This window comes from Pseudomonas sp. Van50 (assembly GCF_055390755.1).
In genome coordinates, this window is sequence record NZ_AP024343.1 from 346,030 (window position 1) to 403,210 (window position 57,181).

Below are 57,181 nucleotides of genomic sequence, written 5' to 3' on the forward strand. Positions count from 1 at the left end.
AAATTCAAAAAGTTGCCTTGCCAAGGCTGAAAAAATGGCACGCCGGGATCACGATCCGGCATTCCCTGGCACAAAAGGCCGCGCATTATAACCAGCGTTCCGTCCTGAGGGGGGACATGGTCTGTAGGCTTGATACCCGGATTTGTGGAGATAGAGGAAAAATCTGCTAACAATGCACACGGTGCGTATAACGGCAGCTAGGCCATAATGCGCGCCGAGATCAAAGGAGCTTCCTATGAGCAGCACTGCACAAACTGCTGAAGGCGAAAAAATTCTTATTGTTGACGACGATCCAGGGCTGAGCAGCCTGCTGGAACGCTTTTTCGTCAGCAAGGGCTACCGCGCCCGCACCGTACCGAACACCGAGCAAATGGATCGGTTGCTGGCCCGTGAAGTGTTCAACCTGGTCGTACTCGACCTGATGCTGCCCGGTGAAGACGGCCTGACCGCCTGCCGCCGCCTGCGCGGCGCCAACAACCAGATCCCGATCATCATGCTCACCGCCAAGGGCGACGAGCTGAGCCGTATCAAGGGCCTCGAACTGGGCGCCGACGATTACCTGGCCAAGCCGTTCAACCCCGACGAGTTGATGGCCCGCGTCAAGGCGGTACTGCGTCGCCAGTCGGCGCCGGTGCCTGGCGCGCCGGGCAGCGAAGATGAAAGCGTGACCTTCGGCGACTATGAACTGTCCCTGGCCACCCGTGAGCTCAAGCGCGGTGATGAGGTCCACATGCTCACCACCGGTGAGTTCGCCGTGCTCAAGGCCCTGGTGATGAACGCTCGCCAGCCGCTGACCCGCGACAAGCTGATGAACCTGGCCCGCGGTCGTGAATGGGATGCGCTGGAGCGCTCCATCGACGTACAGATTTCCCGCCTGCGCCGGATGATCGAGCCTGATCCTTCCAAGCCGCGGTATATCCAGACCGTCTGGGGCGTGGGTTATGTGTTCGTGCCGGATGGCGCCGCCAGCAAGTGATCGGCGATTTGTAGGAGCGGGTGGCCTGGCCGGTTGAAATGTCTTCTTCCAGGCGACTCGCGGTCTGTCATTGTGCGAGCATCGCTCGCTCCTGCAAGTGTGTAGCGGTTATTCATGAAAACCCCCGTTTGGTTCCCCCAGAGTTTCTTCTCCCGCACCCTCTGGCTGGTGCTGATCGTCGTGCTCTTTTCCAAGGCACTGACGTTGGTGTACCTGCTGATGAACGAAGACGTGCTCGTGGACCGACAGTACAGCCACGGCGTTGCCTTGACCCTGCGGGCCTATTGGGCGGCGGACGAAACCAACCGGGCGAAAATTGCCGAGGCGGCGACGCTGATCCGTGTCGTCGGTGCCGGCGTGCCGGAGGGCGAGCAGCATTGGCCCTACAGCGAGATCTATCAACGCCAGATGCAAGCCGAACTGGGCGCCGATACCGAGGTGCGATTGCGCATGCATTCGCCGCCGGCGCTTTGGGTGCGGGCTCCAAGCCTGGGGGATGGCTGGCTGAAAGTGCCGTTGTATCCGCATCCGTTGCGCGGCCAGAAAATCTGGAACGTGCTCGGCTGGTTCCTCGCCATCGGCCTGCTATCGACGGCATCGGCGTGGATCTTCGTCAGCCAGCTCAACCAACCGTTGAAGCGCCTGGTCTACGCCGCCCGCCAACTGGGCCAGGGTCGCAGCGTGCGGCTGCCCATCAGCGATACGCCCAGCGAGATGACCGAGGTCTACCGCGCCTTCAACCAGATGGCCGAGGATGTGGAACAGGCCGGGCGCGAACGCGAGCTGATGCTGGCGGGCGTCTCCCACGACCTGCGCACGCCCTTGACCCGGCTGCGGTTGTCGCTGGAATTAATGGGCGAGCACACCGACCTGACCGATGAGATGGTCCGCGACATCGAGGACATGGACGCGATTCTCGACCAGTTCCTGGCGTTCATACGCGACGGGCGTGATGAGTCCGTGGAAGAGGTGGACCTCAGCGAGTTGGTGCGGGAAGTGGTCGCGCCCTATAACCAGAACGACGAGAAAGTGCACCTGCGCCTGGAGCCGATTCAGCCGTTCCCGTTGCGCCGGGTGTCGATGAAGCGTTTGTTGAACAACCTGATCGGCAATGCCCTGAACCATGCCGGTGCCGGCGTCGAAGTGGCGGCCTATGTCTCCGGCGACACCAGCGCGCCTTACGTGGTGCTGAGCGTCATGGACCGTGGCGCCGGCATCGATCCCTCGGAGCTGGAAGCCATTTTCAACCCCTTCACCCGGGGCGATCGCGCCCGGGGTGGGAAAGGCACGGGGCTGGGCCTGGCCATCGTCAAGCGTATCGCCTCGATGCACGGCGGCAACGTCGAGCTGCGCAACCGCGCCGGTGGCGGGCTGGAGGCTCGGGTGCGGTTGCCGTTGGGGTTGATGCTGCCAAGGGATGCGGTGTAGCCATCTCTCTCAAGTAAGGCAGAGAACCTGTGGGAACCAGAGGACCTGTGGGAGCCGAGCTTGCTCGCGATGGCGGTGGATCAGTAAAGTTGATCTCGACTGGCGCACCACTATCGCGAGCAAGCTCGGCTCCCACACAAGCTCGGCTCCCACAAAGGCTCGCTCCCACAGGGTTTTGTGTTGGCTCAGCCCTTTCCTTTGGTCCGGGTCATGTTCGGCCCGCCATTTTTTTCCAGGTGCTCGATGATGATCCCCGCCACGTTCTTGCTGGTGGTGGTCTCGATGCCTTCCAGGCCCGGCGAGGAGTTGACCTCCATCACCAGTGGCCCGTGGTTGGAGCGCAGGATGTCCACGCCCGCCACGGCCAGGCCCATGACCTTTGCGGCCCGCAGGGCGGTCATGCGCTCTTCCGGGGTGATTTTGATCAGGCTGGCGCTACCACCGCGATGCAGGTTGGAGCGGAACTCACCGGGCTTGGCCTGGCGTTTCATCGAGGCAATCACTTTGTCGCCGACCACGAAGCAGCGAATGTCGGCGCCACCGGCTTCCTTGATGTATTCCTGGACCATGATGTTCTGCTTCAGGCCCATGAATGCCTCGATCACCGACTCCGCCGCCGTCGCGGTTTCACACAGGACCACCCCGATGCCCTGGGTGCCTTCCAGCACCTTGATCACCAGCGGTGCGCCGTTGACCATCGCGATCAGGTCGGGAATGTCGTCGGGCGAGTGGGCAAAACCGGTGACCGGCAGGCCGATCCCGCGCCGTGACAGCAATTGCAGCGAGCGCAGCTTGTCCCGGGAACGGGCGATGGCCACGGACTCGTTGAGGGGAAACACCCCCATCATTTCGAACTGGCGCAACACCGCGCAACCATAGAACGTCACCGATGCGCCGATGCGCGGGATCACCGCGTCGAACCCTTCCAGCGGCTTGCCACGGTAGTGGATCTGCGGCTTGTGGCTGGCGATGTTCATGTAGGCGCGCAGGGTGTCGATCACCACCATTTCATGGCCACGTTCGGTCCCGGCTTCAACCAGGCGACGAGTGGAATACAGACGCGGATTACGCGACAGCACAGCGATCTTCATGCAACACCTGTGGCAGAGGTAGTGGACACCGGGAATGCCGGCTTTTCTTGAACATATTTGGTGCCCGGATTGACCACCAGTTGGCCGTCGATCAAGGCTTTGGAACCCAGTAACAGGCGATATCGCATGGATTTGCGGCAGGCGAGGGTGAACTCGACCCGCCAGACCCGGTCACCCAGCGCCAACGTGGTGCTGATCACGTAGCGGACCTGAGCGTGGCCGTTGGAACTCTTTATGGTCTTGCGCGCCACCAGCGGGGCTTCGCAGCGGCGATGGCGCAATTGCACCACCGTGCCAAGGTGCGCCGTGAAGCGCACCCACTTTTCGCCATCGCGCTCGAACGGCTCGATGTCAGTGGCATGCAGGCTGGAGGTGCTGGCCCCGGTGTCGATTTTTGCCCGCAGGCCCACGACTCCCAGATCCGGGAGCGCCACCCACTCGCGCAGACCGACAACGGTCAAATGGTCAAAAGTCTTCAATAAAAAAACCTGCGATCAGTGCATCGGATCGTGGACTCCGCGAATCGCGGTATTCACGCAGAATAATCACAAAATGGCGACAGTTATCTACGCACTTGTGTGTGCTTGTAACCGATTCCGGCCGAAGCGATGGGTATGGCGTCGGTTTGGCGGGCATTCTATCCGTCGGGCCTGATTCGTGCGCTCGACAAAAACGGTAGTACAGTTCCGGCTAATGGCAGAAAGAGGAATTGCAGTGGCACAAAAAAAGGAAGAAGACGACAAGGTCCGTCTCGATAAATGGTTGTGGGCGGCGCGCTTCTACAAGACGCGGGCCCTGGCCAAGACCGCCATCGAAAGCGGCAAGGTCCATCACCGGGGAGAGCGCTGCAAGCCGGGCAAGGAACCCCGCATCGGCGATGAGTTTGTCATCCGCACCGGGTTCGATGAAAAGACCGTGGTGGTCGAGGCCCTGTCGATCGTGCGTCGCGGCGCACCTGAAGCGCAGGCGTTGTATCGCGAAACCGAAGCCAGCATCGCCAAGCGCGAAGCCGCCGCCGCGCAACGCAAGGCCGGCGCCCTGGGGGTCAGTACCGATGGCAAGCCGAGCAAGAAGCAGCGCCGGGACCTGTTCAAGTTTCATGGCAGCAATAACGAATAAAAAGGCTGGCGCAAGGCCCGTGGCGAGGGAGCTTGCTCCCGCTGGGCTGCGTAGCGGCCCCAAAATCTGACGGTCGCTGCGCAACCGAGCGGGAGCAAGCTCCCTCGCCACAATGACCATTCGGATTGAGTCATCGGTCTCTTCCCGTCAGGCAAACCCAAGCCTTGCTTGGAACCCACCCTGAATGCCCATAAAATGCCCGCCATCATTTGTCATCACCTCAGATACCAGATCCTATGACTGATTTACCGGATACCGACTACACCCAACGTTTCATCTTCGATGACAGCGACGCCCGTGGCGAGCTGGTGGCGTTGGAGCGTAGCTACGCCGAAGTCCTCGCCAAGCACCCCTATCCGGAGCCGGTCGCACAACTGCTCGGCGAGCTGATGGCGGCTGCGGCGTTGCTGGTGGGCACCTTGAAGTTCGATGGCTTGCTGATTCTCCAGGCGCGTTCCGAAGGTCCGGTCCCGCTGCTGATGATCGAGTGCTCCAGCGAGCGCGAGATCCGTGGCCTGGCCCGTTATCACGCCGAGCAGATCGCACCCGACGCGACCCTGGCCGACATGATGCCCAACGGCGTGCTGGCCCTGACGGTGGACCCCACCCATGGCAAGCGCTACCAGGGCATCGTCGATCTCGACGGCGCGACTCTGGCCGAGTGCTTCACCAACTACTTCGTGATGTCCCAGCAGACCAATACCCGTTTCTGGCTCTACGCCGACGGGCGGCGCGCGCGCGGTTTGCTACTGCAACAACTGCCCGCCGATCGCCTGCGCGACCCGGAGGAACGCGACGCCAGTTGGCAGCACATCACCGCTCTGGCCAGCACCCTGAGCGCCGATGAGCTGCTGAGCCTGGACAACGAAACCGTGCTGCATCGCCTCTATCACGAGGAGCAGGTACGCTTGTTCGACGGCCAGCCGTTGCGCTTCCAATGCAGCTGCTCTCGTGAACGTTCCGGCAATGCGCTGGTCAGTCTGGGTCTGGAAGATGCGCAGCAACTGGTGATCGAACATGGCGGCGCCATCGAGATCGACTGCCAGTTCTGCAACGAGCGCTACCTGTTCGACGCGGCGGACATCGCTCAATTGTTCGCCGGTGCGGGTGTCGACACACCGTCAGATACTCGACACTAAAACGGTTCAGCGCAGGTAAATCTCCTGGCAAACGCCGGATTTACGCCGTACTGACGGGAGGGCCCTACTTTTTTTGGGCTTTTCTGGCATAATCCGGCCCACTTTTTTCGGGTAGTAGTGCGCGACTTCCTACTACAAAACGTTTGGAGCACTCGGCCACGGGCCGACGGGGAATCTCATGACGCAAGCCAATAACGCCGTGTACACCGATCTGAGTGTCGATGATCTGGTCAAAGAAGCCCTGAATCGCGGTGAAGGCGAGCTTGCCGATACTGGCGCGCTGGTTGTTCGTACCGGTCATCGTACCGGTCGCTCGCCAGTCGACCGTTTCATCGTGGAAGAGCCAACCACCCAGGACGCCATCGCCTGGGGCCCGATCAACCGCAAGTTCCCGGCCGACAAGTTCGATGCCCTGTGGAACCGCGTCGAAGCCTACTTGGGCGAGCGTGAGCGTTTTGTCTCCCATGTGCATGTAGGTTCCGATCCTGCGCACTACCTGCCGGTCAAGATGACCACCGAGACGGCGTGGCACAACCTGTTCGGCCGTTGCCTGTTCATCAACCCCGAGCAATACAACGCTGGCGGCAAGGACGAGTGGCAGATCCTCAACGCGCCGAACTTCGTCTGCGAGCCTGAGCGCGACGGCACCAACTCCGACGGCACCGTGATCATCAATTTCGCGGCCAAGAAAGTGCTGATCGCCGGCATGCGCTACGCCGGTGAAATGAAGAAAGCCCTGTTCTCCGTGCAGAACTTCCTGCTGCCAGCCGTTGACGTGCTGCCGATGCACTGCGCCGCGAACATGGGCGAAGAGGGCGATGTGACCCTGTTCTTCGGCCTGTCGGGCACCGGCAAGACCACCCTGTCCGCCGATGAAAGCCGTTACCTGATCGGTGACGACGAACACGGCTGGGGCGTGGGCGTGGTCTTCAACATCGAAGGCGGCTGCTACGCCAAGTGCATCGACCTGTCCGAGAAGAACGAGCCGGTGATCTGGAAAGCCATCCAGCACGGCGCCGTACTGGAAAACGTCGTCCTGGACCCGGTCACCAAGAAAGCCGACTACGCCGACGACAGCCTGACCCAGAACAGCCGCGCTGCGTACCCCCGTGAGCTGATCGAAAAACGCGCACCGAAAAACCTCGGTGGCGAGCCAAACGCCGTGATCTTCCTGACCTGCGACCTGACCGGCGTACTGCCGCCGGTGTCGATCCTCAGCGAAGAACAAGCCGCCTACCACTTCCTGTCCGGCTACACCGCACTGGTGGGCTCGACCGAAATGGGTTCGGGCAGCGGCATCAAGTCGACCTTCTCTACCTGCTTCGGCGCCCCGTTCTTCCCGCGCCCGGCCGGTGAGTACGCAGAGCTGCTGATCAAGCGCATCCGTGGTTTCGGCTCCAAGGTCTACCTGGTCAACACCGGCTGGACCGGTGGCGGCTATGGCGTCGGCAAGCGCTTCAACATCCCGACCACCCGCGCGGTGATCGCGGCGATCCAGAGCGGCGCGCTGATCGGTGCTGAAACCGAACACCTGGACATCATCAACCTGGACGTGCCGCTGGCTGTTCCAGGCGTCGAGACTGGCCTGTTGAACCCACGCAACACCTGGGCCGACAAAGCCGCCTACGACGAAGCAGCCAAGGCATTGGCCGGTCTGTTCACCGAGAACTTCAAGAAGTTCGACGTGAGCGACGCGATCAAGGCTGCTGGGCCGCAGCTATAAGGCTTGGTTGGTGAATGAAAAAAACCGCCCATCATGGGCGGTTTTTTGTGGACGGCTATTTGAGGCGCGCCGATCAGCTAGGCCTCTTCCACTTCCCGCGTATCCCATCGCTGTGCCTTGATCGCCTTGTAAAGCATGCCGATGGTCAGTGGCAGCTTGTTCCCCCGGCCCTTGGCCCTGCGCTTTTGAAACACATCGAACCCTTCAGGCTGGAAATAGCGGTAGGCGTCGTAGTCGATGAGCTCGATGGCGAACCGCTCCTCCAGTGCCTCCATCAGGTGCCGGGCATCCGCGCCATCGCAACCCAAGTCGAGATTGATCGCAGTGCCCAGGCGAATCGTCTTGCGTTCAGGCAGGCCGATTTCTTCGTGGAGCAGCTCCATGAGTTGGCGCATGGCATGGTCATCGGGGAAGTCTGGCGCAAGGTGCATGATGAAATGTCCAGAATAAAAGAGGTGCGTCTGTACCGGTGGAAAGTTTAGGGGGAAATCGTTGCCCGTTGGAAAAAGAAGAACGCTGCAATCAAGAAATCGCAGGCGTCGCGATTGCGGTTTTGACCTTCGCGAGGATTGGCGGGTCGTCGGGGAATTTCATGCATCCGCCCAGTAATAGGGACAGCATCAGGACGGTAGGTAGGTTCAGTTTGTGCGACATGGTTACTTCCTTTTTCAAGCTGCGAACCGCGGGCGTCCAGCCGTTGGTGGGGCAGGCGCAAAGTGTTCAGGGGTATCGCGAGCCGATTGCTCCAGATTCGCGAGCGATAGGGGTTTGGGTTCAGTCAGCCATCTGTTCAGGCATGCGTAGTGCGGCGGCCTCAAGGTCCATCAATCCTCTGCCATAGGCTTCGCTGTTGGCGTAGATACCTGTGCGGTTGGCTGTCGCCAGCAGATGTTCGCGTATCTGCTGCGGGCTGAGTTGCGGGTGAAGGCTTTGTAGCGCCGCCAGTGCGCCACTGACCAACGCGGCGGCGGGAGATGTGCCAGCGGTCTGCACGTAGCGGCCGTCCTTGCCAACGGTGAGCAGGCCGGCCTGTGCACCGGCGTCGCCGCCGGGAACGGCGATGCACCAGGCGGCTGCGACGCCGCAATAGTTGGATTTGCCATTGATGGCGCTGCCGTCGTTCTTCAACGCCACCACTGCGATCCAGCCTTTTTCCAGTTCTGGCAATGCGACCGGCAGTCCTGGCTCGGCCAGGGGCTCGCGCTTGAGTTCGTTACCGGTGGGGAAGACCAACACGGCGCCGTCCGCGACCAGTTTTCGAGCGACGGCCAGGGAGTCGGGCATCACCTGGTTGTAGCGCGCCTCATTGATCTCGGTGGCGGGAATGGCGTTGGCCCACGAGTTGTTGAACAGCCGGGCACCCTTGTCAAAACCACTTTGCCAGGACCGGGCGATTTCGCTGTCGAAGAAAAACGGCTCGTTGTCGTCGCCAAAGCGAAAGGGGATCAACCGCGCATTGAACGCGATGCCGTGCATGCCCCGGTCGTCCTTGTTGGCGGCGAGAATACCGGCCATCTGCGTGCCATGACCGATGCGGTCAACGGTGCCGGGACGGTCTTCGACATGGTCGAATCCAGGATCACCCAGTCTGCCCTCGAACTCCTCGAGACTGGCGTTGAGCCCCGAGTCGATCAACGCCACGACAACATCCTGGCCAGTCCCGCCGCGAGCGTAGAGCGCTGATGCCTTGACGACGGCCAAGCCTTGTTGAGCGTGATACTCCGGGGTTTCGAACTGGGTAGGATCCACGCTGGATGGATCGGGGACGGTCAAGCAACCGGCGAGCAATGAGGCCGACGTGATCGTCAGCGCGCGTAGAGCGGAAAATGGGTGTGGCATGGTTCGTTCCTTGAAGAATTGAAATCGAGCGTCAGGCTTCCTGGCCTTGACGTACAGCATGAGTTTTCGGCGCACCTTACCGTGGTGGCGAAGTCGGGACGAGACATCAAATTGCCCGGATTTGTATCTGCTCGTGGCAAGGCAAAGGCGCTCGACGCTGTATCATCCAGTATCGTTTTTACCCCCGACCTTTTCTCGACGCGCTGCGTTGTCCCGCTAGTCTTTGGGTCTCGCAGCAGTCAAAGGAGCGACCGCGCATGCACAGCACCCTGGAACAGGTTTTCGGTTATCCACAGTTTCGTCCCGGCCAGGAGACGGCCATCGGCGCCGTGCTGGCCGGTCGGTCGGCGGCGGCCATCTTCCCCACCGGCTCGGGCAAGTCCCTGTGTTATCAATTGCCGGCCCTGCTCTTGCCGCACCTGACCCTGGTGGTTTCGCCACTGCTGGCGTTGATGCAGGACCAGTTGGTGTTCCTCAAGCGCCACGGCATCGCGGCGGCCAGTATCGATTCGGCCCAGAGCCGTGACGAAGCCAACGATGCCATGGCGCGGGCCCGTTCGGGCGAGTTGAAGATCCTGATGATTTCCGTGGAGCGCCTGAAGAACGAGCGCTTTCGCAATTTCCTGCAGCAGGTGCCGATTTCGTTGCTGGTGGTAGACGAGGCCCATTGTATTTCGGAATGGGGGCATAACTTCCGACCTGACTACCTCAAGCTTCCCGATTACCAGCACCAGTTCAATATTCCCCAGGTATTGCTGCTGACGGCCACCGCCACGCCCAAGGTCATCGCCGACATGCAGGCGAAATTCGCCATTGCCGCCGCCGATGTGGTGACGACCGGTTTCTACCGACCTAACCTCAATCTGCTGGTCGAGCCCGTACCGGGTGTCGCCAAGCGCGCACGGCTGGTGCAGTGGCTAGGCGCGCGCGTCGGGCAGCCGAGCATCGTCTATGTCACCTTGCAGCGAACCGCCGAGCAGATCGCCGAGCACCTGAGCCAGCACGGTATCGAGGCCGAGGCCTATCACGCCGGTTTGCCCCATGAGCAACGCGAAGCCATCCAGCGGCGATTCATGGGCGGGCAATCCAATTGCATCGTCGCCACCATCGCTTTCGGCATGGGCATCGACAAGAGCGATATTCGCAACGTCGTGCATTTCGACCTGCCCAAGTCCATCGAAAACTACAGCCAGGAAATCGGCCGGGCCGGGCGCGACGGGCAGCCATCGGATTGCCTGGTGCTGGCCAACCGCGACAGCCTCAACGTGCTGGAGAACTTTGTGTACGGCGATACGCCGGAGCTCGCAGGCATTCGTTGCGTACTCGACGAACTGAAGGCCGCGGCCCCCGATGGGCAATGGGAGTTCTTGCTGGGCCCGCTGGCGGACCAGAGCAATATCCGGCAACTGCCGCTCAAGACGTTGTTGGTCCAGTTGGAGCTGCGCCGGCTGATCGCGCCGCGCTATGCCTATTTCGCGGAGTATCGCTTCAAGTTCCTGACCGAGCCCCAGGAGCTGCTGGAGCGCTTCGAAGGTGAGCGCAGGGACTTCGTCGCGGCCATCATCCAGACCTCCAGTCGTGCCCGGAGCTGGGCCACGGTGGATTTCGACGGGATGTACCAGCAGTACCACGCTGAACGTAATCGTGTGGTCAAGGCGCTGGATTATTTCCAGGAAAAGGGCTGGATCGAGTTGGAAAGCAAGCAGATGACCGAGGTGTACAGCGTGCTGGAAGCGGACCTGGATGTGCAGGTCTTGAGTGCCGAGCTGCATGCCTATTTCACCCGGCACGAACACGGTGAAATCGCGCGGATCCACGCCATGCTCGAATTGTTCGCCACCGACCGCTGCCTGGGTCATCGCTTGGCGCAGTATTTCGGCGACGACAGTGCCCCCCACCCGTGTGGCCATTGTTCGGTGTGCCATGGGCAGATCGCTCGCCTGCCGGAGCCGCCTGCGCTGCCGGCGCTTGTGGATAAAAGCTTCGAGGCGCTGTGTGGCGATTTTATCCACAAGCATGAGCAGCACAGCGGCAGCGTGCCGTCTGCCGAGCGACTCACCCGCTTCCTGTGCGGGATCAGCGTGCCGCTGTTCACCCGATTGAAGGCGCGGAAGATCCCTGGGTATGCCGCGCTGGAAGCGTATCCATACGCGGAAGTTCGCCAGTGGACTCAAGCGCACCTGTGAGCTGCATCCATCCGCTGAATGCCCTTCATCACACGAATAAATTTCAAAAACACTCGGCGGCTGACTAAGGTGAGGGCTGTCTTCGGATCGCCAACAAGAGAGCCAACATGAGCCAGACACCTTTCGATATTCAGCGCGCCGCGGTAGTCGGTGCCGGCACCATGGGGCGGGGCATCGTGATGTGCCTGGCCAACGCCGGCGTGGCGGTGCAGTGGGTCGACAACAATCCGCAGATGCTCGAGCAGGCACTGGTTGCCGTGGCCGAGACCTATGCCCATGGTGTGCGCCAGGGCCGTATCGACCAGGGTGAGGCAGATGCGCGGATCGCCCGGGTGACACGGGCGGATGATTACGCGGCGATCCGTGAGGTGGACCTGGTGATCGAAGCGGTCTACGAAAACCTGGAGCTCAAACAGAGCATCTTTCGCGAGCTGGACGGCCTGCTCAAACCCGAGGCCGTCCTGGCGAGCAACACGTCGGCGCTGGACATCGATGCCATCGCCGCCGTCACCCGCAGGCCAGCCCAGGTCCTGGGCCTGCATTTCTTCAGTCCGGCACACATCATGAAGCTGCTGGAGATCGTTCGCGGCGCACAAACCTCCAAAGCGGTGCTGGATGCGGCCCTGGTGCTGGGCCAGCGCATGGGCAAGGTCAGCGTGATATCGGGCAACTGCCATGGCTTCATCGGCAACCGGATGCTGCATCCGTATGTGCTGGAAGCGCGCAAGATGTTGCTGGAGGGGGCGTTCCCCCATCAGGTGGATGCGGCGTTGCAAGGCTTCGGTTTCGCCATGGGACCGTTTCGCATGTACGACGTCGTTGGCATCGACCTGGAGTGGCGCGCCCGTGAGCTGGCGGGCAAGGGCCAGGATGAGCCCGAGGTGCAGGTGGACAATCGTCTGTGCGAGCTGGGACGGTTCGGCCAGAAAAGCGGCAATGGGTATTATCACTACGAGCCGGGCAGTCGACAGGCCGAGCATGATGTCGAGGTCGATGCGTTGGTGTTGCAAGTCAGTGAGGCGCTGGGGTTCCAGCGTCGCGAGATCGGCCCGGAGGAAATCCTCGAGCGTTGCCTGCTGGCGCTGGTCAACGAGGGGGCGAAGATCCTGCAGGAAGGCATTGCCGAGTCGGCCCACGCTATCGACCTGGTCTACCTCAACGGCTACGGCTTCCCTGCGGACAAGGGTGGGCCGATGGCCTGGGCTGACGGGCAAGGACTGGAAAGCATCCACGCACGCCTGCTGGAACTCGAAACGAAGCAGGGCGACCAGTGGAAGCCCGCGCGTGTGATTGGCGAGCTGGCGGCGCAGGGCAAGGGATTCGCGCAGGCCTGAGCCCCGTGCCACGTCAAGACCATTGAACAACCGTAAAGGACAGCTGATGCCCCAACGCAACGAATACCCACACTTGCAGCCCATCACCACGCGCTGGCACGACAACGATGTGTACGGTCACGTCAACAACGTCACCTACTACAGCTTTTTCGATACCGCTGTGAATACCTACCTGATCGAAGTCGGCGGCCTGGATATCCATGACGGAGACGTGGTGGGGTTCGTGGTGAGTTCGGCCTGCGACTACTTCGCCTCGATCGCCTTTCCAGACCGGATTGAAATCGGCCTGCGGGTTGGCAAGTTGGGCAGCAGTTCGGTGCAGTATGAGCTGGCGGTGTTCAAGGCGGGCGAGGAGGAGGCTTGTGCGGCGGGGCGTTTTGTTCACGTATTCGTGGATCGGGCGTCGAATCGGCCGGTAGCAATTGCGGATCGGTTACGTGGGGCGTTGGAGCGGTTGGTGGTCTGAAACAAAAAATCGCAGCCTCCTGTCAGCGCTGGGCGCTGTCGGAGGCTGCGATCTTCAACGGCTGGTATCGATCAGCCGTTAGTCGCGGTAGTGACGATGATGTTTTTTGCGGTGCCCGTAGGCATGGCCGCGACCTGGGTGGCCGTCACGGTAGTAGCGGCGATCACCACGGCGATCGTCATAACGACGGTCATCGTCATCGTCCTTGCCCATGTAGTTACCCAGGGCGCCACCCGCGCCACCGCCCGCCGCCGCACCGATCAGGCTGCCGGTGCTGCCACCGACGCTACGGCCGACCACGTTACCGCCGGCCGCGCCCAGCGCGCCGCCGATCGCCGCTTCGCCACGGCTGTGTTTATCTGCGCCGACCGCACTGCCGCCCGCACCGCCCAGCGCCGCGCCGATAGTGGAACCGGTGTTGCCGCCCAGGGACTGGCCGACGACCGAACCCAAAACCCCGCCCAATGCGCCGCCCACACCTGCTTCGGCAGTACCACCGGCGCTAGCGATGCCACTGGCCAGGCTAAGGGACAACAAGAGAATGGAGGAGAACTTCATAGAGGAGCCTCAAAGGGATGACGGCGCGATCCTGAGGCTCGCTTCGCTTGCTTACAATCGAAATCCGACGAGTAACACGACTTGTGCACAATTCTCTAAGTTATTGTTTTACGGTCGGAACTTAACGCGAATTGGCCGGTCTTTAGCTACTTCGGACAGGCCGTTTTCTAGGGAAAACGGCCTTTTTTGTGGGCGCTCGAAAAGTACGATCATGGGAGCGAGCTGTGTGGGAGCAAAGCTTGCTCGCGACACAGCGTCCCTATTCCTGTAAGACCGCATCGCTTTCATCGCGGGCAAGCCTTGCTCCCACACAATCCAATCGCCTCGCCAATGAACTGTGTCAGGCCGACTTGGCCAGGATCAGTCCATTCTCGCTCGCCGCTTCCAGGCGGATCGCGACGAATTTCGACGTCGGCGTGTGGCTGCCGTCGCCCGTGCTTTCCAGCGGCACCAGCGGGTTCACTTCAGGGTAGTAGGCCGCAGCCTGCCCGGCCGGAATGTCGAACGCCAGCAGGGTAAAACCCTTGACCCGACGTTCGCGACCGTCATCCCAGAGCGAGACGATGTCGGCTTTCTGCCCTGGCTTGAAGCCCAGGCGAATGATGTCCGCTTCGTTGGCGAACAGCACGTCACGCTGGCCCTTGACGCCGCGATAGCGGTCATCGAGGCCATAGATGGTGGTGTTGTACTGATCGTGGGAGCGCATGGACTGCATGATCAGGTCGGGCAACTGGCCGGTGGCGCGGGTACGTTCATGCACCAGGTCGCTCGGCAACCGGTTGGGCTTGAAGTTGGCGCGGCCCGACGGGGTGTTCCAGCGACGCGCACCAGCGCTGTTGCCCAGATAGAATCCACCAGGGTTTTTCAGCTTTTCGTTGAAGTCCTTGAAGCCGGGTATGGTATCGGCGATCAGGTCGCGGATGCGACTGTAGTCGGCCACCAGCCAATTCCAGTCCACCGGACGGCTACCCAGCGTGGCGGCGGCAATGCCGGCGATGATCCACGGTTCGGAGCGCATCTGGTTCGACAGCGGCTGCAACTGGCCGAATGAGGCATGCACCATGCTGAAGGAGTCTTCCACGGTCACCGCTTGCGCGCCTTCGGTCTGCAAATCGATGTCGGTGCGGCCCAGGCACGGCAGGATCAACGCGTCCTTGCCGTGAGCCAGGTGGCTGCGGTTGAGCTTGGTGCTGATCTGCACCGTCAGCTCGCAATTGGCCAGGGCCTGGAAGGTCCGATGGCTGTCCGGCGTGGCTTGGGCGAAGTTGCCGCCCAGGGCGATGAACACCTTCGCCTGGCCGTCGGCCATGGCGTGGATCGCCTCGACCACGTTGTGGCCGTTTTCCCGCGGTACCTTGAACTGGAAGCGCCGCTCCAGGGCGTCGAGGAATGCCACCGGCGGACGCTCGTTGATGCCCATGGTCCGGTCGCCCTGCACGTTGCTGTGGCCGCGGACCGGGCACAAGCCTGCGCCTGGCCGGCCAATGTTGCCGCGCAACATCATCACGTTGGCGATTTCCTGGATGGTCGCCACCGAGTGACGGTGCTGGGTGATGCCCATCGCCCAGCACATGACCACGTTCTTGCTGGTGGCGTACATGCGCGCCGCCTGCTCGATTTCGACCAGGGTCAAGCCCGACTGCTCGACGATCTGTTCCCACGGCGTATCGTCGACCGCCGCCAGGTAATCCAGTACGTTGGTGCTGTGTTCATTGATGAATGCATGGTCGAAGACCGACGCCGTGCCACTGTTCTGCGCCTCACGCTCCCATTGCAGCAGGAACTTGGCCATGCCGCGCAAGATCGCCATGTCGCCACCCAGGGCCGGGCGGAAATACGCGGTGTTGGTCGGCTTGTTGCCGTTGGTGAGCATTTCGATCGGGCTCTGCGGGTGCTGGAAGCGCTCCAGGCCCCGCTCCTTGAGCGGGTTGATGCACACCACCTGGGCACCACGTTTCACCGCCTCGCGCAGTGGTTCGAGCATCCGTGGGTGATTGGTGCCAGGGTTCTGGCCCCAGACGAAAATCGCGTCGGCGTGCTCGAAGTCATCGAACGTCACCGTGCCCTTGCCCACGCCCACGCTCTGGGCCAGCGCTACGCCGCTGGCTTCGTGGCACATGTTCGAGCAGTCGGGGAAGTTGTTGGTGCCGTAGGCGCGCACGAACAGTTGATACAGGTAGGCCGCTTCGTTGCTGGCCCGGCCCGACGTATAGAACTCGGCCTGGTTGGGGCTGGATAGCCCTTGCAGGTGCTTGCCGATCAGGGCGAACGCCGCTTCCCAACTGATGGGCTTGTAGCGGTCGGTTTCGGCGTCGTAGCGCATTGGCTCGGTCAGACGACCCTGGTATTCGAGCCAGTAGTCGCTCTGCTCCAGCAGCGAGGTCACGCTGTGCTTGGCGAAAAATGCACCGTCGACGCGGCGCTTGGTGGCTTCCCAGTTCACGGCCTTGGCGCCGTTCTCGCAGAACTTGACCATACCGCTTTCGGGAGAGTCGCCCCAGGCGCAGCCAGGGCAGTCAAAACCGCCATTCTGGTTGGTCTTGAGCATCATGCGGATGTTTTTCAGCGCGTTGTCGCTGGTCAACCAGGCCTGAGCGACACTGATCAGCGCACCCCAACCACCGGCCGGGCCCTTGTAGGGCTTGTAGCGCGGTACGGGTTTCTGGTCGGCTTGTTGATGATTGCTCACGCTTGTTTCTCCATCGCAGGGCTGTAGACCCGCGGCGCACTTTTTTGCGGCAGGTGGATGAGGTTGAGATTGTGTTGGCGGGCCCACTGCACGGCGAGGCCCGTGGGCGACGACAGGCTGACCAGGGTCTGGATGCCGGCGCGCAGTACTTTCTGGATCAGTTCGAGGCTGCAACGGCTGGTGACGATCGCCATGCCACCGGCCACCGGAATCTGTTGCCGGATCAATGCGCCGATCAGCTTGTCGAGGGCGTTGTGCCGGCCAATGTCTTCGCGGCCCAGCAGCAATTCACCCTGGGCGTTCATGAACAACGCCGCATGGACCGCGCCGCAATGTTGGCCCAGAGGCTGGAACTGGCTGATACGGTCACGCAGGCCATCGAGCCATTGCGCCGCGGGCAGGGGGGCGCCGGGCAGCACCTTGAGGTTTGGCAAGGCCTGTTCCACCGCTTCCACGCCGCACAATCCGCAGCCACTGGTGCCCGCCAGCTGCCGGCGTTGCTGCTTGAGGTTCCAGAAGGCGCGGTTGGCGATGGTCACCTGGGCATAGTGCGCGGCACCCGTGCCGCTCAGTTGCAGGTCATAGATGTCCGATGAATCTTCGATGATGCCGCTGCCGAGGCTGAAACCGACGATGAAGTCTTCCAGGTCGGTGGGGGTGACCAGCATGACTGCCTGGCTGATGCCGTTATAGGCAATCGCCAGCGCCACTTCCTCGGCCAGCGCGGTGCTGTCCGATTGAGAGTGGTCCAGATTGCAGTAGCGATAGCTCTGGCTGGCGACCGGCGTGGATGTTTCCATCGCTGGCGCTGGACTGACCGGAGGCTTGTCGTTCATGGGCATCACTGAAAGTAGGAATAGTGTTAAGACTAAATGCGGCAATCTGCCACGTCTAATCGCTATTACTGATCTTCCAATAGATGACGTCGATCAAGAAGTCGTCGCTGATTTCTGGTAGAGGGCAAAACAGGCCTCTGCCAACGCCGAGCGGGGGCACCGCGCCGCATGATCAGGCCCAGCGGGACTAGCGTCTGGGCGTTTTCAATGGGTTGGATGCGCAAGTCCTCGGTCAGGACGTCCAGGCCGCTGTCCAGGGGCATCACCGCGCAACACAGCCCGCCGTGCACAGCTTGTAACAATTGGTGCACCGCGTCGGTTTGCAACAGCGGTTGTGGGGTCAGGCCCCGGCTGTGAAAGTTGTGGTCGATGGACTGACGAAAATGCATGCCGCTGGTGAGCATCCCCAGGGGCAGTTCGATCAGGGCTTCCCAACTCAGCGGTTGTTCACCGAAAAAGAAATAACGCTGGTCGTAAAGCAGGCCCATGCGGGTGGGGCTGAAGGGCAGGGCCTCGAAACGTTCGTTGTCCAGGCGCTCCAGGTAGGAAACGCCCAGGTCGATGCGGTTGTTCGCCAACTGTTCGAGGATGCGTTCGGAGCTCAGGGACGACAATTCGAAACGCAGGCTGGGGTGCTCGGTGTGCAAGCGCTGCATCATCGCCAGCGGGTCGAAGTCCGACAACGGCACCACGCCCAGGCGCAGCGTACCCACCAGGTTGCCCCGACAAGCCGCCGCTTCGGCCTGCAGCCCGTCATAGGCCGCCAGCACCGTGCGCGCCCAGGCCAGCACCCGTTCTCCCGGCGCGGTGAAACCTTCAAAGCGCTGGCCGCGGTTGACCAGCGGCAGGTCGAGTTCTTCTTCAAGGCTGCGCAGGCGCATCGACAGGGTCGGCTGGGTGATATGGCAGCGTGCGGCGGCCTGGCCGAAGTGACGGGTTTCGTCCAGCGCGATGAGAAATTTCAGCTGCTTGATGTCCATCTTCGCTCCAGGGCGCGGGAAGATCCGGATTCTAGCGCTTGCGCGTGGCGGGGTCATTGGTCGGCTGGGAACCGGGTTCGTCTCGCCTGGTCTAGTCTTTGCGTCTGGACATTTAAATCAAGGAGCGTGTGCCATGAGTATTTTTAGCTTTGTGAAGGAAGCCGGTGAAAAGCTGATCGACCTGCTGACCCCCGGCAATGCCAATGCCAGCGAGCAACTGAAAGAGCACATTGAAAAGGTCGGCCTGGGCAATCCGAACGTGCAGGCGACCGTCGAGGGCGACAAAGTCATCGTGACCGGTGAAGTCGCGAGCCAGGAAGAGAAGGAAAAGATCCTGTTGGCGGTGGGCAACATCGCCGGCGTCGGCAGTGTCGACGACCAGATCACCGTGACGGGCCCGGTGGCCAAGGCGGCGCGTTTCGTGACGGTGAAGAAAGGCGACACCCTCAGCGCCATTTCCAAGGCCGAATACGGCGACGCGAACAAGTACAACAAGATCTTCGAGGCCAACAAGCCGATGCTGTCGCACCCGGACAAGATCTACCCGGGGCAGGTGCTGCGTATTCCCGAGTAACTTGCAGGCCTGTGTTGTCTTCATCGCGAGCAAGCTCGCTCCCACAGGGTTTCCTGGTTCGCCGCGAAACCAATGTGGGAGCGAGCTTGCTCGCGATGAATACGGCGCGGTTCAAAGCCCGGCAATCAAGTCCCGATAATCCCCCAACGCCTCGAACTCCCCCGTATTCTTCGGTCCCTTGCGACTGTCCGGCTCGCTGACCGCCAACAGGTGCGCCACGCCGAAATCCCGGGCGCTGCGCAGCACCGGCAGGGTGTCGTCGATGAACAGGCTGCGGGCCGGGTCGAAATTCAGGTCGGCTTGCAGTGCGTCCCAGAATTGCGGGTTTTCCTTGGGGAAGCCGTAGTCGTGGGAACTGATCAAGCGTTCGAAGTAGGGGGCCAGTTCGATGCGTTCCAGCTTCAAGGACAACGAATCGCGGTGGGCATTGGTGATCATTACCACGCGTTTGCCGGCCCGCTGGATGGCCGCCAGGAACGTATCGGCGTCCGGGCGCAAGGCGATCAGGTGGGCGGTTTCCAGCTTCAGCTCGCGCACCGGCAACTTCAGTTCAGTGCTCCAGAAATCCAGGCAATACCACTGCAACTGGCCGGCGTTGCGCTCGAACAGGGGTTGCAGTTCCATCTCGGCCATCGCCCGGCTCACGCCATGCAGTTCGGCGTAGCGCTGGGGCAGGTGTTCGAGCCAGAAATGGTTGTCGTAATGCAGGTCCAGCAGGGTGCCGTCCATGTCCAGTAGAACCGTATCGATCTCATGCCAGGGCAGCAAGGCCATAAAACTTCTCCAGCGGTAATCGGATATCCGACACAAACAATCAGAATAGGCCGGGTATAGTAGCCCGCTATCGCCCAGGGAGCCGTTTATGCGCCAGAAACCCACCATACTCGATCGCCGGATCGTCGCTACCAGCCGCCTGTTCTGTGTGGAAGAACTGAAATTGCGGTTTTCCAACGGTGTGGAGCGTACCTATGAACGTCTGGCGAGTAACGGTGCGGGCTACGGCGCGGTGATGATCGTGGCGATGCTCGACGCCGACCATGCGGTGCTGGTGGAAGAGTATTGCGGTGGCACCGATGCCTACGAACTGTCCCTGCCCAAGGGCTTGATCGAGCCAGGGGAAGACGTGCTGGCGGCGGCCGAGCGGGAGCTCAAGGAAGAAGCCGGCTTCGGTGCACGACAGTTGGAACACCTGACCGAGTTGTCGCTGTCCCCTGGCTACATGAGCCAGAAGATCCAGGTGGTGCTGGCCACCGATCTGTATGAAGAACGCCTGGAGGGCGACGAACCCGAGCCGATGGGGGTGGACAAGGTCAACCTGCGTGAGCTCTCGGCCTTGGCGCAGAACCCGCAATTTACCGAGGGCCGGGCCTTGGCGGCGCTGTACCTGGCCCGTGACCTGCTGGCCCAGCGTGGAGCGTTCCTGTCATGACTTTCCCTCATCCGTTGATGGCTCCCGTAGTCGAGCTGGCGCTCCAGGCCGGTGAAGCGATCCTGCCGTTCTGGCGCGCCAACGTGCAGGTCAACCACAAGGCCGACGAGTCGCCGGTGACTGCCGCGGACATGGCGGCTCATGATGTGATCGTGGCCGGATTGACGGCGCTGGCCCCGGATATTCCGATCCTCTCCGAAGAGGACGCCGATATTGCCCAAGGCGTGCGTGCCGGCTGGCAACGCTGGTGGCTGGTGGACCCGTTGGATGGCACCAAGGAGTTCATCTCCGGCAGCGAGGAGTTCACCGTCAATATCGCCTTGGTGGAACAGGGCCGTGTGGTGTTCGGTGTGGTGTCGATGCCGACCAATGGACGCTTTTACGTCGGCGGCGCCGGGTTGGGTGCCTGGCGTGGCGACAAGGGCGGTGTGCCTTTGCCTATCGCGGTTCGTGATGTATTGGCGCCGGGCGAAGCGTTCACCGTGGTCGCCAGTCGCCGGCACACCAGCCCGGAGCAGGAACGCCTGCTGGAGGGCTTGAGCGGGAGCCTGGGCGAGCTGCAACTGACCAGCATTGGCAGTTCGTTGAAGTTCTGCCTGGTGGCCGAAGGCGCTGCGGATTGTTATCCCCGGCTGGCGCCGACCTCCCAGTGGGACACCGCCGCCGCCCAGGGTGTGCTGGAAGGCGCGGGTGGCGAGGTGTTGGATTTGAGCGGCGAACCGTTCTGTTATCCACCGCGGGAGTCGCTGTTGAATACGTCATTCCTGGCGTTGCCGGCCAAAGCGGCGTGGCGTGGGAAGCTGTTGGAGCTGGCTCGCGCTTAAGTCTGGCTCGATCCCTTGTGGCGAGGGGATTGTGGGAGCAAAGCTTGCCCGCGATACAGGCGCCTCGATTTCTGAAAGACCGCAGCGCCTCCATCGCGGGCAAGCCTTGCTCCCACACAGCGATACCTCGCCACAGGGGCCGGCGGTGTTTCAGCGGTGCAACACGTATTGCCCCTCGAATTGCACCGCGATTTCATCGCTTCCCACGTTCATCACCTGTGTCTGCAACGCCAGCCGCGCCCGGCCATAGCGCCGATACGTGGCCAGGAAGCGTTTCCACAGCTTTTCCTCGGGCGCATCGCAGACGACAGTCGCATCGCGGGTCACTGGCAGCGGATAGCTGATCTGCCCTTCCTGAATCACGATATGCCCGTCTTCGATGCCTTCCTCGCGCAGGGCCAGGTGCAGCCAGCCCCAGCCACCCAGTACGGCACCGCAATACAGGCTGCCACCGAACATGGTGCTCTTGTGGTTGACGTTGGCCGCCAGCGGCAAGGACAGGCGCAGTTGTCGAGCCTGCCAATCGAGCACCTTGAGGCCCATGTCCCGGGTCAAGGGGATGTCGTGGTGCAGGATCGATTCCAGGTAACGGCTGTCGCGGTTCATTGCGGGGCCTCTTGCTTGACGGGGAAATGACGATATTTCAATCGGAATCATCGGCCGAACCCTGGCTGCTGTCGCCGAAGGTCAGGCCATGCTTGCGCAACTTGTCGTGCAGGGTCTTGCGGGGGATGCCCAGGGCTTCGGCCAGGCTGCGCACCGAGCTGTGGGGACGCGCCAGTTCGGCGGCGATCAGGGTTTTCTCGAAGTTTTCCACCTGCTCGCTCAAGCCGCCACTGACCAGTTCCACCGGTGCGCCGGGGTTGCCGTCTGGCACGCTGTTATCCAGGGCCAGTTCCAGTCCCAGGGCAAAGCGCTCGGCGGCGTTCTGCAGTTCCCGGACATTGCCCGGCCAGCTGTGGCGCAGCAGCAACGCCCGTTGCGCCGGCTGCAATTCGTGGGGTGGCAGGCCATGGCGAGCACTGGCTTCGTTGGCGAAGTGCTGGAATAGCATGAGCGCATCCTCGCCCCGTTCGCGCAACGGTGGTATGCGCAGCGGCGCGACGTTCAGGCGGTAATACAGGTCGGCGCGGAAACGTCCCTGGTCGGCGGCCTGGCGCAGGTCTTCCTTGGTCGCGGCGATGACGCGGATATCCAGCGGGATCTGTTGATTGCCCCCCAGTCGTTCCACCATACGCTCTTGCAGCAGGCGCAGCAGCTTGACCTGGACATCCAGGCTCATGCTTTCGATTTCATCCAGAAACAGCGTGCCACCGTTGGCGAATTCGAACTTGCCGATACGGCGTTTCTGCGCGCCGGTAAACGCACCGGGCTCGTGGCCGAACAGCTCGCTTTCCACCACCGACTCGGCCAGGGCCCCGGCGTTGATCGCCACGAAGGGGCCATTGCGTCGGCTCGAGAGGTCGTGCAAGGCACGGGCGACCACTTCCTTGCCGGCACCGGTTTCACCGAGGATCAGCACGTCGGCGCGGGTGGCGGCCAGAGCCCCGATCTGCTCGCGCAGGCGCAGCATCGGAGTCGATTGGCCGACCAGGCGGGCGCTGAGTTCGTGGCGGTCGCTCAGGGCCAGGCGCAGGCTGCGGTTGTCCAGCACCAGGCGACGCAAGGCCAGGGCGCGGCGTACGCTGTCGAGCAGATGATCGCTGGCAAAAGGTTTTTCCAGGAAGTCGTAGGCCCCGGCGCGCATCGCCTGCACCGCCAGCGGCACGTCGCCGTGGCCGGTGATCAGCAGCACCGGCAGTTCCGGGTCCTGGGCGTGGAGTTCGCCCAGCAGTTCGAGGCCATCCATGCCCGGCATGCGAATATCACTGACCACCACCCCCGGCCAGTCACGGGGCAGTTGCCCGGCCACGCCCTTGGCTTCGGCCAGGGGCAGGATTTTCAGGCCGGCCAGGTCGAGGGTCTGGCTCAAGGCCTGACGCAGATGGGGATCGTCATCGATCAGCACCACCTCAATCCGGTTATCGATGGTCATACACTTCGGTCCTCGGACGGTTGCAGGCTCACCCCGGGTGCGCCGGCGCGCAGCTTCAGGGTGATCAGGGCGCCGCCTTCCTTGTGGTTGGCGAACGACAGTTCGCCGCCGAAGGCGCGCATCAGGGTGTCGCAGATCGCCAGCCCCAGGCCAAGGCCCTGGGTGCGCGTCTTGGTGGTGTAGAAGGGCTCGCCGGCGCGGCCCAGGGCTTCCATGCAAAACCCCGGGCCGTTATCGCGGATGTACAGGTTGACGCCGGTGTCAGTGGCCTGGGCGCTGAGCCAGAGTTTGCGCGGCGGGCCTTTCTCGGTGAGCGCATCGAGGGCGTTGGCCAGCAGGTTGCCGAGTACCTGGCGCAGGCGGGTTTCGCCGGCCTCGACCCACAGCGTGGCGGCCGGCAAGTCGCGGATCAGTTCCACTTCCATGCTGCGCCGGCGTTTGGCGAGCAGCGCCAGGGCGTCGTCCAGCGCCGGTTGCAGGGCGACGCTTTCCGGGGCATGACGGTCGCGGCGGGCAAAGGCGCGCAAGTGGGCAATGATCGAGGCCATGCGCCCGGTCAGTTCGCTGATCAGCTTGAGGTTGCCGCGGGCATCCTCGGTGCGTTGGTGGTCGAGCAATATCTCGGCGTTTTCCGCGTAGCTGCGAATCGCCGCCAGCGGCTGGTTGAGTTCGTGGCTGATGCTCGCCGACATGGTGCCCAGGGCCGACAGCTTGCCGGCTTGCACCAGGTCATCCTGGGCACGGACCAACTCCTGCTGGGCTTGCTCGCGCTCCAGCACTTCCTGCTTCAAACGTCGGTTCAGCCCTTCCAGGTCGCTGGTCCGTTCGGCCACCCGCCCTTCCAACTGGTGGCGGGCCTTGGCTTCGAAGGCGATCCGATCCAGATAATGGCGCCGGCGTTGCATCATCAAGCCGAGCAACAGCATCAAGACCAGCAATGCCGCGCCGCCGATGGCGACCACGGTGCGCACAGGACGGTCGATCAACGTGCGCGGGGCGAGAATGCTCACGCTCCAGCCGGTTTCTTCGATGGCTTGGGTCTGGGTCAGCCAGGCGTTGGCATCCAGGTTCAGCGGCTTGGGGTCGCGGGTCGGATAAGGCTGTACCGCGCTGATGGCCTTGCGCTCGTCGTCACCCAACGGCCGGGTCGCGCGAAACCGCCATTCCTGGCGCGACGTGAGGATGACCACGCCATTGTGGTCGGTTACCAGCAACTGTTCCGGGGTCTTGCCCCACAGGCTTTCGGTATGGTCCAGGTCAACCTTGACCACCAGCACGCCGATGACTTTCTCGCGGTCGCGCACGGCAGCGGCGAAGAAGTAACCACGCTTGGCCGAGGTGGTGCCCAGGCCGAAGAAGCGCCCCAGGCGCCCGGCCATGGCTTCGATGAAGTACGGACGGAAGGCGAAGTTGCGTCCGACGAAACTGTCGTGTTTGTCCCAGTTCGACGCCGCCAGGGTCTTGCCGGTGGGGTCCATCAGGTACATGACTTCCGCGCCGGTCTGGGCGCTGATGTTTTTCAGCAGCCGGTTGGCGTTGCCTTGGGTCACGCCGTCGTCCGGGGCCGACAAGGCGGCGCGCAGGGCCGGCAGGTCGCCGAGAATCTGTGGCAGCACCTCATAGCGGTGCAACGTGCCCAACAGGTTGGCGACGTAAAGGTCCAGGGTCTGGCGGTTCTGCCCAGCCAGTTCACTGCGGTAATAACGTTCGGCCAGATGCTCCAACGGCCACAGCAACGGCGCCAGGCACAGCGCGAGCAAGGCCAGGCTGCGCCAACGGGGTCTGCGGGGAAGGGTGGAATTCATGAGCATCGGGCGCCTGTGGTGACAGGCGTATTATGCCTAGTTGCCCCGCAAATACTATTTGTAAGGCCTTACCAGGCTTGTCCGGCAAGACACTGCTGCAACGCGTCTCGCCAGTCGGGTTGGCTCACCGACCACTCCTTGAGCAGGCGGCTGCAGTCCAGGCGCGAGTTCAGCGGTCGAGGGGCCGGCGTCGGGTAAGCGCTGGACGCAATGGGCTCCAGCAGTGCACATGGCTTGTGTCGCTCCAGCAGGTTTTCGCCGATGGCCTGGGCGAAACCGAACCAGGACGTCTCGCCCCGGGCCGTCAGGTGATAGGTGCCCCAGGCTCCGGGTTGACCGGCCTGCCAGCGTTCGATCAGTTGGGCGGTGCTGTCGGCAATGGTGCCCGCCCAGGTCGGTGCGCCAATCTGATCGGCCACCACCCGCAGCTGCGGTTTTTCCTGCAACAGGCGTTGCATGGTCAGCAGGAAATTGCGTCCCTCGGTGGAGTACACCCAACTGGTGCGCAGGATCAGGTGCTGGCCGCCTGCCTGGCCGATGGCATGTTCGCCAGCCAGTTTGCTGCGCCCGTAGACACTCAGCGGGTTGGGCGTGTCGTCCTCGGTGTAGGGGGCGGGCTTGAGGCCATCGAAGACGTAGTCGGTGGAGTAGTGAATCAACGGGATGCCCAGGGCGAGCGCTGCTTGGGCCAGGATGCCCGGTGCCGTGGCATTGATGGCAAACGCCCGTTCCGGTTCGCTCTCGGCCTGGTCGACGGCCGTGTGAGCGGCGGCATTGATGATCAGGTCGGGCCTCAGGGCCTCGATGGGCGCGTGCAGGGTGTCCGGTTGCGCCAGATCGAGCTGGTCGCTGCCGCGTACCAGCAACTCGCCCATGCCGCTCAGGCGCGACTGGAGTGCCTGGGAAACCTGGCCATTGCGGCCGATGATCAGGATGCGCAGGTTGGAATTCATGGGAACAGGTCTGCCTCGTGCAAGGCCTTGCCGTTCTGGTCCTTGGCCGAGAGGATCGGCGCGCCTTCCAGCGCCCAATCGATGGCCAGTTGCGGATCGTCCCAGCGAATGCAGCGCTCAGCCGAGGGGGAGTAGTAATCGGTGGTCTTGTAGAGAAAGTCTGCCGATTCGCTCAGTACGACAAAGCCGTGGGCAAACCCTGGTGGCACCCACAGCTGCCGATGGTTCTGCGCCGACAGGCGAACGCTTGCCCATTGGCCGAAGGTCGGCGAGCTGCGACGAATGTCCACCGCGATATCCAGCACCTCCCCGGCAGTGACGCGTACGAGTTTCCCCTGGGCCTGTTCGATCTGATAGTGCAGGCCCCGCAACACACCCCGGGTGGAGCGTGAGTGGTTGTCCTGGACGAACGGCAGGGTGCAGCCGGTCGCCTCGGCAAACGCCCGGGCATTGAAGCTTTCGTAGAAAAAACCCCGATCGTCACCAAAGACTTTCGGTTCGATGATCAGGACATCCGGCAGACGGGTGGCGATGACGTTCAACGTGTTTCTCCGGCGATCTTGAACAGGTACTGGCCGTAGCCGGTCTTGCCGAAATACTGGGCGCGCTCAAGGATGTGCTCGCGGCTGACCCAACCTTGCTGGTAGGCAATTTCTTCCAGGCACGCCACTTTCAGGCCTTGGCGATGTTCGATGGTCTGCACGTACTGCGAGGCTTCCAGCAGGCTGTCGTGGGTGCCGGTGTCCAGCCAGGCGAAACCGCGGCCGAAGCGCTCGACGTGCAGGTCGCCGCGCTGCAGGTAGGCGTTGTTGACGTCGGTGATTTCCAGTTCGCCGCGTTTGGATGGCTTGATGGCCTTGGCGATCTCGATCACGTCGTTGTCGTAGAAGTACAGGCCGGTCACCGCGTAGCTGGATTTAGGCGCAGTGGGTTTTTCTTCGATGGACATCGCCCGCCCTTCCGAGTCGAAGTCGATCACGCCAAATCGCTCGGGGTCCTTGACCCAGTAGCCGAACACCGTCGCGCCACTTGGCCGGTTGATAGCCGTCTGCAATTGCTCGCCGAAATACTGACCGTGGAAAATGTTGTCGCCCAGGATCAGGCACACCGAGTCGCTGCCAATGAACTGTTCGCCGATCAGGAACGCCTGGGCCAAGCCATCGGGCGATGGCTGCTCGGCATAGCTGAAGTGCACGCCAAACTGCTGGCCGTCGCCCAACAGGTTGCGGTATTGCGGCAGATCCTGAGGGGTGGAAATGATCAGGATGTCTTTGATGCCCGCGAGCATCAGCACCGAGATCGGGTAATAAATCATCGGTTTGTCATAAATCGGCAAGAGCTGCTTGGACACCCCGAGGGTAATCGGGTGCAGGCGGGTGCCGGAACCGCCGGCCAGGACAATGCCTTTCATCATGCAATTGCATCCTTGTTGTCGAGCGAGCCCAGGCGCTCGCCTTGATAACTGCCGTCCTGGACACGTTGGCACCACAGCAGGTTCTCGAGGTACCACTGCACGGTCTTGCGCAGCCCGGTCTCGAAGGTTTCCCGAGGTGTCCAGCCCAGTTCCCGTTCGATCTTGCTGGCGTCGATGGCGTAGCGCAGGTCGTGGCCGGGGCGATCCTGGACGAAGCTGATCAGGTCGGCATAGTGCTCGACGCCTTCGGGTTTGCGTGGCGCCAATTCTTCGAGCAGCGCGCAGATGCTGCGCACCACGTCGATGTTTTTCTGCTCGTTGTGCCCGCCAATGTTGTACGTCTCGCCGACCGCGCCCTGGGTGACGACCTTGAGCAGTGCCCGGGCATGGTCTTCGACGAACAGCCAGTCGCGCACTTGCTGGCCGTTGCCGTAGACCGGCAGCGGTTTACCGGCCAACGCATTGAGAATCACCAGGGGAATCAACTTCTCGGGGAAGTGAAACGGCCCGTAGTTGTTCGAGCAGTTGGTCAACAGCACGGGCAAGCCGTAGGTGCGTTGCCAGGCGCGGACCAGGTGGTCGGACGCCGCCTTGCTCGCCGAATACGGTGAACTTGGGGCATAGGCGGTGGTTTCGGTGAACAGGTCATCCACGCCGTGCAAGTCGCCATACACTTCGTCGGTGGAGATGTGGTGGAAGCGAAACGCGCGTTTCTGCGGCTCGGCCAGGGCCTGCCAATAAGCGCGGGTGGCTTCCAGCAGGCTGTAGGTGCCGACGATGTTGGTCTGGATGAAGTCTGCCGGGCCATCGATGGAGCGGTCTACATGGGACTCGGCCGCCAGGTGCATGATGGCCTCAGGCTTGAATCGCGCGAGCAGCGCACTGACGGTCGCTTGATCGACAATGTCGGCCTGGACGAATTCGTAGCGGCTGTCGTGATCGATGCTGCTCAGCGATTCGAGATTGCCGGCGTACGTCAGCTTGTCGAGGTTCAGGACTTGGTGCTCGGTATCGAGAATCAAGTGCCGTATGAGCGCCGAGCCGATGAAGCCAGCACCGCCAGTGATGAGAATGCGCATCCGGTTAAGCCTTTTTCCGTGGGACGACAAAGCATAGGGAGCATAGCTTGTCGGCATGGCGGGAGCGGCGCAAGCGAATATCCCCTGGACACACTCTCCCCCTACAGCGTCTCAGGAGGGCTGTGCATATTTTTGAACAGAGGGGTTGCTTATCCTCCGGCTCAGTGGCGAGATAGGCATCCAAACAAAACCACTTCAGGGGTCCTTGTATGCCACTCGCTACGTTGGTTCACCGTGCCAGTTTGCCAAGTCCACAGATCAGCGCCGAGCAAGCGCTGGTGCTGTTGCGCTTGAATTACGGACTCAGTGGCGACCTGCGACCCCTTGGCAGCAACCAGGACCTCAACTACCGCGTTGACAGCGAGCGCGGGCGCTTTGTGTTGAAAATTTGCCACGGCGACTACGCTGTCCCGGAAATACAGGCCCAACACGCAGCCCTCAAACAGTTGGCCGGACACGACGCGGTGAAAGTCCCGCGGGTGATTTGTGCCAGCAACGGGCAGGACCTGCTGACATTGGACGTCGACGGCCAAGCGATTCACATGCGCCTGCTGGAGTACATCGACGGCCAGTCCCTTACGCAACTCAAGCACCTGACACCCGAGCTTGTAACGGGTCTGGGCCGCCTGTGCGCGGAAATGGACCTGGCCCTGGCGACATTCGACCACCCGGGCCTGGAGCGCACCCTGCAATGGGACGCGCGCTATGCCCCGGCCTTGGTCGAGTACCTGTTGCCGGTCATCGAAGATGAACAACGGCGCCATCTGGTCGCCGAGGTCGCGCAACAGGCCGAGCGGCGCTTGCAACCGCTCAAGGCCAGCTTGCCGGTGCAGGCGATCCACATGGACATCACCGATGACAACGTGGTCTGGCAGCGCGATGCCCAGCGCCAGTGGCAATTGCAGGGCGTCATCGATTTCGGCGACCTGGTCCGTACCTGGCGCATCACTGACTTGTCGGTGACGTGCGCGGCCCTGCTGCATCACGCCGACGGCGATCCGTTCTTCATCTTGCCGGCGATCAAGGCCTACCACGCGGTCAACCCCTTGCAGCACCAGGAGCTGTTGGCGCTATGGCCACTGATCGTGGCGCGCGCCGCGGTGCTGGTGCTCAGCGGTGAACAGCAGGTTTCCATCGACCCGGACAACCAGTACAGCCGCGACAACCTGGCCCATGAGTGGGAGATTTTCCGAGTGGCTCACTCGGTGCCTTTCGAACTGATGGAAGCGGCGATTCTCACCGCCGTCGGCCACAGCCTGCCGGCCATTGCCAGCGAGGGCTTTGCGCCGCTGTTGCCGACCCTGGTGGGGCGTGAGTTCGCCCTGATCGACCTGGGTGTGCTGAGCCCGCATTTCGAGGCCGGCAATTGGGAGCAGCCGGGGATCGACCAGCGCCTGCTGGACGAAGCCGCCGGGCTTCACGGCCTGGCCGCCAGCCGCTACGGGCAGTACCGTTTGTCGCGCACCCGGCCGGACAGCGCCGTGGAACCCGACACTTATCCGTTGCACGTGGCGTTGAGTGTGCCCCAGGGCACGCCGCTCGAATCGCCGTTCGCCGGGGTTGTGCACAAGGCCGCCGACGGCATGTTGCAACTGGACAGCGCGCAGCTGAGCGTGCGCGTGTGGGGCGTGACGTCGCCGTTGCATTCCGGGGCGGCGCTGGTCAAGGGGCAGGTGCTGGGTGAAGTCACGGGGCCGTTGCAGGTCCAGTTGTGCCGGGGCGCCCAGGTGAATCCGCCGCTGTTCTGCACGCCCTCCAGGGCCCAGGCCTGGCAGGCGCTTTGCCCTTCGCCGGCGGTGCTGCTGGGGCTGGCCTGCGATGCCGAGCCGGAGGTCGATCCCGAGGCACTGCTGGCCCGCCGCGATGCGAGCTTCGCCCGTTCGCAGAAACATTATTACGTCGATCCGCCGCGCATCGAGCGTGGCTGGCGCAACCACCTGATCGATATGCAGGGCCGCTCGTATCTGGACATGCTCAACAACGTCGCCGTGCTGGGCCACGGCCATCCCCGCATGGCGGCGGTGGCTGCCCAGCAATGGTCGCTGCTCAATACCAACTCGCGTTTCCACTACGCGGCGATCGCCGAATTCTCCGAGCGTCTGCTGGCGCTGTCGCCGTCGAACATGGACCGGGTGTTCCTGGTCAACAGCGGCACCGAGGCCAATGACCTGGCGATCCGCCTGGCCTGGGCCTACAGCGGCGGACGGGACATGCTCAGTGTGCTGGAGGCCTATCACGGCTGGTCGGTGGCCGCCGATGCGGTGTCGACGTCCATCGCCGATAACCCCCAGGCCCTGAGCAGCCGCCCGGACTGGGTGCACCCGGTGACCGCTCCGAACACCTACCGTGGCGAGTTCCGCGGTCCCGACAGTGCGCCGGACTACGTGCGCAGCGTCGAGCACAACCTGGCGAAAATTGCCGAGAGCAAGCGTCAGCTCGCCGGCTTCATCTGCGAACCGGTGTACGGCAACGCCGGTGGGATCGCACTGCCGCCCGGTTACCTGAAGCAGGTCTACGCGATGGTGCGCGAGCGTGGTGGGGTCTGTATCGCCGACGAGGTGCAGGTCGGTTACGGGCGCATGGGCGAGTTTTTCTGGGGCTTCGAAGAGCAAGGCGTGGTGCCGGACATCATCACCATGGCCAAGGGCATGGGCAACGGCCAGCCGCTGGGTGCGGTCATCACCCGCCGGGAAATCGCCGAGGCGCTGGAAGCCGAGGGGTACTTCTTCTCCTCGGCCGGTGGCAGCCCGGTCAGTTGCCAGATCGGCATGGCGGTGCTGGATGTCATGGAAGAAGACAACCTCTGGGAAAACGCACGGGTGGTTGGCGGGCACTTCAAGGCTCGACTGGAGGCTTTGATCGACCAGTATCCATTGGTCGGTGCGGTGCATGGTTCCGGGTTCTACCTGGGCGTGGAACTGATCCGTGATCGCGAGACCCTGGAGCCGGCCACTGAAGAGACCATGGCGCTGTGCAATCGCCTGCGAGAGTTGGGGATCTTCATGCAACCGACTGGCGATTATCTGAACATCCTCAAGATCAAGCCGCCGATGGTGACCACGCGTCAGAGTGTGGATTTCTTTGTCGATATGCTGGCGAAGGTATTGGACGAGGGGCTGTAATCGATCTGGAACGCCACGCTGTTCTCCTGTGGGAGCGAGCTTGCTCGCGATGACAGTGTCCAAGCCAGTGTTAATGTGGCTGAACGACCGCTATCGCGAGCAAGCTCGCTCCCACAGGGTTTGGCGAACCTTTTTAAATCGATTTTTGTCGGTGTTTTCCGCTTTTTTTTGATGGCGTTTAGTTTTTGTGGCTTTATTAGTCGATATTTATCGTTTATAAAGTTGCCACTGCCCATCGCCCAGGAGATGACCCATGACAACGTTGCACAGCACTCCGCGCGCGGATGGTTTCCACATGCCTGCCGAATGGGCGACCCAGACCCAGGTCTGGATGATCTGGCCCGAGCGTCCGGACAACTGGCGCCTGGGCGGCAAGCCCGCGCAGGCCGCCCACGTGGCGGTCGCCAAGGCCATCGCCCGTTTTGAACCGGTGACCGTGGCGGTGTCCGCGGCCCAGTACGAAAATGCCCGGGCGCGCCTCGACGTGCCGAATATCCGCCTGGTGGAAATGTCCAGCGACGATGCCTGGGTCCGCGATACCGGCCCTACGTTCGTGATCAATGACAGCGGGGAAGTGCGCGGTGTCGATTGGGATTTCAACGCCTGGGGCGGTTTTGACGGCGGCCTGTACGCGCCCTGGAACCGTGATGCGCAAGTGGCCAGCAAGGTCCTCGAGATCGAACGCAGCCCGCGTTATCGCACCGAAGGTTTTGTGCTCGAGGGCGGGTCGATCCATGTGGATGGCGAAGGCACCGTGATCACCACCGAGGAATGCCTGCTCAACCGCAATCGCAACCCGCACATGAGTCGTGAGCAGATCGAGGCGGTGCTCAGCGCGCAATTGGCGGTGGACAAGGTCATCTGGCTGCCGGACGGTCTGTTCAATGACGAAACCGACGGCCATGTGGATAACTTCTGCTGCTACGTGCGTCCGGGCGAAGTCCTGCTTGCCTGGACCGACGACCCGCAAAACCCGAACTACACCCGCTGCCATGCGGCGATGGATGTGCTGCAAAACAGCACTGACGCCAAGGGGCGCCCGTTCACAGTGCACAAAATGCCGATTCCGGGGCCGATGTATGCCACCGAAGAGGAATGCGCGGGCGTGGATGCGGTGGAAGGTTCCCAGGAGCGCAACCCAACCGTGCGACTGGCCGGCTCCTATGTGAACTTCCTGATCGTCAACGGCGGCATCATCGCGCCCAGCTTTGACGACCCGCTGGACGCACCGGCCAGGGACATCCTGCAGAACCTATTCCCGCAGCACGAAGTGGTCATGGTGCCCGGGCGCGAACTGTTACTGGGCGGCGGGAACATTCATTGCCTTACCCAACAGCAACCCGCGCCGTACGTAAAATGAGTGGCGATGTAACAGGCTGCTGATAGCGCCTGCGCCGGCCCCGGGGCGGCGATTTTGGATCCATCCCGGCAAGCCCGCGGCCCGATTGGGCCGTGGGTTTTTTTGTATCTGTTCATGGGTGGGCGTGGATACATTGGCATAGCTCTTGTATCGGATCCGCGGCAGTTCCGGGGAATGGAGCTGAGTTGTTTTGTCATAAACCTTGGATAAATTAGCCGCTCATCAACCAGGAGAGGGCGCTGGAATGAATATGACAAGCGAGCGCACATGCCATCCCTTGGCCGTCAATGGTGAGTCGCTTCAAGCCTTGGCGCAGTGGTTGAAGTCCAACGGAACGCGTCAGATCAGAGAACCTGATCCGCGCCGGATGATCGTTGAGCGTTACCCCGCTGGCCTGTTCAGCGAGGCTGAGTTGGAAGCGTTGTGGGATGTGATGCAAGGATAGAATTCGACGGATTGATAAAAAGCGCTGGCCGGGATGGCAGCGCTTTTTTTGTGCCCGCGGGTTTTCGAGTTCACACAAAAATCCCTGTGGGAGCGAGCTTGCTCGCGATAGCGGTGGATCGATAACACGACTGTTGACTGACACACTGCCATCGCGAGCAAGCTCGCTCCCACAGGGGGGCTGGGCAAGCCCTAGGCCTTCGCCCAATGGCTCAAGCAAACCCCGCCGGAGCAGGCCTGCGCGCCCTCGGCGACTTGCGGTTTGGACGGCTGTTCGTTTTGATCGAATCTTAGATGTTTTTCGCCTAATTACAGACGATTCACGAAATTGACACACTGTTGAGGGCGCGACTAGGATTCGCCCTACGCCTGTGGCTGACAGCCATGACTCTTAAATAATAAAAAGGCCCGACACGATCAGACGTGGGCGGGCCTTTTCATTATTTTCAGGAGCAAGAGTCCGAAAAAGAGCGCAGAAAGCGCCATTTCGGCTGCTCGCCGCGGTGCGTATCAACCCGTACAAGGAAAATAATCATGTTGAACAAGCGCATTAGTTTGATCGCACTGGGGATCTTGAGCACGACACACGCCATGGCCAACGACCAGGCGGAGTCAAAGGGGTTCGTTGAAGACAGCAGCTTGAAAGTGCTGTTGCGCAACGCTTATATCAACCGCGACTACAAAGACGGCAACAAGGACAAGGCCGAATGGGGCCAGGCGGCCATCGGTACGTTCTCGTCCGGTTTCACCCAGGGCACGGTGGGCGTGGGTGTAGATGCCTTCGGCCTGTACGCATTGCGTCTGGACGGCGGCAAAGGTCGTAGCGGTGCGCAAGGCATCGATTTCTTCAAGCAAGGTGACAGCGGCAACGCGGCCGATGACCTGTCCAAGTTCGGTGCCGCGGTCAAGTTCCGCGTTTCCAACACCGTACTGGCCTACGGTGACCAGATGCCGGCCCTGCCGGTGCTGAGCTATGACAACTCGCGCCTGCTGCCGGAAAGCTACACCGGCACACTGATCACCTCCAAGGAGATCAAGGGCCTGGAACTGAATGCCGGCCGTTTCACCGCCGAATCGCGCAAGAGCGCCGAAGGCCGCGACAGCGGTGGCCTGAAGTCGATCAACGTATTGGGCGGCAGCTACCAGTTCACCGAGCAGTTCAAGGCTTCGCTCTACGCCTCGGATGTCGAGGACGTATTGAAGAAGCAATACGTGAACGCCAACTACGTGTTCCCGCTGGCCAAGGATCAGTCCCTGACCCTGGACTTCAACGGTTATCGCACCAAGCTGGACAACAGCTACGTTCGCGAAAACAACGTCACCGGCGACGACAACAAGATCTGGAGCCTGGCCGCCACCTTCGCCACCGGCCCGCACAGCTTCACGCTCGCTCACCAGCGCAGCACCGGCGACAGCAACCTGGGCTACGCCTACGGCGGCTATCAGCGCGGGCAGAATCGTGTGGGTGACGGCGGCAACACGATCTACCTGGCCAACTCCTACTGGTCCGACTTCAACGCCGAGGATGAGCGCAGCTGGCAGTTGGGCTACGGCCTGGACTTCACCACCTTCGGCGTTCCGGGCCTGACCTACAACGTCGCTTATGTGCGTGGCGATAACATCACCACGTCCACCAGCGAAGGCGGTACCGAGCGCGAGATCTTCAACCAGTTCAAGTACGTGGTCCAGGGCGGCCCGGCCAAGGACTTGAGCGTCAGGTTGCGCAGCTCCGTGTTGCGGGTGTCGCAGAAGTCCAGCGAGTACAACGTCAGCGGCAATGAGCTGCGGGTGTTCGTGGATTACCCGATCAACGTCTTCTGATGCCTGAACGGGTCACGAGCTGGTAAAACCGTGGCGAGGGAGCGAGCTCCCTCGCCACAACTGATTCATACCTGCCTGAAGTGAATAGCGTTGCGACGCCAAACTCGGGTTCTTTTGGCTTTTTGCGCAAGAAAAGCCACTGAAACAGCCTGTTTTCCCGAGAAAAAGTCGTACTAATGCAACGTTGCCCTCCGTTTCAAGCGTCGCTTGAAATGCCTCAAATACTTTCTCATGGACGTAAATCCTGCACCTACTAGATTAGGCCGCTCAATGCAGTGGAGACCTATGAAAAATGATCGTTCTGAACAGGGAAGTGGGCGAAGCGCTGAGACGTGACAAATACGTCAACGTTCGCGGTGGGGACTTCAACCTCTACGGTCATTTCGGCGATTTTGTCCGGCTGACCAAAAGCTGGGAAAACATGGAGCCCGACAGTTACTACGGCCAGGCCGAGTCAGGCATGCGTTTTCGCCGCTACAGTGACTTCGAATACAACCCTACGACCCGAGAGCTCAAGCAGCTCGAACACCGGGCCTACGTTCAGTCCAAGGCCAACAACAGCTATGTCGGCGGACTGGAGCGTCACTTCCAGGACTTCTCCAACGAAGTGATCAATTCGCCGGTGATGCGCAGCCTGATCGACACGGACTTCGAGGTGTACAAGAACGTCCTGCCCCAGGACTTGCACGATGAAATCTGGCAGTGCCAGATCCATCAGATCCGCATCGAGATCAAGCCGGGCAAACAACTGGAAATCACCCCCGAAGGGATTCACTGCGACGGCTATCCGTTCAGCGGCGTGCACTTCTGGGGCCGCCAGAATGTGGCGGGTGCGGAGAGCCGTTTGTACAGCGCCCAGGAAGAACAACTGGCGGCGACGACCTACGAGGACATCCTCGACACCACGTTCTTCCTGGACCGCGACATGCGCCATTACGTGACCCCGGCGCGCAACACCCATAGCCATGACATGGCCTACCGGCAGATCCTGGCCATTTCCTTCTCGCGGCCCGGGACCGCTTTCGACATTGTTCGCTGAACGGCTCGAACCCATGGACGACCCGGTGCAGCAGGTCCTGTTGCGCCGGGCCATGGTCCGGGACGCCGAGCGACTGGAGCGGTTCTTTCGCGGTTTCGACGAAGTGTCGTTCTGCGAATGGCAGGACGCCCGATTCTTGCGCGGTGTGTTGTTGCAGGACACCACCACCGCGTACCTGGCCATCGATGCGAGCGGTGACGTGGTGGGCGCGGTGATCGGTGGCATGCTCGGTACCCGTGGCACGATCAATCACTTGGCGGTCAGCCCGCAGCATCGCACCAAAGGCCTGGGCCAGCGCCTGGTCGAGGCCGCCTCGGCTGACATGAAGCGGGTAGGCGTGCTGCGCATGTTCCTTTTCGTCGACGATGCTAATCTGGCCGGCAAGCGTTTCTGGGCCGCCCAGGGGTTCTGTGAGCCTCGGGGTGAAATCACCTTCGAGAGGGATTTATGAACAAGACTTCCAGCCAGCCGCTGGCGGTCGAACCACAAGCCTCGCGTACCTTTGCTGAAGCCAGTCCGGTGGTAGCGGGTTATTTCACGGTTTCGTTTGTGTTCGGTCTGATGGCGGTCAACGCCGGGCTGCCCCTGTGGTTGCCGGTGGCGATGTGCCTGTTCGTCTACGCGGGGGCTTCGCAATTCGCGGCGCTGGCGTTGATTTCCAGCGGTGCGTCACTGACCACCATCGTGCTCACCACGTTCCTGATCAATGCCCGGCACATGCTGATGTCGGTCTACATGGCCAAGGCCCTGCGTGCGCTGGGCCTCAGTCGTTTCGAGCGCTGGTGCTACGCGGCAGGTTTGACGGACGAGTCATTCGCTTTCCACAGCGTCAAGCTCGGCAGCGGGGCGCCGGTGAGCGTGCGCTACCTGGTCGGTTTCAACCTGTTCTGCCATACGTCCTGGGTGCTCGGTGGCTTGCTGGGCGCGGTGTGCGCGCAATACGCGGCGCACCTCATCAAATACCAGCTCGACTATGCGCTGACCGCGATGATGCTCTATGTGCTGGTTTCGTTGTGCGACACCCGCAACAAACTGATCGCGGCCCTGGCGGCTGTCGTCTGCATGGGCGGGCTGAGCCTGCTGGGCAGCTCGCCGTTCAATGTCTTCATTGCCACGTTCGTTGGCTGCGGGGTGGGCGTATGCCTGACCAAACGTTCCTGATCCTGGTCGTGGTCCTGATGATGGCTGTGACCTTCCTGCCACGTGCCCTGCCGTTGCAGGTCAATACCGACCACTGGCCGCCCTTCGTCGCCCGTGCCCTGGAATACCTGCCAGTGGCGATCGTCGCTGCCATCAGCCTGACCCCATTATTGATCAAGGACCAGCAGATACAACTCGACCGCCCTGAGTTTTATGCCGCGATTCCGACGCTGTTATGTGCGTATTTCAGCCGCAACCTGTTTCTCAGTGTGGCGCTGGGCACGGCGGCGTACATCGCGCTCGGTTCGTTCCTGTAGCGTCAGGTCCACCACATCGTGCAGCGCCTGGCCAGACAACTCCGGATTATTCACCGCCAGGCGGACCTCGAGGAAATCCTCGAAGTCCGGGAAAATCGCCAGGCCGTTGCGCAGCGCCGCCTCCCGGGACACCAGCCCCAGGCCATCGAGCTGCGTGATCAACGACAATGTCAGCGTCTCACTGCAGGAATACACCATGCGTTGGCTCGACCCGTATTCACCCAGGCCTGCGTCGAGAAAGCGCAGGAAGCTGCGGGAATACGGACATTCTTCTGCCGGACGCACCTGAAACTTGTCCCCGAGCAGGCCAAGGGAGTCGTCTTCGTCGCCACAATGGGCGCCAACCACCCGCACCTGCACATCCGGCATGGCAATGCTGGTAAAACCGCTCTGTTGCTGCCCAATCAGGATCGCCAGGTCAAAATCTTCGTTCCTGAGCTTGCTCAGGTTCTCCATCGACTCGGCGTAGCTGAACTCCAATTGATACTGGGGGAACACGGCGATCAATCGATCGATCATCCGTCGGTTGAACTCCGCCGGCAGGGTGGTATTGAGCGCCACCTTGAGCGTGCGCTGTCGCGGTGTCTTGAGTGCCGCGACTTTTTCTTCCAATTGCCGGGTGGCAATCAGCACTTGATCCATGAAGGGGGTCAGTTCCGAGCCCTGGCTCGTCAACGTCAGGCCCTTGTTCGAGCGCCGGAACAACCGGAAACCGAACTGTTCCTCGACCTTGTTCAACTGCGCCGCCAACGCCTGCACCGTGAGGCACGAATGCTCGGCCGCTGCCGACAACGAGCCGGTCTGCACGATACGCATGAGGTTGCGTAGGGTTCTGCTATCCATGAGGTAATGCCCTCTGCTTAAGTGGGCTCGCTATTGTTGTGCACCTGGGCCGGCCAGGTGGTCATGCCGGCTATCATCATGCACCTTGCCACGCTTGTCGCGATTTTGTGCCGAAAAGCGCCGGGAGGCGATGGTTGGAGCTTATGCGGGATTTGCGGATTTTGCCCAGTGGATGCTGGCCAAGACCCATTAGTGAGAACCTGGTTGCGTTTGTTGGCCTGGAAAGCCATGCCGAATGGGGTCAACTAGAGTGTCGCTGGAGTCCACTTGCGAATAAAAACTTAAAAATAATCCATATGTGTACTATCCTCTAAGCACCACCCCGCTAAAAAGGAGCCAAAGCCATGGCGACTTCCTCCATCACCCTCAACGCGCAGCAACAATTGGACTCCCCGGATGCGGGTCGAGTCGCGTTGAAGTTTTTCTTCAACCTCATGGCGCTCTGGGGTTGCAGCGTCGAGCAGCAGCGCACCTTGTTGGGCAAGGTGGGCAACACGACCTTCTACAAATACAAACAGTTGCCGGAGAACGTGAGGCTGCCTCGCGATACGCTGGAGCGCATTTCCTACCTCATGGGTATCCACAAGGCGCTGAGCATTATCTTCAGCAATAGCCGGGACCGTGCCTATCAGTGGGTCAGCAACCCGAATACCGCGGCACCGTTCAACGGCCAGTCGGCGCTGTCCTACATGTTGACCGGGCGGGTGGTGGACATCGCCGATGTGCGGCGATACCTCGACGGAGTGCGCGGTTAATGATGCCACCACTGGCGGACCCGCAATGGAAACGGGCCTATCGGATCGTCAACAGCAGCTTCCCTCCGATTTCGCTGTTTGAAGACGTACTCGACCCGGAAGACCTGCCCACGGCCTACGCCCTGGAAGCGCTGACCAACGATCGGCTGATGGAACAGGCCGGCGTGCTGTCCCGGGTCCGTCCCGAGGACCGTGTTTCCGGGCCCGGCTCCTCGCCGGTGATGGCGGCGTTTACCCACATTGGCAAAAGCAGCCGCTTCAGCGACGGCACCTTCGGTGTCTACTACGCCGCCAGCAGCCAGGAAGCCGCCATCGCCGAGACCTGCTACCACCAGGCGCGATTCCTCGGGGCGACCAACGAGCCGGACCTGGAGCTGACCATGCGCACCTACGTCAACAAGGTCGTCAAACCCCTGCACGACATTCGCCACGACTATCCCCACCTCCACAACCCGGACCCTACGGCTTACGGCCCATCCCAGGTGTTCGCCCGGCAGCTGCGGGAAACCTTGTCTTGGGGGTTGCTGTACAACAGCGTCCGCCTGCCCGGCCACGAATGCGTGGCCGCGTTTCGCCCACCGGCGGTTTCGGTTCCGGTGCAAGGCAAGCATATTCGGTACGTCTGGAGTGCCCAGAAGCGGGAGATTTCGTTTGTGTTCGAGGTGAGCGAGGTTTGAAAAGGGCTGCCAGGCAGCCCAGCGGGAGCAAGCTCCCTCGCCACGGGTATCCGATCAAATCTTGAACTGCTGCACCGAAGCCTGCATCGATCCCGCCGCATCGTTCAATTGATCCGCCGTTTGCGTCAGGTTGTGAATCGAACGGGTGTTCTCGCGGGACTGCTCGGCAATCGACTCCACCCGCTGGGCCATTTCATCACTGGCTTTGGATTGCTCGGCAATGGTCTGGGAAATTTCCTCCACCACTTCGGCCGCATGCCGGGCACCGGTGCGGATTTCGCTGATGGACACCCCGGCCTGCTGGGCCAGGTTGACGCCTTCGTCCACGCGGCTGACACACGCCTGCATGTTCGCCACCGCATCCCGTGCGCTGGACTGGATGCGCTCGATCATCGCGGTGATTTCCTGGGTGGACTGGGTGGTGCGCGCCGCCAGGTTGCGCACTTCGTCGGCCACCACCGCAAAACCACGGCCCGCCTCGCCGGCGCGGGCGGCTTCGATGGCGGCGTTGAGCGCCAGCAAATTGGTCTGTTCGGCGATGCTCTTGATCACCTGGATGATGGAATGAATGTCTTCGGACGAGGCGTCCAGCGCGGTGATCTTGCTGGAAGACTGGTTGACCACCTCGGCGATCCGGTTCATGCCTTCCACCACCCCGAGAATCACCTGGCCGCCGCTGCTCGCCAAATGCTCGGACTGCGCCGAAATCGTCCGGGCGCTGTCGGCGTGCTGATGGATCTGGCTGATGTTCGCCATCATCTGCTCCATGCTCGCCGCCATGCTGGTCGCGCTCTGGGCCTGTTGGTCGGCACTGGAGACAATCTGCCGCGCCGTATCGCCCAGGTTCCGGGACGTGCCGTGCAACTCATCGCTCTGGCTGCGGATCGTGGCGATCATCTGCCGCAGATTGGTCTGCATTTGTTCGATCACGCCTTGCAGCTGGCCCAGCTCATCCTTGCTCTGCGTGCCCATGGAGCGCTGCAGATCCCCTTGGGAAATCGCCTGGGTATTGAGGATGATCTTGTTCAGCGGTGTAAGCACCGCCTTGAGCAGGCTCCACGACAACAGCGCCAGCGCCACGCAGGTGGCCAGCAACGTCACGATCAGCCAACGTTCCGAGCTCTGAATGCTGCCGTCCTGATGCTCGCGGGATGACTGCGCCTGGTTCTCGATCAGTTCACTCACTGCCTCGTTGCGCTCCTCCAACGCCGAAAACGCCCCGTCGAACTCCGCCCGCAACGCCTGGCCATCCTGGGCACCGCTCAGTGCCTTGCTGATTATTTGCTTGGCTTTATCAATGTAGGTCTCCACCTGTGGCTTGAGCTCGACAATCGCCTTGGCGACATCCCCCGGCAACTTCGCCTCGGCATTTTCGGCAATGACCTTGCGCATGCGCTGCGTATGCTCGTCGAACGCCTCAAGCACCTCCTTCGTCCCCTGGGCATCCCCCGGCTTGACCAGCAGAGCGGCGAGCACGTCGGCACGAATGGCGTCATGCATCATGTCCGCCTCCATGTGCTTGCGCATGGCGGAAATGCTGGTCTCGTTCTGCACCAGGGCCTCGGTCATGGAGTGATAGCCCCACAACCCGATACCGCCGAGCAGCAACGCAAAAGAAAGACTGACCAACCCCGAGCCTATGACCTTGGTGCGGATCTTCATCGCTTACTGCTCCTGGAGCGGGGGAATTCTGGAAAAGTGTAGTCGAGCGCGAGCAGAGCCTTGCGGTATTCCAGGCTCTTATCCGAGGCTATCGGCGGGGGATTTGATTAGATGAATACGTTGCAAACTGTTTGGACAGGGGCAGGGTGGCGGGAACACCGCCCATTCAGAAATCCCACAAACTCATTGCAGTCAGTCATTGTGTTCTGTCCCTAATCCGTGGCGAGGGAGCTTGCTCCCGCTGGGCTGCGAAGCAGCCCTTCTTCAATCGTTCCCGTCATACAGAAGAAACCCAATGCTGCTCGACCCAGCGGGCAGCATTGGGCCTGCGGCCCTTAAGCAGGATTACTCCCCGGCGCCTCCAGCACCTTCACCACGTCGTCGATGACGGCCTTGCTCATATCCTGCAAATAACACGACGCCCAGGCATACCGATCCGTACCGCGAATCATCGCCGCGTCCTCGGCCAGGACCTTGGCAACGTGGAGCAGATCGGAAGCGTGGGACAGGGCTTCGCCGATGGGTATGCCGCTGTTGACGCGGAATAAAGGGCGGTCGGAGTGGTAGCAGAAGGGGGTTAGGCCTGGGGTTTTGAGGTCTTTGGGATGGGTCATTGCGCACCTCCATTTGCCAATTGGCGGCGGACGATGACTAGCAAAGCGATAAAGCGAGACTGCAGCAGATCCATGGCATGCATCGATAAACTCCCATATCAGATGAGAGCTGCCACGTTCGTTCTCAGGCGAATGGGTGGCAGCTGTGCGCAGGCTGAGAAACCGGAGATACAGGAACCCGGCAGACCCGAAGGTCTCCCACGCACAGCCGCCATTGCACGGAATGCGGACATAAAAAAACGCCGCAAAACGTGGTTCGGGCGCTGTAGCGCCTGCATCTTACTCGGGTTCTCAGGCCCGGTCGCTGAATTGGCAGCGACTGTTGAAGAGTAGTCAGCGATTGGAGGAGGGGCAATCGTGGCGCGATGCTGGCGAATCCAAAATTGCGTATCCAGATTTTACCTGGCTGGTAGCTTCTAACTGGCTGGAGTCCAGTGGTCTGAAACCTTCTTTTCATGGGGCGCTGGCGAAGCGATTACAGAAAATCGTCGATATCCACTCGTCGCCACTGTCAGTCCTGACAGTGGCGAATTTATTGTGGATACATCCAAGCTAGGTTTGTCCAGTCTGGACGCAGTGTGGAAGAAGTCATCTGGCTCAAGGTGGTCTTCAGGATGAGGCAATTTATTCTTTCCGACATCTTGGCTTTTCCAGCCTCTTCCGCTCAGTCGCATGCAACGATTCCATTGATGGAAGGGCCTGGCATGGTCATTGATGGTGAAGTATTTAGAAGTGAATACGCGGATGTGAACGGCATTCGCATGCACTATCTGGTGAGCGGTAACGGTGAAAGACCGGTGCTTCTGATCCATGGCTTTCCGGGAAGCTGGAGGAACTGGGAGGCCGTGATGGGGCGCTTGGTGCGCGCTGGCTACACCCCTGTCGTTCCTGATTATCGTGGCGCCGGAGAAACGGATATTTCAGCCAGTGGGTATGACAAGAAGAACATGGCGCTGGATCTGCATGAGCTGATTAAAAAACTGCAGATGAATCGGGTTGATGTTGTGGGGCACGACATGGGTTTGATTGTCGCCTATGCCTACGGCGCACTTTATCCATACGAAACCAAACGCATCGTCTTAATGGACGGCTTTATCCCGGGCATTCCAGGGTGGGAGATTCCTTTTAATGGCAATCCCGCAACCGGTATCTCGAGCAAGTGGCATTTTCGCTTCTTTGGAAGCACCGCCGAAAAAATGATCAAGGGTAAAGAAAAGATTTACCTGGACATGTTTTTCGATGAGTTCGTTTACCCAGGAAATCCCAAGGTAACGCAAGAGGTGCGTGAGGCCTTGTTGAACGACTATTCCCGGTCAGGGCGCATGGGTGCAGCTTTCAAGCTTTATTCGGCCTGGATAGAGCATGACGCAAATGACAACCAGGCGTTCGCTGAAAATAAACTGACCCTCCCGGTGCTCACCATTGGCGGGGATCACTCAAGAGGCAAGACGTTGGCCGAGCAAGTGCAGCACATTACCTCGCAACCCCATTCCTTGATCTTGCAAAATACTGGGCATTGGGTGCTTGAGGAAAAAGCGGAGGCTACCAGTCAAGCGATCCTGGATTTCTTGCGAAATTAAGGAATGCATAGGTCTTGGCGAGTTACTCAGTTTTGGGGTGTTAGACGAATAGGCAGTGCTAATGTCAACGATGAGCATGTGGTGTGCTCGGTACGTAGAGGTGCGAAGGGCCACATGGCCAGGAGCCGGCAAAGAGCTCGTCGTTTTCAGACTTGCCCAAATGATTTTTTTTGCCTCACCGTAAAGACTGATGTCATTACAGCGAGGGCTATTCCATGGCGTCCATCAATGTCCGTATCGACGACGACCTCAAGGCGCGAGCTTACCGCGAGCTGGAGAGGCTCGGCGTTACCCCTTCAGAGCTGATGCGCCCTTCAACTGCACGGGCGACTACGCAAGCTCATAGCGGCAGCGGCCGATCCTGGACAACCCGTTTCATCACCAGCGTCGAGGTCAGCCGCTGAACATTGGGCAATGTTGAAAGGCTCTCGTCATACAGTCGCTGAAAGGCCGGCAGGTCCTGGGCGATGACGTGCAGCAAATAATCCGGCTCGCCAAACAATCTTTGCGCATCAACCACCTGGGGGATCTCAATGAGCGCCGCTTCGAACGCCTCTACCGCTTGCCTGTCGCCCTCTCGCAGGGTGGCGAATACCATGGCTGAAAAGTTCAGGCCGAGCGCGGCGGGGTCCAGTTGCGCGCGATAGCCGAGCAATACACCGGACTCTTCCAATGCCCGCACTCGACGATGACAAGGTGAAAGGCTCAGGCCGACCCGTTCAGCCAGTTCAGTGACCGAAAGGCGACCATCCTTTTGCAATTCGGCAAGAATATTTCGATCAATTCTGTCCACGCAGTAAAACCTTCCAATACACAGTGTCGTCACGACAATCTTTGAAAGAATATTCTAGCCGACTTTCATTATTCTTCCTTCAGCCATAAACGACCGAGCCCTTCCAAAGAGGCGCGATCCTGGATTGATGGGAAGCGATGATGACAAGAACAACGTTGTATCAACCGGCGTGGGTGACGCCATGACCTTCAGTGTGTTCGCCGCGTTCTGGGCCGTGTCGATTCTGTTCGTCATCACCCCGGGTGCAGATTGGGCCTACGCGATATCCGCAGGCTTGAAGCATCGCGTTGTTATTCCTGCCGTGGGTGGACTGTTATCCGGCCACCTGATCGCCACGATGATCGTCGCGGCCGGTGTTGGCACGTTGATAGCCAATCACCCGCTGGCATTGTCCGTGCTGACGGTGGCCGGCGCGGGTTACCTGCTTTGGTTGGGGGCCAATATGCTTGCTCGCCCTTCCACACCGCACGCCGATGCAAGCCAAACGACCGACTCATGGGCGCGATGGGCGCTAAAGGGACTTTGCGTGAGCGGGCTGAATCCGAAAGTGTTTCTGCTGTTTCTGGCGCTCCTGCCGCAATTCACCGACACCACCGCGCCGTGGCCTGTGCCCATGCAGATGATTGCACTCGGGCTGATCCACACCATCAGCTGTGGAGTGATCTATCTGCTGGTCGGATTTGGCTCACAAGTCGTACTTCGAGCACGCCCTGCCGCTGCGCATCTGGTCAGCCGTTTGTCTGGAGTGATCATGATCATCATCGCGCTAGTGCTGTTGATCGAGCAGTTACATGCCTAACCCATCCTGTCAGCGAGACGTCCCGATGAGCGAGCAAACTTCACCCTACGACCGTTCCCCCCAGACAAAACCTGCGACACGAATCCGGATCCCGCACCTCAAACAGATGAAAGTGGAAGGTCGCAAGTGGGCGATGTTGACGGCGTATGACATGTACAGCGCCGCCATTTTCGAGGATGCCGGCATACCTGTCCTGCTGGTGGGCGACTCCGCCTCTAACAATGTCTACGGCAACGAATCAACGCTTTCGGTCACCGTCGACGAACTTATCCCTCTGGTGCGAGCAGTCAACCGCTCGACACAGCGGGCACTGGTGATTGCCGACCTGCCTTTCGGCTCCTATCAGGCCTCACCGGAACAGTGCCTGCATACCGCCGTTCGATTCATGAAGGAAGCCGGTGCCCATGCCGTCAAGCTCGAAGGCGGGATCGAGTTGCTGCCACACATCGAAAAGCTCACTCGCTCGGGCATCCCCGTCATGGCACACATCGGCTTCACACCACAGATGGAACATCAACTGGGCGGCTATCGTGTGCAGGGCCGAGGTGAAGATGCATAGCGCTTGATAGACAGCGCCAAAGCACTGGAAGCCGCCGGTGCCTTCGCGGTTTTGATCGAGATGGTACCCGGTGAAGTCGGAGCCGCGATCACCCACGCTATTTCCATACCTACCGTCGGGATCGGTGCCGGAAACCAATGTGATGCTCAGGTACTGGTTTGGCAGGATATGGCCGGTTTACGTCAGGAGCGCCTGCCGCGATTCGTCAAACAGTACGCCGACCTCCGTTCCGTACTTCAAACAGCGGCAAGAGATTTTGCACTGGATGTGGAAGCCGGGACATTTCCTGGTCCCGAGCACACTTTTTAACGAGCGCCCCGCCGCTACCAGGAAGCCTTTATGAAAAGCCCGAGAGAACGTGCCGCCGAAGGACTCAACGTAGGAGACCGCTTCACCGTTGTCCGCTGTTTTTCGCGAGACGATATCCTTCAATTCGCGCAGATCTCTCGGGACTACAACCCGGTCCACAGCGATGCGCATTACGCGCAGTTGCGCAGGTTCAAGGCACCTATTGCTCATGGCCTGCTAACGGCAAGTCTGATTACCGAGATCGGCGGGCAGATCGGTTGGTTGGCCACCGGCATGAGTTTGGAGTTCAAACGTCCCGTGTACCCAGAGGAACAGATCACCTGCCATTGGCTCATCGTTGACATCGATGAACGCGGTCATGCAAAAGCCGAGGTCAGGGTACTCAACGAAGAGGGCGTCACTGTGCTGCAGGCGATGACAACGGGCGTGCTACCCGGTGCCCAGGAGCGTGAATGCTTGAAGCGTATGCTTGCTGAGGGAGATCCTACCAACGGTGCGCGGTGAGGATGAGAGTCAAACATCCATCCCGGCACGATGATTCTCGTTGATCCCGATACCGGCACTCAATCGCTGCTGGCTAACGGCGACGGCTGTTTTTTGATCTTTGTTTGGTGGTTGAACGGCCAGGGTTTTCCTAAGCGATGAGTGAGTCGCTCCCACAGGTTTTTAGGGGGTGGAGGAAAAGTGAGCACCTAGAAACAACGAAGCCCTCGCATTTCTGCGAGGGCTTTGTTTTGGGCACCAGGAGTCAAAAAGATCCATAACATTCTGTAAATAAGAAAATTTTATCCAGTTGTTTAGCTTTCTATCCCTAAACCTATCCTTATCATTATGCCGCGCTTGTGCCGTTGCCAGAGAGGAGTTTTCGCTCGGAATGTAGTCATAGACGATTCTGCGGATTGATCTGATTCAGGTGATTCTCCAAGGGAGCAGAACTGATAATTCACAAGTCGCTGGTTCTAGACATCGATATGTGAAGATCAATTTCGATGCTGGGTGATCCATGCCACGCATCCGTTTTTTCATTCCCACCCTCTTTTAGGGGTTAGCTTGATGCGTACAAGCAGTTGGAGGTCCTGCGGATTCTTCCTTAGAGAGGTAAGAGAGAGGTAAGGGGACAGACAACAGATATCCCCTTAACCACCTTAAACTCTCCCAGGCTACTCGTTTAGCTCGCGTATCCGAGTAAGTGGATGACATGTAGGCGCATGCCTCAAACCGGTTTTCAGGAATGTAAAACATTTTTTTGGCAACGATTGATATCGCGCAACCAAATTAGTTTTATTAATTTCCTCGTCTATATTTGACTTTGACCTTTTGAAGGTGGGTATCACATCAAGATGATCGAGAAGGTTCTGCATGGACTCTTGATCCCTAAGGATGTTGCGAATTAGATCTTTATCCTGTTCTCCTATTCGGTTTGTAGTGCCGAAGAGCGCATTCTCACCGATATCTTTTCCACAGATAACATTTACCGTTACAGCTTCATTCATCGCACTTTTTAGAAATATTTCGATGTTTCTAATGGCATTTGATGTGTATAGAATTGTGCAGATGTCAATTGATTTTATTTTTTTCAAGTTTGATATCAAGGTTTCCCTGTGTTCTGCTGGGATTAGGAAGTTATTTGAGTTGGATTTGGTTTCTATGCCCGTCAAATAAAAAATCATTGAGGAGATTATTTGCGATCCCGTGATGATTGTGTCGGTTATAAGAGTTGCTCTTTCGGAGTCAATTGCGATATTTGCCGGGGAGAGACTCTCGATACTACGGCCAATATCGTTGTCCTTAAATAATACTCGGTGCGTACCATTGTAGTCACCAATGTGCTTTATAAGAAAAGGGTTGCTACCTTCTTCACTTAGTAAATCTTCGACTTTTTTTGTGAACTTAAGGATGTCCTCTTTATGCATCACTGTATGAGCAGATATTAATGTTACCAACGCTTGGTGGAATTTTTTTGGCAGGGAGCTAAGCCACTGTACTAAATTGGAATGCGCATCGGTTTTGGATATGTCTCGGTGTATTGAAACTACATCAACGGCAGAGCTAAAGCCATTTAAGGACAATATACTCCTTTCGTCAAAAATAGTAGTTGGGTAGCTTTTGAAGTGATTTCCTTTGGAAGAATATATATCCAGCCTGCTTGTTATGGATTTATATATTTTACTTATAAAGCTGTGCATGGCTGCAATATATATTCCGGACGAGTCCTCGTAGAAATAAACGTGCTCAGACGAGCTTATAGCCATGGAGTGTTTCGTCTCAAACTGATGAATTTCATTCGTTGTCAAGTTTACTAGCTGTATCATGTTGAATGGATAATCTTTTCCATTGAAATGTAGTGACTCGCTGATTGGAGAAACTATAGGTCTAATGCGCTTGAATTGAACTGCGTCTAAGGTTGAAGTTTCGGAGCTGTGCCGCTCTACTAGTTCGTAAAAGCTCTTCCTGTATTGCTCAATATCGGTGTGAAGATATAACGCTAACGACGGGGTCACGGTTGTAGGGATTAATTTTAAAGCTGTTTCTATAGTATTTAATAGATGTATTGGCGTGCTATCAGTGGGGGTCGTACTTTGATCTATAGCGTATATATGACGATCACTGTCCTTTTGATTAAAGCGATGGTATTGATCAACAAATTTGTCGATTCTTCTTGCCGGTTCAGTTTCGTCGATCGAGAGATATAGAGCGGCCGCCGCCGCTAAGTCAAAGTAAAACGGATCCTCAGATCCATTTATTTCTTCCATCTGTAGTAGCAAGTGTTTTATAAATTCGACAGCGTCAATAGTTTCGCCCAAGTTGTCAATATACTTGTCTTTAATTATAAGTATGTTGGCGTCGTGGCTTGAAGTAGATCGAAAGTAACTTTTAATAAAGTTTTTCTGGTTGTTGATTAATATCTCAATATTTCCGTCCCTATCTTCAAGTATTATTGTTCTTGAATTTACAAATTCTTGGCTGAAAGGCAATAATGTATTTTCGGTAAGTAGTCGATCTTTACAGAATATGTTGGGGTACGCTCCAGAGCCTTTGCACACATTTATTATGTCGAGGAGCTTTTTTAGTTTTTGCCCTGTGGTCTGTTCTGAAATAGTTTCAGTCAAGGTTTTTAGAGTTTCCGGTGTATAATCGACAACTATTTCACTATAGCCATTGTGTTCGTTTAAAGGAGTACTTGTTGAATGGAAGTTAGTTGTTGGCTTTCTGAAAAGAATAGATCTATTTCTTTTTAATACAATCGAGCTGTTTTCGATAATGTTTTTTTCGAACCATGACTTATTCGTTGTCGGAAATATTGATGTCTGGTCTTTGTCTATAAGCCATTTGTAGAAGTCGGCTTTATCTTTGAGATCGTCAAGTGCTTTCTCAATCCCTGCGCTTTTAATATCGTTGTCTTGGAGCGTTATGTATATTAGTAGAAGACTGTGAAATTTCTCAAAGATTTTTCTTTTGTCAATGAGTCCGCGGAATATGTTACCGTCAACAATTGTTGATATTAGAAGTAGTGCGTTATCTTGGCTGTATTCAATGTCGCTTATTTTTTTGAACCAATCAGGTGCCCTGTGAGCTATTTCTGTTTCATAGGTATTGAATATATGCGCACAATATTTCCACGAACTTCTCAATAGATCGGTGGACTTATTTTTACTGGATATAGAGAACAAGCACAACAGGTAGTAGTATTTGGACGCCGTTGAAGGAGCACATATCTCTGGGGGGGAATCTATCGATAGTTTGCCATTTCTTTCATCAGTCGAAAGTTTTGCATAGAATGTAGCAGCTAGATCATTGAGATCTTTACGTTCAGTTCTCGAACTAGCACAGAGGGGGTATATAGCCTCAATGAATCTTGGTAATTCTTTTATATCGTTCAGGGCGGTGTTGAGTTGTCCGACTAACCTTGTATTTATTTCTAGGTTGTCATTCTCTGGAAGGCTTATTAAGCAGTTTATTATATGTTGTGAAGGGATATCCTTTAAGTTAATTTCCACGCCAAAAACTAACGCTAGGTAGGTAAGGTTTTCATGGGTTAACTCAGATTTTGATAATTTTTTCTCAATTCGAATTATCAGTTTTTTAAGATCGTCTGAAGCTGACTTGCTAGACTCAAGTGCAGTTATAAGGCTCGCAGTGAATACTTCTGATTGAAGCTCGTCTAGGTGATCTACTGATTCTAGCGCGTCCCAATTTTCGGGTGAATCTAAGACAAAATTAAATAAGTGTTTATATAGACTTCCTCTTCCAATTTTGGCGTTCAGTGTAGGTTCAACCTTTTCTCTTTTTAATGGGTCAAGGGTTGGTACGCCTGCCAAATGGGAAAATATAAAGGCCAAGTCATCATTGCAACTGTCTGACTGAACGAGTTTAATGAACTCATTTATCGCTAGATTTTTTTGTGTAGTAGTCGAGTCAGCAAAATTTCTTGAGACTCTGTCAACAGCATACTTTGATTGAGAGCGATAAGTGTTAAAGTCCTTGGAGAAATGTCTTATTTTAGTAATGCTGGTTTTTTCATTGTTTATATCTAGTCCTAGCAATTCGAGTTCTGCACGAAGCATTGCAAGTGCTGATTTGGCAGAATCTTCGGAGGGGGCGATAATAAAAATATCATCTACATAACGTTGGTAGAGCTGAATTTCTTCTAGTTGCAATTTCGAGTCGAGGTTTAGATCAAGATTGTCAAGGTATAGCTCTGCTAAGTACCTTGCATAAGCTGGGCCTTGAGGCAAGCCAACTTTTGAGTTAACAACTCTTTCCGTTATTTCAAAGAGTGTATCAATGTGTGATTGGTATGAACTTTTTGATTCTTCTGATAACTCACTTAGCTTCGCGTCGATCCGTGGATTAACGCCTCCAAGTAACATTCTTTTGAGATTGTCATGAGGGATAGTATCGTAGAAACTTTTTATGTCTGTTTTAAGGATATAATAGTTTTGGTTGTCTGGATCTTCGATTGCGCTGCTTATGTTGGATACGAATTTGATCCATAGATACAACCATGGCTGAAATATGTAGCCGTCACTAAATCCCTTGTTTGGTTTGTATCCGTGGGAGTTGCTGCTTGGGGGGATATTTAAAAAATAAATCAGTTGCTTCAATATGCAAGAGGTTGCAATTCTTTCAGGCGCTTTTAGCGTGATGAGCGTTCGAACTTTGTTTTGTTCGTTCCGTAGATGCTTATAAAATTCTGCTGATTTAGGGTTTTGTATTACTGTATTTACTAGGGTTAATAGGCGGTAGCTATCGGTGGAAGACAGTTCGTTTATTACCACTTTTGACTGAGCTTCGTCGTTTAGAAATAAGTAGCTAAGCTCGGCTGTTTTAGTTATTTCAATGTCGGATTTTGATATCTCAAATGTGGCGTCTGTAAAATGCGTGTATGTAGGAATACAAGCCTTTATTAGATCTTCGACTGTTAGTGAACTAGCAAATTTTACATTCGTAGTGTTTTCTATTTGTTCTTGTGATGGAAAATTGAACGATGATAATTTCTTTATGGATCGAATTGTTATCTCAGGATTGTAGTTTTCGCTCTTGCTAAATATGTCTATCAGGATTTTTTGCCCTGCATCTTCTATGTTTTTTGCTTTGATGTTGTAGAGCATGCCTACAAGAAGTTTTCTTTCCTCGTGGTTGAGGTTTCCGCCATCTATTATTTTATTGCCTAGAGTATGGAGCGGCGAGTGATCTTTCCAGTGTGCCTGCAACATGTCCAGTGTGAATCCGTTGTTTTGTATTCCTATTGATTTTATTCTTGCGGGGCGCAATGTTTCATCATGAGTGAAGTTGAAAATAACCCCTAAGGTCGTTTCTAATTCAGATTTGCTTGTGCTTTTATGTTGTTTTAGAATTTCTAGGCTGGTGTTTATAGTTTCGCTATCAAGCTCTGTGGTTTGTTTGAATGTGCCAAGTTCCGATTGTGTTTTTAATAACACAGCATAACGCTTTGATTTGGTATGTTTTGAAAGTGGAACCTTTACACCTAGTCCGGTGCCATCTGTTGGAGTGCCTGAGCTCGGAAAAAGGTCTACTCCTATCAGGTCTTTATTATAGAAAAGTTGTGTGCTCTCAATCAAAGCCTGTTGGATTTCGTAGCCTGTACGATAGCTTGTCTTCTCTTTGAATGTTATCCAAACGTGAAAGCCTCTGTTTCCAGAGAACTCAAGTAGATAAGGTACATTTAGTTTGCTAAGTTCTGTGCAGAAGCTATTGACCGTGCGTTCAAGCTCAGCTTGTGCGATCGGCCTGAGTTCATTCTCTAAATTTTGTTTTGAAATGTCGAAATCAAAACAGATCCATTTGATTGTTAGGTCGTTATTTTTTTGGTAAATTGCAATTGATCCGGAAGTACTTAAAGTCTTCTCCAAGAGTTTTTTCGTAACTGCGCCAGGTTTTCTCCTGTACTTCCCATCGGGCTGATGCTGTGCGTGGGAAGCCTGATCTGTAGCGAAAAATTCATGTAGTAGCGCTGCTAATTCGTTCAACATAGTCGACTCCATAACTAAGTCTAAAACCGTATTTGGATATTTATTTTGTCAAGGTTGTGTGTGTCGCTTTGACAGAAAACATCATGCTCGGATCGTGCTGCATTTATGTTTTGTTTTTTTAAGCTCATGCAATGTGCCCCATGAATAAATATGCTTATCTGGGGTGGGCTGTTTAAACTATGTTTTTTAATCAGCTTTTCAAACGGGTTCTTTTGACCAAAATAGAGCGCGAGAGATTCCTTGTAGAAATATCGAGCTTTACTAAGGGCGTCTACGAACGCCGAGGAAGCTAAAGAAAACCAAATACTAATTCCGCTGCAATACCCCATCTCGGCAATACTACTGAGTTCCCCCTCTTTTCTGAACAGAAGGACAAGATATATACAGGCGCCTCTCGTTTCGGGGGAGGGGTAATATCCCTAGCTATATGCACTTTCTCGGAAATCAGTTTGATTATCATACTGCAACACATCGCGGTCCATTTTGCGAAGGCTGCCATGTTCGAAAGTTAGGCTGAGCGGTAAACCGATCTATTAATTTTAGTCCGCTGGGATGTTTACACGCCCACCTCCCGTCTTTAGACGTGCAGAAATTTTCTCTGAGGATTTTTCTTTTGTAGGAGGTATCGAGGTTTGAGTTACGGATTAGTTCGACTTGGTTACTCAAGCACCCTAGGGGCCGCTCGTTGCTCACGTCTAAGCACTTAATTGTTGCAAAAACGTGGAATTCCAAGCGGTGGTGCAGCTTGGTTTGGACATGTGAGAGTTCTGAGACGGCGCAGCGTTTCTGTATGAACTTATTCTTATCATACAACTCCAGCTTGCTGAAGAAGTTGGCTTGAACTTCATTGCCGCCGACGTACACGCTCTCGTCCATTACGCGCTCTATCATAGTCGCCCAGATTTTTACTTCCGTCTGGGTATTGAATGTGCGGGTTTATTGGGACCACCCGTGACGTCTGATTTGGACGTCTCAATGTTAAGGGCCTTCATCCTGAGCGTCGCCATCTTTAACCCCACGGTGCCACATATGTGGAAGCAATCCTAGCACTGCGCGATATCAAAATAGAGGCAATCATTCGGATTTTTCTGAGATCAAAGGCGTTCGCTTGAGTCAGTAGAGAGGCATAGCATAGCGACGAGTGAATAGCCCCTGACTTCGTCGACAACGTGATTGCCCGGTTTGCGTCAGGCAGTGAAGGGGGAGCCATCGTGTGAGCATGTGTTGACGTGAACTGTTTTCACGGTCTCACCCGGGCATTTCCTGCCGGTTTCTCCTTTGTATGGAATGGTCAACGCTATGTTTACCATTGATGCCGACCTCGCCTTTCGCTATGAACTGCCATGGTTTGGCTAGGCGGAGAGCGAGTAAATTCATGGTCAGCAGATAGTAATAGCGCGTCGACTCAGCGTGCTGATTCAAGTGCTGATTTAGAAACCAGTCGAGATGCTTTCTCTGCCAGTTCCATGGGGTACTTCGGTTCCAGCGATCAAAAATCGCCTCTTGAATGGCCTTTGCCTGGCGAAGGTGACGCTTGCGTGTGGCATGCGACCCGGTCAGGACGCCTGACAGGAACAGTTCCATATCGAATGCCGTGCTCATGCTCGACCACCAATGTAAGCCGACACTACGTCGATACGGCCGTGTCCGAGTTCATAGCTGATTTGCACTCGGGCCTCCTGATCGAGGCGTCGGTCGAGTTGGTGGCAATGGCCACCGTAGATAGGCGCGGGATGCTGGGTGATTTGCTCATAGCGTTCGCATGCAAAGGCCGCCCGTAGTTCATGAAAGCCTTTGAGGTTGTGCATATGGAGGAGGTCTCGAATGGAACGGACGGTGCCCTGTATGAAATCTAGGTAGCTTTCGTGCGGGGCTAATAGGTTGTGGCTACCGTCAGGCGAGACGTTTTCGGCAAACTTTAGTGCGTCACGAATATGATCATTTACCGTAATCCAACGAGGTGCTGACGCGCCTGAACGGCCACCTTTGGTGCCATCCTGGATGTTGATCTTGCCGTAGTGTTCTGCCTCACGTTTTAAGCGCGGTAGGTCGGCCAAAATCGCCTCGCGCAGGCGCATGCCGGTGGTTCGTGCCAACTGCGCGATGGCCGCGGCGCGCGCCAGCTGGTTTTCGCAAAGCACCTCTACGATCCGCTTCACCTGTTCGCGGTCTTGGCCTTGCGGCACCGAACGACGAACACTCGTGCGCCGCATTCCCAGTGCCTTACTCGGACTCGGTACTTTCACATACTGATCACCGCGAAGCGCGGCCATGGTCCGATTCACACTGGATAACCGGTTTTGCGCAGTAGCGATGTCTATGGCACCTTGTTCAACTTGCTGACGCAGATGCTCGGCGTAGTCCAGAAAGGTCTGCCGATCAATCTGCCGCGCATCGTTAAACCCCGGCCCATCCTCCGAGCGACACCAGCGTACGAACGCCTGCCAGCGATCACTGTGCGCTTTGACGGTGCCGTAATGCCCGCCGCCAAACAGATCACGTAGCGCCTGTGGCCCGGCATAACTCAGTTGCCGTCCATAGCCAAAATTGCGCCCGTCACGTTTACCTACCAGTGCCATGATCAAACTCCTCTCGAAGCTAACCCTTAAAACTCTCCCCACGTCATCCCGCCAAGAATGTTGAGTGTTATCAGGGATCAAGGCCCCTGCGACCTGTGAGGGTTGTCCACTAACGCGGGACTGGCGGCTCCTTACGACCGGGAGCTTGGGCATCTCATGATCTGGCCTCCTGAACACCGATACCGGTGGGCGGGTGGAGGCTGCACTGGCTGACGAGACCAGCGCCGCGAGATCCTGAGTCGGGGGAAGGCAGTGAGGCGATGGCCGGGGCATGCCTGACTGTCAGTCAGGTGCAGTCCATTCTGTGGGCTGCGGCACCATCATCTGCACCGCTGTTGCTGGTGACTTCGGTGTTTGTCACGCCGATTGTCGCGAGGGGAAATGCCGCAAAGCCTTGTACGAGTTGGGCTGCAGCAGCGGTAGGAGCGCCCGTCTCTTTCCGGAAGAAAGAGACGGGCGCAGGTTGGCGCAAGGAAATGGCCAAGCGGATAGGTTGCTGTAGGGCAGCTATGAAAGGGGATGAGTTGCCGCAGTGGGCACACTGGTAAAAGTAGGCATCCATCACATCGCTGTGACCGTGCGAGCCGCCGGACGCTAATCGCGCTTGGGTTAAAGGTTTGCGGCGCTGGGGGGCAGACCCAGATCTCATTTTTAGATTGATGTGTGTTCTTAAGCCTATTTCCTTGGGTTCTCAGCTTGCACGACCTTCTGCATGCCATATTTTCCGGGTCCAGAAGCTACCGCATCAGTGTCAGTGCAGAAGACGACCTTTTGGAGATATTCCCTCACCGTTGTCCACTCTGCACGTTGACTGGCAAATCGCAGCACTGTTGCGCTCGCGCTCACTGGGTCTTGTGGTGCAACAAGGCCTTGTGCTTTCCAGGATGTAGGCGTGTCGGTCATGTGATGTAAGTCAGCGTCTTGATTTGTGTATGAATAGTATTGAATGACTCGTCCGCTGGGGCAGGCGGTCGTCGGGTTGAAATCCCGAAGAGTATGGCCGAGTGAATACGAGTCTTGAATGATGTGGAGCAGAGAGCCTAGGGCCATTTGTGGCGTGTATTCGGGAGCCTTTAGTCGATAGGTAGGGGCGAACAGGTAGTTGATGGTCCAGCCCGGTTGTTTGCTGAAAAAGCTTTGGAAGTGTGGAGTTCTTACATCCTTGAGTTTCGTTTCTGCATCGATCTGTTGAGTGGCTACCTGATAAGCGAATTCGGCCCATGCGAGAATATTGGCTTGTGTGGTTAATGCCGGTTGGCCGTCGGCAATTGCCATGGCGTGGAGAAATTGAAGGTCTCCATAATGAGAGCGGTATTGCATGTAGTAGGTTTGATTGATTTCCGCTTTCTCACCCTTGTAGTTCGTACCTGTATGAGCAATTCGCTTGCCGTCATGCATCCATGCTCGCCATTTGGCATGGCGATTTCCCCAAAAGCCAAAAAGCAGCTGATTTGGGTCGTCGTTCCACCAAACTCCGCGTACTAGCGCATCGTATTTATTACCGCCAAGCCCCGCTCCTGGCGATGAACCGGTGGTAGTGCATTTCAATATTAGCGACGGTTGCCCCAGTTGATCCTCTGCGCACTCCCGGGCCCTGTGGGTTATTTCTTCATGCAAGGGGGAAGCCGCCATGCCCGCGATTGATGGCTTGGATCCAGGCGCGTATTTGTTGATCAATGGGTTGATCTGATAGGCAGAGGCGGTGCAGATAAAGCCTGCAATTCCAGCCATGATGACTGCCTTTCCGCATGCTTTTAACATGATTCCCGTCTCTGAGTGGTAGCAAAAGGATAATGC

The 57,181-nt window shown here is 58.1% G+C and carries 48 protein-coding genes and 3 pseudogenes; 26 read left to right on the top strand and 25 right to left on the bottom strand.

All coding sequences use genetic code 11. From position 1 onward, the window contains the following. Nucleotides 1-235 precede the first annotated feature (235 nt). Together ompR and ACZ5M5_RS01475 are read left to right on the top strand one after the other, a co-directional pair. Nucleotides 236-976 (top strand): osmolarity response regulator transcription factor OmpR, encoded by a 741-nt coding sequence (gene ompR, locus ACZ5M5_RS01470; RefSeq protein WP_003196691.1) that lies wholly within the window; start codon nt 236-238, stop codon nt 974-976. 114 nt (nt 977-1,090) lie between these two features. Then, entirely contained in the window at nt 1,091-2,404 is a 1,314-nt protein-coding gene (locus tag ACZ5M5_RS01475; protein WP_060739672.1) for an ATP-binding protein, read from the top strand. Between the two features lie 185 nt (nt 2,405-2,589). Here ACZ5M5_RS01475 and rimK read toward each other — a convergent pair whose 3' ends face one another. Both rimK and rimB read right to left on the bottom strand, forming a co-directional pair. Beyond that, a complete protein-coding gene (rimK, locus tag ACZ5M5_RS01480; RefSeq protein WP_003196697.1) occupies nt 2,590-3,495 on the bottom strand; it encodes a 30S ribosomal protein S6--L-glutamate ligase in 906 nt (301 codons plus the stop codon). Next, on the bottom strand, nt 3,492-3,974 hold the full coding sequence (rimB, locus tag ACZ5M5_RS01485; RefSeq protein WP_060739671.1) for a retropepsin-like aspartic endopeptidase RimB: 483 nt from the start codon (nt 3,972-3,974) through the stop codon (nt 3,492-3,494). Before rimB ends, rimK begins: the two co-directional genes overlap by 4 nt. 235 nt (nt 3,975-4,209) lie before the next feature. Between rimB and ACZ5M5_RS01490 the strand changes: the two genes are divergently transcribed. The 3 genes from ACZ5M5_RS01490 (at nt 4,210) to ACZ5M5_RS01500 (ending at nt 7,476) form a co-directional block, all read left to right on the top strand. Next, a complete protein-coding gene (locus tag ACZ5M5_RS01490; RefSeq protein WP_060739670.1) occupies nt 4,210-4,614 on the top strand; it encodes an RNA-binding S4 domain-containing protein in 405 nt (134 codons plus the stop codon). Between the two features lie 236 nt (nt 4,615-4,850). Then, nucleotides 4,851-5,753: an Hsp33 family molecular chaperone HslO gene (hslO, locus tag ACZ5M5_RS01495; protein ID WP_454249362.1), complete on the top strand. Its 903-nt coding sequence runs from the start codon at nt 4,851-4,853 to the stop codon at nt 5,751-5,753. Between the two features lie 178 nt (nt 5,754-5,931). Beyond that, the gene (locus tag ACZ5M5_RS01500) at nt 5,932-7,476 is read left to right on the top strand and encodes a phosphoenolpyruvate carboxykinase (RefSeq protein WP_060739668.1); all 1,545 of its coding nucleotides are present in this window, start codon (nt 5,932-5,934) and stop codon (nt 7,474-7,476) included. A gap of 77 nt (nt 7,477-7,553) precedes the next feature. On the opposite strand, the gene ACZ5M5_RS01505 is transcribed toward ACZ5M5_RS01500, so the two are convergent. The 3 genes from ACZ5M5_RS01505 to ACZ5M5_RS01515 all read right to left on the bottom strand — a co-directional run bounded on the left by ACZ5M5_RS01505 (nt 7,554) and on the right by ACZ5M5_RS01515 (nt 9,315). Further along, nucleotides 7,554-7,907, bottom strand: coding sequence for a DUF1493 family protein (locus ACZ5M5_RS01505; RefSeq protein WP_060739667.1), 354 nt, complete (start codon nt 7,905-7,907; stop codon nt 7,554-7,556). A 91-nt stretch (nt 7,908-7,998) separates the two neighbouring features. Beyond that, on the bottom strand, nt 7,999-8,130 hold the full coding sequence (locus ACZ5M5_RS01510; RefSeq protein WP_464738480.1) for a hypothetical protein: 132 nt from the start codon (nt 8,128-8,130) through the stop codon (nt 7,999-8,001). A 120-nt stretch (nt 8,131-8,250) separates the two neighbouring features. Further along, nucleotides 8,251-9,315: a S8 family peptidase gene (locus ACZ5M5_RS01515; protein WP_464738481.1), complete on the bottom strand. Its 1,065-nt coding sequence runs from the start codon at nt 9,313-9,315 to the stop codon at nt 8,251-8,253. 257 nt (nt 9,316-9,572) lie between these two features. On the opposite strand from ACZ5M5_RS01515, the gene ACZ5M5_RS01520 reads away from it, so the two are divergent. The 3 genes from ACZ5M5_RS01520 (at nt 9,573) to ACZ5M5_RS01530 (ending at nt 13,301) form a co-directional block, all read left to right on the top strand. After that, nucleotides 9,573-11,501: a RecQ family ATP-dependent DNA helicase gene (locus tag ACZ5M5_RS01520; RefSeq protein ID WP_464738482.1), complete on the top strand. Its 1,929-nt coding sequence runs from the start codon at nt 9,573-9,575 to the stop codon at nt 11,499-11,501. Nucleotides 11,502-11,608: 107 nt separating this feature from the next. Beyond that, nucleotides 11,609-12,835, top strand: a complete 1,227-nt coding sequence (locus tag ACZ5M5_RS01525) for a 3-hydroxyacyl-CoA dehydrogenase (protein WP_464738483.1) — start codon at nt 11,609-11,611, stop codon at nt 12,833-12,835. Nucleotides 12,836-12,881: 46 nt separating this feature from the next. Beyond that, nucleotides 12,882-13,301, top strand: a complete 420-nt coding sequence (locus tag ACZ5M5_RS01530) for an acyl-CoA thioesterase (RefSeq protein ID WP_092475515.1) — start codon at nt 12,882-12,884, stop codon at nt 13,299-13,301. A 78-nt stretch (nt 13,302-13,379) separates the two neighbouring features. Here ACZ5M5_RS01530 and ACZ5M5_RS01535 read toward each other — a convergent pair whose 3' ends face one another. The 4 genes and pseudogenes from ACZ5M5_RS01535 to ACZ5M5_RS01550 all read right to left on the bottom strand — a co-directional run bounded on the left by ACZ5M5_RS01535 (nt 13,380) and on the right by ACZ5M5_RS01550 (nt 18,364). Further along, nucleotides 13,380-13,859: a glycine zipper domain-containing protein gene (locus ACZ5M5_RS01535; protein ID WP_060739662.1), complete on the bottom strand. Its 480-nt coding sequence runs from the start codon at nt 13,857-13,859 to the stop codon at nt 13,380-13,382. Nucleotides 13,860-14,199: 340 nt separating this feature from the next. Continuing rightward, nucleotides 14,200-16,548 (bottom strand): FdhF/YdeP family oxidoreductase, encoded by a 2,349-nt coding sequence (locus tag ACZ5M5_RS01540; RefSeq protein WP_464738484.1) that lies wholly within the window; start codon nt 16,546-16,548, stop codon nt 14,200-14,202. Further along, nucleotides 16,545-17,384 (bottom strand): formate dehydrogenase accessory sulfurtransferase FdhD, encoded by an 840-nt coding sequence (gene fdhD / locus ACZ5M5_RS01545; protein WP_464738485.1) that lies wholly within the window; start codon nt 17,382-17,384, stop codon nt 16,545-16,547. The genes ACZ5M5_RS01540 and fdhD overlap by 4 nt, the downstream gene beginning before the upstream one ends. A 93-nt stretch (nt 17,385-17,477) precedes the next feature. Beyond that, a pseudogene (locus ACZ5M5_RS01550) lies at nt 17,478-18,364 on the bottom strand (LysR family transcriptional regulator). A gap of 133 nt (nt 18,365-18,497) precedes the next feature. On the opposite strand from ACZ5M5_RS01550, the gene lysM reads away from it, so the two are divergent. Continuing rightward, nucleotides 18,498-18,938 (top strand): peptidoglycan-binding protein LysM, encoded by a 441-nt coding sequence (gene lysM, locus ACZ5M5_RS01555; protein WP_092330074.1) that lies wholly within the window; start codon nt 18,498-18,500, stop codon nt 18,936-18,938. A gap of 111 nt (nt 18,939-19,049) precedes the next feature. Here lysM and yrfG read toward each other — a convergent pair whose 3' ends face one another. Next, nucleotides 19,050-19,712, bottom strand: a complete 663-nt coding sequence (gene yrfG / locus ACZ5M5_RS01560; RefSeq protein ID WP_060739657.1) for a GMP/IMP nucleotidase — start codon at nt 19,710-19,712, stop codon at nt 19,050-19,052. Nucleotides 19,713-19,800: 88 nt separating this feature from the next. Here yrfG and nudE point away from each other — a divergent pair, with 88 nt between their 5' ends. Both nudE and cysQ read left to right on the top strand, forming a co-directional pair. Further along, nucleotides 19,801-20,367, top strand: a complete 567-nt coding sequence (nudE, locus tag ACZ5M5_RS01565; RefSeq protein WP_060739656.1) for an ADP compounds hydrolase NudE — start codon at nt 19,801-19,803, stop codon at nt 20,365-20,367. Continuing rightward, nucleotides 20,364-21,191 carry a 3'(2'),5'-bisphosphate nucleotidase CysQ gene (gene cysQ, locus ACZ5M5_RS01570; RefSeq protein WP_464738486.1) on the top strand — a complete coding sequence of 276 codons (828 nt, stop codon included), beginning with the start codon at nt 20,364-20,366 and terminating at the stop codon, nt 21,189-21,191. Before nudE ends, cysQ begins: the two co-directional genes overlap by 4 nt. A 150-nt stretch (nt 21,192-21,341) precedes the next feature. On the opposite strand, the gene ACZ5M5_RS01575 is transcribed toward cysQ, so the two are convergent. The 7 genes from ACZ5M5_RS01575 to rfbB all read right to left on the bottom strand — a co-directional run bounded on the left by ACZ5M5_RS01575 (nt 21,342) and on the right by rfbB (nt 28,477). Then, a complete protein-coding gene (locus ACZ5M5_RS01575) occupies nt 21,342-21,797 on the bottom strand; it encodes a YiiD C-terminal domain-containing protein (RefSeq protein WP_060739654.1) in 456 nt (151 codons plus the stop codon). A gap of 37 nt (nt 21,798-21,834) precedes the next feature. After that, a complete protein-coding gene (locus ACZ5M5_RS01580; protein WP_464738487.1) occupies nt 21,835-23,226 on the bottom strand; it encodes a sigma-54-dependent transcriptional regulator in 1,392 nt (463 codons plus the stop codon). After that, nucleotides 23,223-25,031 carry a sensor histidine kinase gene (locus ACZ5M5_RS01585; protein ID WP_103308434.1) on the bottom strand — a complete coding sequence of 603 codons (1,809 nt, stop codon included), beginning with the start codon at nt 25,029-25,031 and terminating at the stop codon, nt 23,223-23,225. Before ACZ5M5_RS01585 ends, ACZ5M5_RS01580 begins: the two co-directional genes overlap by 4 nt. Before the next feature lie 68 nt (nt 25,032-25,099). After that, nucleotides 25,100-25,984: a dTDP-4-dehydrorhamnose reductase gene (rfbD, locus tag ACZ5M5_RS01590; RefSeq protein WP_060739651.1), complete on the bottom strand. Its 885-nt coding sequence runs from the start codon at nt 25,982-25,984 to the stop codon at nt 25,100-25,102. Continuing rightward, the gene (rfbC, locus tag ACZ5M5_RS01595) at nt 25,981-26,526 is read right to left on the bottom strand and encodes a dTDP-4-dehydrorhamnose 3,5-epimerase (protein WP_464738488.1); all 546 of its coding nucleotides are present in this window, start codon (nt 26,524-26,526) and stop codon (nt 25,981-25,983) included. Before rfbC ends, rfbD begins: the two co-directional genes overlap by 4 nt. After that, nucleotides 26,523-27,398 (bottom strand): glucose-1-phosphate thymidylyltransferase RfbA, encoded by an 876-nt coding sequence (gene rfbA, locus ACZ5M5_RS01600; protein ID WP_060739649.1) that lies wholly within the window; start codon nt 27,396-27,398, stop codon nt 26,523-26,525. Before rfbA ends, rfbC begins: the two co-directional genes overlap by 4 nt. Beyond that, nucleotides 27,395-28,477 carry a dTDP-glucose 4,6-dehydratase gene (gene rfbB / locus ACZ5M5_RS01605; protein ID WP_060739648.1) on the bottom strand — a complete coding sequence of 361 codons (1,083 nt, stop codon included), beginning with the start codon at nt 28,475-28,477 and terminating at the stop codon, nt 27,395-27,397. The genes rfbA and rfbB overlap by 4 nt, the downstream gene beginning before the upstream one ends. Nucleotides 28,478-28,686: 209 nt before the next feature. Between rfbB and ACZ5M5_RS01610 the strand changes: the two genes are divergently transcribed. The 8 genes from ACZ5M5_RS01610 to ACZ5M5_RS01645 all read left to right on the top strand — a co-directional run bounded on the left by ACZ5M5_RS01610 (nt 28,687) and on the right by ACZ5M5_RS01645 (nt 37,720). After that, nucleotides 28,687-31,599 (top strand): aminotransferase, encoded by a 2,913-nt coding sequence (locus tag ACZ5M5_RS01610; RefSeq protein ID WP_464738489.1) that lies wholly within the window; start codon nt 28,687-28,689, stop codon nt 31,597-31,599. Between the two features lie 253 nt (nt 31,600-31,852). Further along, nucleotides 31,853-32,959, top strand: a complete 1,107-nt coding sequence (gene aguA / locus ACZ5M5_RS01615) for an agmatine deiminase (protein ID WP_103308420.1) — start codon at nt 31,853-31,855, stop codon at nt 32,957-32,959. Nucleotides 32,960-33,203: 244 nt separating this feature from the next. Then, on the top strand, nt 33,204-33,404 hold the full coding sequence (locus ACZ5M5_RS01620; protein ID WP_057449186.1) for a hypothetical protein: 201 nt from the start codon (nt 33,204-33,206) through the stop codon (nt 33,402-33,404). Nucleotides 33,405-33,937: 533 nt separating this feature from the next. Then, on the top strand, nt 33,938-35,224 hold the full coding sequence (locus ACZ5M5_RS01625; RefSeq protein ID WP_060739645.1) for an OprD family porin: 1,287 nt from the start codon (nt 33,938-33,940) through the stop codon (nt 35,222-35,224). Between the two features lie 292 nt (nt 35,225-35,516). Continuing rightward, entirely contained in the window at nt 35,517-36,263 is a 747-nt protein-coding gene (locus tag ACZ5M5_RS01630; protein ID WP_060739644.1) for a 2OG-Fe dioxygenase family protein, read from the top strand. Nucleotides 36,264-36,276: 13 nt separating this feature from the next. After that, complete coding sequence (locus ACZ5M5_RS01635) at nt 36,277-36,714, top strand: GNAT family N-acetyltransferase (RefSeq protein WP_170842317.1); 438 nt, start codon at nt 36,277-36,279, stop codon at nt 36,712-36,714. Continuing rightward, nucleotides 36,711-37,424: an AzlC family ABC transporter permease gene (locus tag ACZ5M5_RS01640; RefSeq protein WP_053117411.1), complete on the top strand. Its 714-nt coding sequence runs from the start codon at nt 36,711-36,713 to the stop codon at nt 37,422-37,424. Before ACZ5M5_RS01635 ends, ACZ5M5_RS01640 begins: the two co-directional genes overlap by 4 nt. Then, a complete protein-coding gene (locus tag ACZ5M5_RS01645; RefSeq protein WP_060739643.1) occupies nt 37,403-37,720 on the top strand; it encodes an AzlD domain-containing protein in 318 nt (105 codons plus the stop codon). The genes ACZ5M5_RS01640 and ACZ5M5_RS01645 overlap by 22 nt, the downstream gene beginning before the upstream one ends. Here ACZ5M5_RS01645 and ACZ5M5_RS01650 read toward each other — a convergent pair. Next, complete coding sequence (locus tag ACZ5M5_RS01650; protein ID WP_060739642.1) at nt 37,637-38,563, bottom strand: LysR family transcriptional regulator; 927 nt, start codon at nt 38,561-38,563, stop codon at nt 37,637-37,639. The two genes, ACZ5M5_RS01645 and ACZ5M5_RS01650, sit on opposite strands and share 84 nt — an antisense overlap. A 344-nt stretch (nt 38,564-38,907) precedes the next feature. Between ACZ5M5_RS01650 and ACZ5M5_RS01655 the strand changes: the two genes are divergently transcribed. Next, the gene (locus ACZ5M5_RS01655) at nt 38,908-39,318 is read left to right on the top strand and encodes an MbcA/ParS/Xre antitoxin family protein (RefSeq protein ID WP_103308418.1); all 411 of its coding nucleotides are present in this window, start codon (nt 38,908-38,910) and stop codon (nt 39,316-39,318) included. Continuing rightward, on the top strand, nt 39,318-39,995 hold the full coding sequence (locus tag ACZ5M5_RS01660; protein WP_103308417.1) for an RES family NAD+ phosphorylase: 678 nt from the start codon (nt 39,318-39,320) through the stop codon (nt 39,993-39,995). Before ACZ5M5_RS01655 ends, ACZ5M5_RS01660 begins: the two co-directional genes overlap by 1 nt. Before the next feature lie 54 nt (nt 39,996-40,049). On the opposite strand, the gene ACZ5M5_RS01665 is transcribed toward ACZ5M5_RS01660, so the two are convergent. Both ACZ5M5_RS01665 and ACZ5M5_RS01670 read right to left on the bottom strand, forming a co-directional pair. Next, entirely contained in the window at nt 40,050-41,657 is a 1,608-nt protein-coding gene (locus ACZ5M5_RS01665; RefSeq protein WP_464738490.1) for a methyl-accepting chemotaxis protein, read from the bottom strand. Nucleotides 41,658-41,992: 335 nt separating this feature from the next. Next, nucleotides 41,993-42,271 (bottom strand): DUF3077 domain-containing protein, encoded by a 279-nt coding sequence (locus tag ACZ5M5_RS01670; protein ID WP_060739638.1) that lies wholly within the window; start codon nt 42,269-42,271, stop codon nt 41,993-41,995. A 578-nt stretch (nt 42,272-42,849) separates the two neighbouring features. Here ACZ5M5_RS01670 and ACZ5M5_RS01675 point away from each other — a divergent pair. Together ACZ5M5_RS01675 and ACZ5M5_RS01680 are read left to right on the top strand one after the other, a co-directional pair. Further along, nucleotides 42,850-43,851 carry an alpha/beta fold hydrolase gene (locus ACZ5M5_RS01675; protein WP_237140810.1) on the top strand — a complete coding sequence of 334 codons (1,002 nt, stop codon included), beginning with the start codon at nt 42,850-42,852 and terminating at the stop codon, nt 43,849-43,851. Nucleotides 43,852-44,066: 215 nt separating this feature from the next. Further along, a pseudogene (locus ACZ5M5_RS01680) lies at nt 44,067-44,162 on the top strand (type II toxin-antitoxin system RelB/DinJ family antitoxin); the annotation flags it as partial. Nucleotides 44,163-44,191: 29 nt separating this feature from the next. Here ACZ5M5_RS01680 and ACZ5M5_RS01685 read toward each other — a convergent pair. Next, a complete protein-coding gene (locus tag ACZ5M5_RS01685) occupies nt 44,192-44,644 on the bottom strand; it encodes an Lrp/AsnC family transcriptional regulator (protein WP_060739637.1) in 453 nt (150 codons plus the stop codon). A gap of 181 nt (nt 44,645-44,825) precedes the next feature. On the opposite strand from ACZ5M5_RS01685, the gene ACZ5M5_RS01690 reads away from it, so the two are divergent. The 3 genes and pseudogenes from ACZ5M5_RS01690 (at nt 44,826) to ACZ5M5_RS01700 (ending at nt 46,815) form a co-directional block, all read left to right on the top strand. Continuing rightward, nucleotides 44,826-45,443 (top strand): LysE family translocator, encoded by a 618-nt coding sequence (locus tag ACZ5M5_RS01690; protein ID WP_060743092.1) that lies wholly within the window; start codon nt 44,826-44,828, stop codon nt 45,441-45,443. Nucleotides 45,444-45,468: 25 nt separating this feature from the next. Further along, nucleotides 45,469-46,311 (top strand): annotated as a pseudogene (gene panB / locus ACZ5M5_RS01695) (3-methyl-2-oxobutanoate hydroxymethyltransferase). 30 nt (nt 46,312-46,341) lie between these two features. Beyond that, nucleotides 46,342-46,815 (top strand): MaoC family dehydratase, encoded by a 474-nt coding sequence (locus ACZ5M5_RS01700; protein ID WP_464738491.1) that lies wholly within the window; start codon nt 46,342-46,344, stop codon nt 46,813-46,815. Nucleotides 46,816-47,471: 656 nt separating this feature from the next. On the opposite strand, the gene ACZ5M5_RS01705 is transcribed toward ACZ5M5_RS01700, so the two are convergent. The 4 genes from ACZ5M5_RS01705 to ACZ5M5_RS01720 form a co-directional block, all read right to left on the bottom strand. Continuing rightward, nucleotides 47,472-52,805, bottom strand: a complete 5,334-nt coding sequence (locus ACZ5M5_RS01705; RefSeq protein ID WP_464738492.1) for a TOTE conflict system archaeo-eukaryotic primase domain-containing protein — start codon at nt 52,803-52,805, stop codon at nt 47,472-47,474. A gap of 1,248 nt (nt 52,806-54,053) precedes the next feature. Beyond that, complete coding sequence (locus tag ACZ5M5_RS01710; protein ID WP_464738493.1) at nt 54,054-54,407, bottom strand: hypothetical protein; 354 nt, start codon at nt 54,405-54,407, stop codon at nt 54,054-54,056. After that, on the bottom strand, nt 54,404-55,384 hold the full coding sequence (locus ACZ5M5_RS01715) for an integrase domain-containing protein (RefSeq protein WP_464738494.1): 981 nt from the start codon (nt 55,382-55,384) through the stop codon (nt 54,404-54,406). The genes ACZ5M5_RS01710 and ACZ5M5_RS01715 overlap by 4 nt, the downstream gene beginning before the upstream one ends. Nucleotides 55,385-56,059: 675 nt before the next feature. Further along, a complete protein-coding gene (locus ACZ5M5_RS01720; protein ID WP_464738495.1) occupies nt 56,060-57,115 on the bottom strand; it encodes a hypothetical protein in 1,056 nt (351 codons plus the stop codon). Between the last annotated feature and the right edge of the window lie 66 nt (nt 57,116-57,181).

Bases quoted from the DNA above. Each gene is read 5' to 3' on its own strand.
- ompR (WP_003196691.1), top strand. From the start codon at position 236: ATGAGCAGCACTGCACAAACTGCTGAAGGCGAAAAAATTCTTATTGTT.
- ACZ5M5_RS01475 (WP_060739672.1), top strand. From the start codon at position 1,091: ATGAAAACCCCCGTTTGGTTCCCCCAGAGTTTCTTCTCCCGCACCCTC.
- rimK (WP_003196697.1), bottom strand. From the start codon at position 3,495: ATGAAGATCGCTGTGCTGTCGCGTAATCCGCGTCTGTATTCCACTCGT.
- hslO (WP_454249362.1), top strand. From the start codon at position 4,851: ATGACTGATTTACCGGATACCGACTACACCCAACGTTTCATCTTCGAT.
- ACZ5M5_RS01500 (WP_060739668.1), top strand. From the start codon at position 5,932: ATGACGCAAGCCAATAACGCCGTGTACACCGATCTGAGTGTCGATGAT.
- ACZ5M5_RS01505 (WP_060739667.1), bottom strand. From the start codon at position 7,907: ATGCACCTTGCGCCAGACTTCCCCGATGACCATGCCATGCGCCAACTC.
- ACZ5M5_RS01510 (WP_464738480.1), bottom strand. From the start codon at position 8,130: ATGTCGCACAAACTGAACCTACCTACCGTCCTGATGCTGTCCCTATTA.
- ACZ5M5_RS01515 (WP_464738481.1), bottom strand. From the start codon at position 9,315: ATGCCACACCCATTTTCCGCTCTACGCGCGCTGACGATCACGTCGGCC.
- ACZ5M5_RS01520 (WP_464738482.1), top strand. From the start codon at position 9,573: ATGCACAGCACCCTGGAACAGGTTTTCGGTTATCCACAGTTTCGTCCC.
- ACZ5M5_RS01525 (WP_464738483.1), top strand. From the start codon at position 11,609: ATGAGCCAGACACCTTTCGATATTCAGCGCGCCGCGGTAGTCGGTGCC.
- ACZ5M5_RS01530 (WP_092475515.1), top strand. From the start codon at position 12,882: ATGCCCCAACGCAACGAATACCCACACTTGCAGCCCATCACCACGCGC.
- ACZ5M5_RS01535 (WP_060739662.1), bottom strand. From the start codon at position 13,859: ATGAAGTTCTCCTCCATTCTCTTGTTGTCCCTTAGCCTGGCCAGTGGC.
- fdhD (WP_464738485.1), bottom strand. From the start codon at position 17,384: ATGAACGACAAGCCTCCGGTCAGTCCAGCGCCAGCGATGGAAACATCC.
- lysM (WP_092330074.1), top strand. From the start codon at position 18,498: ATGAGTATTTTTAGCTTTGTGAAGGAAGCCGGTGAAAAGCTGATCGAC.
- yrfG (WP_060739657.1), bottom strand. From the start codon at position 19,712: ATGGCCTTGCTGCCCTGGCATGAGATCGATACGGTTCTACTGGACATG.
- nudE (WP_060739656.1), top strand. From the start codon at position 19,801: ATGCGCCAGAAACCCACCATACTCGATCGCCGGATCGTCGCTACCAGC.
- cysQ (WP_464738486.1), top strand. From the start codon at position 20,364: ATGACTTTCCCTCATCCGTTGATGGCTCCCGTAGTCGAGCTGGCGCTC.
- ACZ5M5_RS01575 (WP_060739654.1), bottom strand. From the start codon at position 21,797: ATGAACCGCGACAGCCGTTACCTGGAATCGATCCTGCACCACGACATC.
- ACZ5M5_RS01580 (WP_464738487.1), bottom strand. From the start codon at position 23,226: ATGACCATCGATAACCGGATTGAGGTGGTGCTGATCGATGACGATCCC.
- ACZ5M5_RS01585 (WP_103308434.1), bottom strand. From the start codon at position 25,031: ATGAATTCCACCCTTCCCCGCAGACCCCGTTGGCGCAGCCTGGCCTTG.
- rfbD (WP_060739651.1), bottom strand. From the start codon at position 25,984: ATGAATTCCAACCTGCGCATCCTGATCATCGGCCGCAATGGCCAGGTT.
- rfbA (WP_060739649.1), bottom strand. From the start codon at position 27,398: ATGATGAAAGGCATTGTCCTGGCCGGCGGTTCCGGCACCCGCCTGCAC.
- rfbB (WP_060739648.1), bottom strand. From the start codon at position 28,477: ATGCGCATTCTCATCACTGGCGGTGCTGGCTTCATCGGCTCGGCGCTC.
- ACZ5M5_RS01610 (WP_464738489.1), top strand. From the start codon at position 28,687: ATGCCACTCGCTACGTTGGTTCACCGTGCCAGTTTGCCAAGTCCACAG.
- aguA (WP_103308420.1), top strand. From the start codon at position 31,853: ATGACAACGTTGCACAGCACTCCGCGCGCGGATGGTTTCCACATGCCT.
- ACZ5M5_RS01620 (WP_057449186.1), top strand. From the start codon at position 33,204: ATGAATATGACAAGCGAGCGCACATGCCATCCCTTGGCCGTCAATGGT.
- ACZ5M5_RS01625 (WP_060739645.1), top strand. From the start codon at position 33,938: ATGTTGAACAAGCGCATTAGTTTGATCGCACTGGGGATCTTGAGCACG.
- ACZ5M5_RS01630 (WP_060739644.1), top strand. From the start codon at position 35,517: ATGATCGTTCTGAACAGGGAAGTGGGCGAAGCGCTGAGACGTGACAAA.
- ACZ5M5_RS01635 (WP_170842317.1), top strand. From the start codon at position 36,277: ATGGACGACCCGGTGCAGCAGGTCCTGTTGCGCCGGGCCATGGTCCGG.
- ACZ5M5_RS01640 (WP_053117411.1), top strand. From the start codon at position 36,711: ATGAACAAGACTTCCAGCCAGCCGCTGGCGGTCGAACCACAAGCCTCG.
- ACZ5M5_RS01645 (WP_060739643.1), top strand. From the start codon at position 37,403: ATGCCTGACCAAACGTTCCTGATCCTGGTCGTGGTCCTGATGATGGCT.
- ACZ5M5_RS01650 (WP_060739642.1), bottom strand. From the start codon at position 38,563: ATGGATAGCAGAACCCTACGCAACCTCATGCGTATCGTGCAGACCGGC.
- ACZ5M5_RS01655 (WP_103308418.1), top strand. From the start codon at position 38,908: ATGGCGACTTCCTCCATCACCCTCAACGCGCAGCAACAATTGGACTCC.
- ACZ5M5_RS01660 (WP_103308417.1), top strand. From the start codon at position 39,318: ATGATGCCACCACTGGCGGACCCGCAATGGAAACGGGCCTATCGGATC.
- ACZ5M5_RS01665 (WP_464738490.1), bottom strand. From the start codon at position 41,657: ATGAAGATCCGCACCAAGGTCATAGGCTCGGGGTTGGTCAGTCTTTCT.
- ACZ5M5_RS01670 (WP_060739638.1), bottom strand. From the start codon at position 42,271: ATGACCCATCCCAAAGACCTCAAAACCCCAGGCCTAACCCCCTTCTGC.
- ACZ5M5_RS01690 (WP_060743092.1), top strand. From the start codon at position 44,826: ATGACCTTCAGTGTGTTCGCCGCGTTCTGGGCCGTGTCGATTCTGTTC.
- ACZ5M5_RS01700 (WP_464738491.1), top strand. From the start codon at position 46,342: ATGAAAAGCCCGAGAGAACGTGCCGCCGAAGGACTCAACGTAGGAGAC.
- ACZ5M5_RS01705 (WP_464738492.1), bottom strand. From the start codon at position 52,805: ATGTTGAACGAATTAGCAGCGCTACTACATGAATTTTTCGCTACAGAT.
- ACZ5M5_RS01710 (WP_464738493.1), bottom strand. From the start codon at position 54,407: ATGAGCACGGCATTCGATATGGAACTGTTCCTGTCAGGCGTCCTGACC.
- ACZ5M5_RS01715 (WP_464738494.1), bottom strand. From the start codon at position 55,384: ATGGCACTGGTAGGTAAACGTGACGGGCGCAATTTTGGCTATGGACGG.
- ACZ5M5_RS01720 (WP_464738495.1), bottom strand. From the start codon at position 57,115: ATGGCTGGAATTGCAGGCTTTATCTGCACCGCCTCTGCCTATCAGATC.